We start from the raw sequence: 57,671 nt of genomic DNA on the forward strand, positions 1-57,671 counted from the left end.
TAGAGAATAGAGAATAGCTACAGCCAAATCGTTTCGACGGTAATTCCCTCCTCCTCAAAGCAAAGCTTATTCACGCCAATCCTATCACTTCGATTATATTCATTAATGTCGTGGTCAAACCCGTAGGCCGTCGCCGGTGCCATGTGTTGGGTGATACCTTGTTGTGTGACCGTTAATGCATCATGACCATGCCCGCAAATTACATCTTGAACTTGATGCTTCGCCAAAAGCGCAAGTAAGCTTGCATCGTTTTCCAAGCAAATGGCTTTCATCCATGCTGAACCGACGGGAATAATAGGGTGGTGGACTACAACAATTGGGTTGGTTGTATGGCGAAGCTGTTTATTCAAACGTGCTAGCCCGCGGTTATCGATACGGCCAGAGCCTAAAGGATGGCGCTTATCTAAAGGTTTGGTGCTGGAATCTAAGAACAAGACTTCACGGTTGTGGATTCTCGCTCTATCTGTGACTTTGATACCACTGCCGCTCAGCTCTTGCTTCATCAACTTTGCATCATCGTGGTTGCCCGCAATCGCGAAGATCGACTTATCTTGGATGTGTTCTTCTACAACATTTAGTAGAGTCAGGTAGTCACCCGCTTTGGGGTTGCAACAAAGATCACCAGTAAGCAAAAGGATATTGCAGGAAGCATCTTTCTGAGCAAGGAGCAGGGCTTTACGCAGGTTTTCAAAGCTGGGCTCATCACTTAAGTGGCAATCGCTGATCTGGATAATTGACTTCATAAGGTCTAGTCGCCCCGAGGGTAGTGGGTATTTTTATGCCAGTCTAACATTCAACTCTCCGGTTTTAATAGTAAAGTTGATGGTAGAGAGTAATTAGGAGAGCGATAGGGTGAACATCAGCAATAGCGGTAATGTGAGTATACTGAAGAAGTTGCCAAACAAGACCATTGAAGCGACTGTCATTGGCTCAATGTTCAGCCGCTCAGCAAACAAGTAGTTCATCACGGCTGGTGGAAGCATAGTGAACAGTACCATCATTTGCAGTTGCATTATCGGTAGTGGGATTAGCCAATAAATGAGTGCAAATGCAATCGCGCCTGTCCCAAGTGATTGTGCTGTACACGCGAGGCCTACCTTTAAGCCATCCAACCTCAGATTTAACATCTGTGCGCCCAATGAAAGAAGCATAACTGGGACGGCAGCTTGACCAAGTAATGCCGTTGCTTCATACAGTGGATTCCAAATGCTAACCCCAGAAAGATTCATAGCCAGTGCGAGTGAAGCGGATAAAAAAATCGGCATTTTAATGATTTGTTTAAGCGGGTTACCACTACTAAGAAGCATCACGCCTAAACTGATATGTAAACACGCGGAGACAACAAACAGCAGCACCGCAGAAGGGAGAGCGAGCTCTCCGAAAGTATAAGTGAACAACGGGATCGCTAGGTTTCCGCTATTTCTGAACATATGCGGTGGCGCCCATGCTTTGAAGGATAGATCTGTCAACTTTGTAATTGGCACCATCACAATGCCAGGTACGATTACCGCAATAATAGCGGCAAGCAAAAGAGGAGCTTGACCCATGTCGATCGGCATACTTACTAGAGACGAAAATACGAGTGCAGGCGTGAATACATCCATATTGATGCGATTTATTGGGCGAAAGTCGGGCTTGATAAAGCGACCAACTAAATAACCAACAAAAACCAAAGCAAAGACTGGGAATAGAATGCTGACGACTTGGTGAAGCATATTGGTACTCTGATGGTGAGATGGAATATGAAAACAGTATCAACCTTTCCTTTCACCGTCATGATACAACGTGCAGAATTTTGCTTTTGTTCAAGGTTTCATTTTTTTACCAGATCAGTAGAAACTGAATAAAAACTCCAATGAATACAACTGGTCAGATCTATTTTCAGAGTGACTCAAACTACTGAAAAACTGAGAAGTTTTATGTCAATTGTTTGTAAAGTGACCAGTATCTGACATTTTTATTAAATAGTGAATAATCTTGTTTTGATGTTTGAAACTAGTAATTTAGACTGGATAGCTTCCTAACTTTAGAGGGAATTAAAGTAAAATCTGGAAATACTGGTGAGTAAAGTACTTCGATGGTGAAATATTCGGTATATTAGCAAAGAAAAAAGTTGGCGAAAATCATAAGCTTGGCATACACTTCCTGATGTAACCCCGATATGTTGTTGAATTGGTAGGGTAAAACTGCTCTGGCGCTACACTAAGGTAGCATTGTTTAACATAGCTTTGAGGAAAGTTTTATGGCGCTCACAAAAGCCGAACTTGCAGAAAACCTGTTTGATAAATTGGGATTTAGTAAACGGGACGCCAAGGAAACGGTGGAAGTGTTTTTTGAAGAAATTCGTAAGGCACTCGAAAGTGGCGAACAGGTAAAACTGTCAGGTTTTGGTAATTTTGACCTTCGTGACAAAAACGAACGACCTGGTCGTAACCCGAAAACTGGTGAAGATATTCCAATTACTGCTCGACGAGTCGTTACGTTCCGCCCGGGTCAGAAGTTAAAAGCTCGCGTAGAGAACATAAAGATTGACCAGTAAGCCATGTGACATGGAATGAGACCACGCTTTGTCGTGGTCTTTTTGTTTGTGTTTTTCAGTAGTGGCTAAAGAACAAATAAAACCACCGCAATAGCGGTGGTCTTTAGTATTGGGTAGGTTAGCTTAGCTGTTTGGAAGACTTCTACTTTAAGCAGCTTCTAAGTGTGTTGTTAGGTATGGATGCCAAGCGCCCTGGTACAAGTTTTTCGATTGAGTGCGCATGCTTTTTATCGATGCCATTTCGATATCGTTTAGGTTACGACCCTCTACTAGCGCTTGACGCTCTAGCTTCTGAATTTGTTCGTACAAATCGTGTTCAGGGCCGTTCTTTACATCAGCGATTGCTTTTAGGTGCAATTGAACTTCGGCAATAAGGTTAGTTTTAGGAAGGCGAACCAACAGGTTCAAGTCACGGTACCCAGATACAGTTGGCTTTTTGAAGCGGTTTTTGACTTTTACGATAGTTGTCTCACGCTCCAATGCTTCATACACAGATACTAGGCTCGCTACATCATCAGCGACGATGGTCGCACGTGCTAAGTCAGTAATACGTTCGACTTGGCCGTCAAGTTCGAGGGCAATCTTTTCTTCGGCACGATGTTGAGATTTAACGCCTGCGAAGTATGGCTGAGCGTCAGTTAGAAGGGCTGTACTCTTACAGATGGTTTCAAGCTCGAACTGTGCTTGGTGAGCTTTACTATAAAGGACGTCGAAATCTGAATAAGGTTGAGTTGGTCTAGAGTCGATTGACTGAATGCCATATAGACCACTAAGGCTATGCTTGAACAATTTTGAGCAAACTTCGTTTTGGCTAGCAGAACGATCTTGCTCGTTACTCGGGACATTTGGAAGTGCGGCGAATGCCGGCGCACGGCTTAGTACTAAAAGCATCAATGCTGTAGTACGTAAAAATAAGCTCATTCACTCTCCTTAACTTGTTTGCACTTAGAAAATGGGTAACGAAAAGGTCACTAAGATTAACAAATCAGGTTCTACCTAATTAATGGGGCCTCTATGAACGATCCCAAGGTCGACTTTTATCCTTATAGTAGAATCGTGTTCTAGATCACCATTTTTCCTTCCTTTATTCTGACAACCAGAAAAAGCAAGGGTTCCTTCTTGAACGATAGTCATCCTACCATCGCAGTATTAACCAAAGATGAACGCCATAGACAAATTTGGAAAAATCATTAGTCTTAGTCCACAAAGTTGCGCTAAGCGCTCATTACAATTATCAGCCGACAAGTAGAAGTAAAATGAGAGATCAAGAATTTTGGCACACTAAGTGGGCCAGTAATCAAATTGGGTTTCACCTTGAAGATGTGAATCCACTGTTACCTGCATTTTGGCAGCACACGAACCCAAAACGTGAAGACACAGTGCTGGTTCCATTATGCGGCAAGTCAGAAGACCTAATCTGGCTTGCGACGAAACACAATGAAGTGCAGGGTGTGGAACTGAGCCAAATTGCCGTGCGTGCATTTTTTGCTGAACATTTTTACACACCTACCGTAACACCAGTTAACGGTATGCATGAGCTGTATCAGTTCGATGAGCTATCCATTTATACTGGCGACTTTTTTACCGCCCCAGTTTCAAAAGCGGACATCATTTATGATCGTGCTGCACTCGTTGCATTGCCGCTAGAGATGCGAGAAGAATACGCCGCACGCGTTAAGCAGTTACTAAACCCTGGCGGACGTATTTTATTAGTGACGCTCAACTATCCTCAGGATGAGATGTCAGGCCCTCCGTTCAGTGTGCCAGTCGAGGAGATCGAACAGTTGTTTGCGGGTTACAAAATTACTTGTTTGCACGTAGACAAGGCCGACGAGAACCATCCGAAAATCGCTAAGAAAGGGCTCAGCCGTTTCTCTGAAGAAGTGTATTTAATCGAGAGCAAGTAGTGGTTTATTCGAGTCTACACAAAGAAAAAGCGCAGCCAATTGAGCTGCGCTTTTGTTTTTCTTGTGTGGATTCGCGGAATTAGTAAACGATCTGTACTTTAGAAGCGTTGTTCACTGCATCTTCAATCGAATTTTCAATGGTCTTGCGACGGGTTAAAACGACACCCAAGCGGCGGCGGCCGTCGATTTCAGGCTTACCAAACAAACGAACTTGAGTTTGTGGCTGAGCCAGTGCTTTGGCAAGATTGTCAAAGCGGATATCAGTTGATGTACCTTGGCCTAAAACAACCGCGGATGCAGATGGCCCATACTGAACGATGCTGTTAATCGGCATGCCAGTAAACGCGCGTACGTGAAGCGCGAACTCAGACATATCTTGAGAAATCATCGTCACCATGCCGGTATCGTGCGGGCGAGGGGAGACTTCGTTGAAAATAACTTTGTCTCCTTTAACAAATAGCTCCACACCAAAGATGCCGTAGCCACCTAGCGCATTAACAACTTTCTCAGCCGTGTATTCTGCTGCTTTGATTGCATTCTCTGACATGGCTTGTGGCTGCCATGACTCACGGTAGTCACCGTCTTCTTGTCGGTGTCCGATCGGCGCACAGAAATGTACACCATCGACTGCACGTACTGTTAGCAACGTGATTTCGTAATCGAAATCGATAAAGCCTTCTACAATGACACGGCCAGCACCAGTACGGCCACCTTCTTGTGCGTATTCCCAAGCGGTTTGAACGTCTTCTTCCGTTCTAATCACGCTCTGACCTTTGCCCGAAGAGCTCATCACTGGTTTAACAACACATGGGATACCTACATGTTCAACCGCCGCTTTAAAGTCTTCAAAGTTGTCTGCAAACTGGTAAGGAGAGGTGGTTAAGCCCAATTCTTCAGAAGCGAGCCTACGGATACCTTCTCGGTTCATTGTTAACTTGGTCGCTTTTGCAGTAGGAACAACGTTCAAGCCTTTTTCTTCTAACTCAACCAATTTGTCAGTCGCGATAGCTTCAATCTCAGGCACTACATACGCAGGCTGCTCTTTGCTGATGATTTCTTCTAGTGCTTGGCCGTCAAGCATATCGATGACGTAGCTGCGATGCGCCACTTGCATTGCTGGAGCATCGGCGTAACGGTCACATGCGATCACTTCCAAGCCAAGACGTTGGCATTCAATTGCCACTTCTTTACCAAGCTCGCCTGAGCCCAAAAGTAATACACGGGTAGCATGAGTGCTAGTAGCAGTACCGAACATAGTGTTCCCTTACAAAATAAAGTGATGAAACAGAAATTGCAGGGGATCATACTGAATTTTTAGTTCGAAGCAAACGTTTGCGTGGATTTTTTGATAATAAAAAAGCCCTACACAGAGTAGAGCTTATTACTTGAGGCCTGAATGAGTTAAACGTTCACAAAACTTACTGGAATATCAGGGTTTAGTGCCTCTAGCGTCGATTGAGTATCAGCTAGGTGGCTGATCTTGCCTTGCGAGTTCTCGACTAGTGCCGCTGCTTTGATGTTTTCAAACTGCTCTCCTGCCATCAGGATTTGAATTAGTGCAACCTGAAGTGGAGGTAGGCTAGGGTTGAATGCTGCGTTTTCTGCATAAGCCCCTTGGAATACGCGACCACTGTTCATCTCAAGAGCAATACCACTGAGGTTGTTCGTGTAAGGCGCGTGGCTGATGTTCATTGCGTTAACAGCTTCTTGAATCAGAGTATCGTCTTCATCGTAAACAAACTCGTGTTTCACTTCCGCCATCAAACCTGACTCAATACCTAAGTCTGCAGGGCCAAACGCCTCAGGAAGGTAGTGATGCAGTGATTTTTCTTCGCGTTCTGGTAATTGGATCTTAAGCTCTTTCGCAGTGCTTAGCTCATTCATGAACTGTCTACAGTGTCCGCATGGGCTGTAGTTGATGGTGATGTCTTTTACACCACGTTCACCTTTCATCCATGCATGGCTAATTGCACATTGCTCTGCGTGAACGGTTTGCCCTAGCTGAACGCCAAAGAATTCCATGTTTGCACCGAAGTAAAGGCGACCAGAAAGGCCACGAACGATCGCGCCAACATAAAATTCAGAAATAGGAGCGTAAGAGAACGCTGCGGCAAAAGGAAGTAGAGCAACACGAAGCTCTTTATCAGAAAGATTGGTAGCGTTTAGCAGCTCATCAAACTGTTGCTCAGAAATAGTAGCATCAAAATCGTCTGCTTGGACGATAGGAGCAAGATGTTTTGAAAGTGCTTCAGGAGCGCTTGCTAGCGCCTGTTCAATGCGACTTTTCATGTTGAATCCTTGTTAGTGCATGGACAGTTATTCTATGTGAAGGATGAAAATGTTCCGTGCTTTAGATCACGTTAATTGATGTAATTGAACTTTACGTTACATAATTAGAGTGAGGTCACACATGTATTCGATTTCATCACGATTTAACGTTATCTCTGTCCCACTAATAACTATATCAACTGATATTCATACTGCGAGTTTTCTAGGAGAGGCTATGACCCGCTCGCTTTAGAGGAGAGTAAAGCAAGGCAGGTCATTGAGGTCTTTATTGGTACAACCAAACAGCTAAAGCAAAGAAGCTAGGCGCAAGGATAGAAGTGATGATGCCACAAAGCACTAATGCAAGGGACGAGAAGGCAGCATCGCCTGGTTGTTTTTCTGCACAGGTGGCAGTGCCCAAAGCATGCGATACCGTACCCATCGTTAAGCCGCGTGCAATAGGGTGTTTGATGCCAATGAGGTTAAAGATCGGGTACGCGAGAATGGCACCGAATAAGCCCACAATAAGCACTAGAATAGCGGCAACAGCAGCTTCACCACCCAGGTGGCTAGAAATCTCCATTGCGATAGGTGTCGTTACCGACTTGCCGACTAAGCTTGCAATCAAGCTGATGTCTGCTTTAAACGCTACCGCGATGAGCGTCGCTGTTAGCATTGACATTACACTACCTAACGTACAGGCCAGAGCGATAATGCGCCAGTTTGATTTGATCTGTGGCAGTTGCTCGTACAGCGGGTACGCCAGTGCAACAACGGCTGGTTGCAGCAAGAAGCTGATGTATTCGTTGTCTGCGTAGTACGTTTCAAATGGCACTTTTAAAAAGGTAAGTAACGGGATTAACACCGCGATGCTGATCAAAAGGGGGTTCGCAATAGGATTATTTACCTTAATAGCAATTTGGCGTGCGGCAAGGAAAACCACAATAGTGACGAGTAACCACATATCAATGTTTCTCCTTTAATAAGTAGTCTAAGAACCACGCTAAGGTGACCAACACAATCAGTGAGCCACCAACTGCACTAGCAATAATAGGAAGCGCGTTCGCTAGTAACATATCAAAGTGCTGCATCAGCCCAACACTGATAGGGACAAAGAGTAGAATCATGTAGCGAATGAAAAGTGTCGCGCCGGGCTTAACCCATTCGACTTTGACTAAGCCAAGAGTCATGGAGAAAAACAGCACAAGCATGCCTAGGACACTTCCAGGAACCGAAATGCCAGCGAACTTTTGAATGGTGTTGCCGATACCAAGTGCTCCCATGATGAGTGCGAGGGAAATGAGCAAATGGATCAGCTGTAATAATCGATCTTTTATCATTTTGACAGCATATAAAACAACAAACACACCCGAAGGTGCGCTTGAACAAGGTAAGAAATTAGGAGGCTAGGCTCTCTACATAACGATAGACAGATTTTAGTATTGCTATCTTTTTTTCGTCACTTTCATGTTCGTGAACTAAGTTCTCTAAATTAAGCATATACTCTTCAATCTGGCTTTCAAAGACTTCACGACAGTGCTGTGCCCAGCGTCTTTGCTCTTGGTCATCTAGTGTGCTTGAGTAGTGACGAGCACGGTAACGAAACAGCAACGGTTTGATGCGCTTGTCATCAAATTCAATATCCAGTGCAGCTAGGTTAGTTGGGTCCGTTTCACGAATGATGTCCATCGCCGCGCGATCAGCTGGCGAGAAAAAACCATCGTAAAGTTGCGTATCTACATCATCACTCTTTTCGTACTCACGCTCAATAGAGAATAGGTTAATGAGTTTCTCACGAATTTCTGGGTGTTGACGTAACAAAGCGAGGTTAGTTAGACATTGCTGACGGTCAATACCAACAGATTCTGCATTCTCAGCAGTGAGTGTTTTCGCTGGCGCTAGAATAGGGCACTTGTTCAGATGCACGAGCTTCACTGGTACAGGGAGTAAGTCACCCAACTCATCACGTTTGGTGTACAAACGCTCTTTTAACTCTTCAGCGGAAAGCTCAAGAATTGGCTGTGGATCTTTTGCCAAATCAATAGTGATAACGGCATTGTTGTTTGTTGGGTGCCAAGCAACAGGCACAATCCAGCTGGTGTACTGGCATTCACGTCCCAACATCCCAGATACGTGCATCAATGGCGTCATGTTAACGATATCGACCAGTTCGTTAAGCTTGCGCTTATTACGCATAGAGAAGAAGTAATCAAACAACTTAGGTTGAGCCGCTTTGATTTTTTTCGCCATCTCAATTGTTGCAATCACGTCTGCCATCGCATCGTGGGCGTTGCTGTGTTCGATGCCATTTGCCACAGATAAATGTTCAAGTTTGAAACTCGGGAAACCTTCATCATTTTCTGGCCATTCCACGCCTTCAGGACGGAGGGCGTGACACGCGCGCATGACGTCAAGTAAATCCCAACGTGAGTTGCCGTTTTGCCAGCTCCACGCATAAGGATCGATAAAGTTGCGGTAACAGGTGTAACGTGTGACTTCATCATCGAATCGAATACTGTTGTAGCCAAGGCTAGTAGTATTTGGTTTAGAAAGCTCTGCGTGGATCTTAGCGATAAATTCAGGTTCAGGTAGACCTTCTTGCATCGCTTTTTGTGGTGTAATGCCAGTGATCAAAGCTGCTTCGGGTGAAGGAAGATAATCAGCGGGTGGGCGACAGTACATCACCAAAGGTTCACCAATGATATTGAAGTTTTCATCAGTGCGGACGCCGGCGAATTGGCTTGGGCGATCTTTGGCTGGACTTGTTCCCCAAGTCTCGTAATCAAAAAAGAAAAAAGTGGGCTGATTATCTTGGTGCATTCTGCTTACCGTTTACGGAACCGATAGGAGTATTAGACCATTCAAAGCTTTGACTCGCAACGAAAGATGCAACGTGACGTTGTGAAAATGAAAAAGCCAAAGCTGAAGAATTCAATTGATTTGAGTTTGATTAGCCAAAGTGTTTAATTAAGTCCAACATTTCCCTTCTATGCAAATAGACAGTGGGCTCTTCTTGGTAGCTGAAAAGTTGATAAATCATTGCCTTAGCGACATCTCTAGCCTGAATCGGTACAAAATCGGCGAGTTTTCCCCACATTAATGGTCGAGTGACCTTAGAAAGTGATTGAATGAGCCTCTCGTCGGTACGGGGTGTATCACGTTGGCCGACTAAGGGACCAGGTCTAGCAAAGACGACTTCTTCGAACCCCATTTTCTCAATGTTCTTTTCCATCTGCCCCTTACAGGCGAGATAATGAGAGAATGATGAAGCTTTCGCTCCCAAGCTTGAAACTATCGCGATTCGTTTCACTCCTATCATTTTCATTTGTTGGGCAACCTTACAGACCAGCTCTACGTCGACTTTTCGTAGCGCTTCCTTACTGCCAGCTTGCTTGAGTGTCGTACCTAAGCAGATTACTCCGATACTAGGAGTTGGCTGTTGTTCATCCCAATTGTGAATGGAAAGCTCGGCATCAATAATAGGCACTATCTTGCTTTCAATGTCGGCAATGTCAGAAAGCGCTCTTCGAGAAAGAGAGTATACGGTTTCTATGCTGGGTTGTGATAGGAGGTTAGCGATGACTTCTTTGCCAACAAGCCCAGTTGCGCCTGCGATTATGACGCAGGTATTTGAATCATTGCTCATCATATCCTTCCTCTTAGAGAACAAGTGCTTAGGCTATTGTAGCTTATTTGTTCAACTAGGTTTTATGTGCAGCTCGAATGTTTGAAGCTTAACGAGCAAGCAAAAGTGAAGTCGATGACATAAATAAAAAGACCCGTAGGGCAAACGGGTCTTTTTCGTTAGGAGAATGATAGGGGTATTTTTCGTCGAGGTGGGCTCCCTGACTTAGCTTTTCCCCTCTGTTTAGGTCGGCGGCTCTGATTGGCAAACATGGCGCCTCGCTGCGTTTATTGGGACACGCTTACATTTGCATCAGTCATGCCAAAACCTGTCAGCGCTATAAAAAGAAAGCCTCTGGTATTGAAATCTGAAATCAAGAAAAACGGGATTTTCATTTAAAACAGTCAGTTAATTTGTTGTGGGCCTAGGCTCTCTACAGCGGTGATTTGATCCTCTCGCTTCTATGTGAAGGGTTTATTCTGAAATTCGACCATTTCATCGATGAAATTAGGTTTCTGAAGCAATGGTTTTGTCAATATGGAAGTCAGATTGGTAAAAGTTGCTGTCAAAATGAGAAAACTAGGTGAAATTGCATGTGAGAGGGGTACACTGATTCTTTCAGAAAATTGAGCTGCGGGCTCATTTGAGATTTTCAAAGACCAAGGACGTCGTATGAACATAGATCTCAGTACGCTTGCACCAACGCAGGTGTACCATTTGATGACTCAAACTGTCATTCCTCGCCCAATCGCTTGGGTGCTCACAGACTCAGGTGAGCAAAACTTCAACTTAGCGCCATTTTCCTATTTTACCGCGGTTTCCAGTCGCCCACCTTTATTGATGATTTCTGTGGGGAAAAAGCCCAATGGAGACATCAAAGACACCACGCGAAATGCATTGGAAACCGGTAAGTTGGTTATCCACATCGCACCGAGCGACCTAGCAGAGCAAGTCACCAAGTCTTCAGCAACGTTAGAGTATGGAGAATCCGAACTGGAAGTTACTCAACTCGAAACAACAGATTTTAAAGGGTTCGAATTACCAAGGCTTTCGGGCGCGCCAATTGCATTTGGCTGTAAGTTACATGAAGTCATTGAGATGGGTGAGACGCCACAAAGTTTAATCTTTGCTGAAATTGAACACATTTATGTTGATGAACGGGTCATATCCATGGAAGGTGATCGTTTAAAAGTCGACGCTCTAGCAGTGGATCCATTAGCTCGCCTCGGTGGAAACGAATATGCCACGCTAGACAAAACGTTTTCTGTCGCCCGCCCAAAATAATTAATAAGGAACCATCATCATGGATCGCTCTTTTGCGCCAGAAATTCAAGCACGTATTGATAATAAAACGAAACCGCTTGGATCACTTGGCCTGCTAGAAAAAGTAGCATTAGAACTGGCGTTGATTCAAAGCCAAGATAAACCTCAAGCTGCGGAAACCATTGAAATTCGCAAACCGACCATGTTGGTATTTGCTGGTGACCATGGTATCGCTGAAGAAGGGGTTAGCATTGCACCAAGTGCAGTTACACAGCAAATGGTGGCTAATTTCCTTTCAGGAGGTGCGGCTATCAACTGTTTTTGTGAGACTAACCAAATCGATTTTAAAGTTATTGACTGCGGTATGTTGTCGCCAATCGATACATTAATCCCAAACTTCAAAGATCATCCCAACTTAATCGAAAAGCGTCTTGGTAACGGTACGGCCAATCTTTCAAAGCAATCTGCGATGTCATTAGAGCAAGTCGCATTGGGCTTGGAGTATGGTGCGAAAGTTGCCGAGCAAAGTATTTACGGCGGTTCTAACTTTCTAATGTTTGGCGAAATGGGCATTGGGAACACAAGCTCGGCGTCTGCGCTATTAACAGCACTTAGCCCGTTAGAGGTCGATCACTGTGTTGGTTTGGGGACGGGAATTACTCATGAGCAGTTTGGCCGTAAGATTAAACTCGTCGCACAAGGTGTTGGGCGTTGCTATGAACTCGATGTGAAAGGTGTTCTCGCGCAAGTCGGTGGGTTTGAAATCGTGCAAATGGTCGGTGCATTCCTAGAAGCAAAACGCCATAAAACGCCAGTTTTAGTAGATGGGTTTATCGTATCTGTTGCCGCTTACGTGGCAACTCTATTGGATGAAGAGTCGCGAGATTACATGTTGTTTGCTCATAACTCAGAAGAGAATGGGCACAAGTTTGTACTGGAATGCTTGCAAGCGGAGCCTCTCTTGGATCTTGGGTTGCGTTTAGGTGAAGGGACTGGAGCAGCACTTGCCTTACCACTAGTGAAAGCGGCGGCTCATTTTTACAACAACATGGCAAGTTTTGAGAGTGCAGGAGTAACGGTGTAGTGTCTGCGCTTGATAATACTATCCCTTCAGAGACTCGTTCTTTGCGTTATCAGAGCGAGCTTTTCTTGCTCGCAGTAAGCTTTTTTAGCCGTATTCCTGTACCTGCTGATTTACCTTACAGTGAAACGCGCATGAACCAAGCGGGCCGGTACTTTGCTTTGGTCGGTGTGTTGCTTGGGTTGTTGTGCGCAGCTGTGTTTTCACTGGCAAGTTTGTTGTTCCCCAACTCAGTTTCTATTGTTCTAACCATGGCTTTCAGCTTACTGCTTACGGGCGCGTTCCATGAGGACGGTTTAACGGATATGGCGGATGGCATTGGTGGTGGTATGACGTTAGAGCGCCGCTTAACCATCATGAAAGACAGCCGCATCGGGACTTACGGCGCGGCAACACTAATGATGGCGCTGCTGGCGAAGTTTGTATTTTGGATCGAGTTAGCTAATGGGTCTCAGTTTTGGCTGATGATCGTCGTGGCGTATACCGTGAGCCGAGCGTTGGCGGCCACTCTCATATATGACATGCCTTACGTTAGTGACGCGGATACCTCGAAAAGTAAACCGTTAGCGAATAAGCAATCGAGCTTAGAAGTCGCGATACTGCTCTTAACTGGTGGAGTCACAGCATTGTTACTAGGCGTGACTCAGGCAGTGGTTATCCTATTGGTATTGGCACTGTTTCGTGTTGGCTTTAAACGCTGGCTGACCAAACGTATCGGCGGATTTACTGGCGATTGCCTTGGTGCCGCGCAGCAGCTTGCAGAGTTGCTTGTTTATCTCACTCTTATCGCATTTAGTCATTCATTATGAAGCAACTTATTCTAGGTGGTGCGCGCTCAGGAAAATCGAGCTTAGCAGAGAGCAGGGCGCAACAGTGGGCACAAAATAAAAACGGAACGCTTCACTATGTGGCGACGGCATTGCCTTTTGATGAGGAAATGAGGCAACGTATTGCTCACCATAAACTGCAGCGAGGGGCTGGGTGGATTGAACATGAATGTCCGCTTAACTTGCCTGAGCTCATTTGTGAGTTTTCGTCTCAAGATGTCGTGTTAGTTGACTGCCTTACGCTTTGGCTCAACAACTGGATCTTTGAACTCGGTGATGGCTGCTGTAATGAGTGGTTAGAGGAAGAAATTGAGCGGTTGGTAAATGCGATAGCACAATCGGGAGCGACGTTGCTTTTTGTCTCTAACGAAGTCGGCATGGGTATCGTTCCGCTTGGCACTGTTAGTCGCCATTTTGTCGATAACGCTGGGCGCATGAATCAAAAACTGGCGACGGTGTGTGAACGTGTCACGTTTGTAGCCGCTGGCTTGCCGCTTGAATTGAAATCTTAGGATGTGAAGAGATGCAAACGCTGAATATTTATCTGCTTCGACATGGCAAAGTAAATGCAGCCCCAGGGTTGCATGGACAAACGGATTTAAAAGTGGATGAAGAGGAGCAACGTAAAATTGCGTTAGCATGGCGGCAAAATGGCAAGGAAGTAGGTGGTATTATTAGCTCTCCATTGTTACGCTGTCACAATGCTGCTCAAATGATAGCTGAACAGGATTTGCTGCCTTTGAGCGTGGAACCCCTGCTTCAAGAGTTGGATTTTGGTGATTTCGATGGTGTCCCATTTGACATGCTTTCTGAGCACTGGCATAAGCTTGAAGCGTTTTGGAAAGCGCCCGCCCAACACACATTGCCCAAAGCTGAAAGTTTGGATGTATTTGCAAATCGCGTAACTTGTGCTTGGTCTCAAATCATTAATGATATCAATGACAACTTGCTTATTGTCACGCATGGTGGCGTAATAAGAATGATTCTTGCCCAAGTTTTGGGCGTAGATTGGCGTAATCCACGATGGTATTCGACATTAGCGATAGGAAATGCGTCAGTAACACATATAACGATTACCATCGATGATCAGATTTACGCCTCAGTTCGTTCGATAGGCGTACCACTATTTGAAAATTAGTCACGGAAGTAGCTTCTGCTTGGTTCTCTTACTTAGTTGAAGGGAAACACGCTTTGGCTCGATTACATCAAAAGGAACCATAAATGACCGCTCCTAGCTGGGATTTATCCATCGTTTATAACGACCTCGCTGACCCTCGTATTCAAGATGACATTGCGCTTGTTGAGCAATGTATTGATCTACTTAATAAACAGTCTGCTGATTGTGACTCGGTTGAAGTGATGCAAAACGCAATCTTAACCAGTGAGGCGGCAAGCCGTTTGGCTGGCACTATTGCTAACTTCGCAAACTGTTACGCATCAGTGGATGCGACAAATGCAGAGGCTAAAGCACTACTCGGTCGTATGACGCGCATTTTCTCCGAGCTTTCTCAAGCTTACAGTGCCTTTGAGCTTAAACTGACTCACGCTGATGAGGAGTTCATTAGCCACGTTTTAGATCATGAAACCCCAGATATCAGTGGCCAGGCGTTTTCAATTCTGAACTCTCGCAAACTGGCTGACACACGCTTAAGCACCGAAGAAGAAAAGCTGTTAGCGGCTATGAGCGTGGATGGAAAATCTGCGTGGGGTAAGTTATACAACAACCTCACGGGCTCTTTGAAAGTGAAGCTTGACTACGCTGATGGTGAAAGTGAAGAGCTTGGCTTCTCGCAAGCAGCAAGCATTCTTTACGGCTCTGAATTTGATCGCCAAGAAGCTGCGTGGCGTGGTGTTCAAAAGGCGATGTCGACACACCAAGAGTCTTTTGCCTCTATCCTTAACGCGCTTTCAGGTTGGCGTTTAACAGAGAACAAAAAGCGTTCTACCAAACGTGATGTTCATTTCCTTGATCCAAGCTTACATGGCAGCCGAATTAAAGCGGAAACGTTGGATGCCATGATGAAAGTGGCTAAAGACAGCCGTGAGATTGGTCAAAAAGCCGGTTTGTTGATGGCTAAGGTTCACGGTCTGGATGAGATGAAACCATGGAATCATCTTGCTGCGATGCCTGTTTTGAGTGGTGAAGCGAAAGTTTATCCTTTCGATGAAGCAATCGACGTCATTTGTGAAGCGTTCGAAACCGTGAATCCAGACATGTCCGAGTTTGTCCGCATGATGGTACAAAATGGCTGGATTGATGCCGCGCCTAATGCCAACAAACGCCTTGGCGCATACTGCACTAAGTTACCGGCAACGCGCACGCCGCTCGTGTTTATGACGTGGAGTGGTAGCCGCTCAGACCTGATGACGCTTGCTCACGAGCTTGGTCATGCCTTCCACAACTGGGTGATTCGTGACTTGCCGCTTTGCCAAACTTACTACCCGATGACGTTGGCAGAAACAGCTTCAATTTTCGCTGAAAACATCGTTCGCGATCATCTGATTTCAAAAGCAGAAAGTGTGGATGATAAGCTCGAAATGTTGTGGGAAGAGCTCTCTTCGACGTTAGCGCTGATGATCAATATTCCAGTTCGTTACGAATTCGAAAAAGCCTTCTACGAGCGTCGCCAAGAGGGTGAACTGACAGCTGATGATTTCTGTGAGCTGATGTCAGAAACGTGGAAAGATTGGTATGGCGATGTGATGAGCGAGGCTGACCCTTATTTCTGGGCGAGCAAACTGCACTTCTCAATTTCTGGGGTGAGCTTCTACAACTACCCATATCTGTTCGGTTTCTTGTTCAGTAAAGGTATCTACGCTCAACGTGAAGCTAAAGGGGAGCGTTTCTACGACGATTACGTAGATCTATTACGTGACACTGGCAACATGATGGCTGAAGAAGTTGTAGACAAGCATCTTTCAATGGATCTGACGCAACCGGAATTCTGGCAGCAGAGTGTAGAGCTAGTTCGTGACAAAGTAGACGAATTTGAACGTTTACTCGCACAACGTGGTGAATAAACGCTAAAAGTTGATCAAATCATAATGATCTTCTTTAGGGCTGTGGTAAAGTTCACAGCCCTAACACTTTGTAATTGTTTAAAAAATAAACGCCTCAATGCTTGATTTGAGTGCATGGCGCGAAAAGGTATGGGATTTTAAATAAATTTGGTGGCTTCTACTCATAAGTGGGATCGCAACAACAAAAATCCTTTGTACAATTTATTAACATACCCGCCGTGCTATTAAGGAGTAACGCATGACGAAGTCTCTCTTTCGCCAATCGTTTTTAACTGACACGTTAGATGTTCATATTGATGTCGCGCCAGCGGAGCAGGTGCTGTCTAATGGTGTAAAACTTAAACTCTATCAGCGTGGTGTGCTAGAAGTGATTCCTGACGAATACACTCAGGAAACAAAGAACGTCATCATCTCTTGTGGTGTCCACGGGGATGAAACCGCACCGATGGAGCTGGTGGATTCAATTATCAAAGACATCGAATCTGGCTTCCAGAAAGTCGAGGCTCGATGCTTATTCATTATCGCTCACCCAGAATCGACTCTGGCGCACACGCGATTTTTAGAAGAAAACCTTAACCGACTGTTTGATGAGAAAGAGCACGAGCCGACCAAAGAGCTTGCGATTGCTGATACCCTCAAATTGTTAGTCAGAGATTTCTATCAAGATACGGCAGCGGAAACACGCTGGCACTTAGATTTGCACTGTGCGATCCGTGATTCAAAGCACTACACCTTTGCGGTGAGTCCGAAAACGCGTCATCCTGTTCGCAGCAAAGCTTTGATTGATTTTCTCGACAGTGCACATATTGAAGCGGTTTTACTGTCTAACTCGCCAACCAGCACATTCAGCTGGTTCAGTGCAGAGAACTACGGCGCTCAAGCTTTGACGATGGAACTGGGTCGTGTGGCTCGCATTGGTGAAAACGACTTAGATAAACTGACCGCGTTCGATTTGTCACTGCGTAACCTAATTGCAGAGGCGAAAGCGGAGCACTTGTCTAAGCCATGTATCAAGTACCGTGTTAGTCGTACGATTGTGCGCTTGCACGAAGATTTCGATTTCATGTTTGATGACAACGTCGAGAACTTCACCTCATTCGTTCACGGCGAAGTGTTTGGTCACGATGGTGACAAACCATTGATGGCGAAGAACGATAACGAAGCCGTTGTTTTCCCAAACCGCCACGTCGCGATCGGTCAACGCGCAGCATTAATGGTGTGTGAAGTGAAAACGCGCTACGAAGATGGCGAGTTAGTCTACGATTAATGCCATATCGCTTTAATTTCGGCGAATAAAGCGTAAGAACACATTTGCAATTTACCGAGGCTTAACTGTAAGGTTAAGCCTCGTTTGTATTTATCGGCTACTATGGATTTTCAACAACTTATCCTGAACAAGGAACGACGCTGGCAACGAAATCTTTTGATCATGTCAGTGATTCTCGTGCTGCTCTCTGCTATCCACTTGATGGTCGGAGAGGTATTCCTTTCTCCTTTTCAGTCTCTCTCTGCATTTGAACAAAAACTCTTGTTGGATCTACGTCTGCCACGTTTGGTTTCTGCCGCCATTATCGGGGCTGCATTGGCGGTCTCTGGTGCTACCTTACAAGTTCTGCTTGGCAACGTATTAGCCGAACCCGGCGTTCTCGGGATCTCTGGTGGCGCGAGCTTGGCAATGGTGCTAGCCATGTTTGCCTTGCCGGTTTTGCCTTCTCCAATGATTTTTATGTTGGCTGCCATTGCCGGTTCGATGTTGTTTACCGTCATATTGGTTGGCATTGCGCGTGCGATGCATCTCACTACCGCAAGGTTACTGCTCGTCGGTGTAGCTCTGGGGATTTTGTCGAGTGCGATTGTGACGTGGGCATTCTATTTTAGCGATGACTTGAGCCTGCGTCAGTTAATGTACTGGCTAATGGGCAGCATTGGTGGGGCAAGTTGGTATCAGCATACCGTTACTTTGGTCATGCTACCTGTGCTGATTTGGCTCTGCTGCAAGGGCAAACCGCTTGATAAGTTGATGCTCGGGGAAATCCATGCCACTCAACTTGGTATTGATGTTCATCAGATGCGCTGGAAACTCATTTTGGCAATTTCCATTCTCGTTGGCGGTTCCGTTGCATTGGGTGGGATCATTAGCTTTGTGGGCCTAGTTGTACCGCATCTGCTTCGATTGGCGTTTGGTACAGAAAATCGTTACCTGTTGCCTCTATCTGCAATATCTGGCGCAGCCTTATTGGTGTTTGCTGATATCGGCGCGCGTTTGTTGCTCAATTCCGCTGAGCTGCCGCTGGGAGTGATGACCACTTCTATCGGCGCACCTATCTTCATTTGGATGCTGGTGAAAAGTCATGATGCACGTTAAGCACATCGCAGTGGGAAGTCGACTGCTACCGTTCTCCTTTGAATGTAAGCCGGGTGAGGTTGTCCATGTCGTGGGTCCAAACGGCTCCGGGAAAAGCACATTACTTGGTGCGATATCGGGCACCTTAACTCAGCGTGAAGGCGTGAGTGGGGAAGTGCTAGTCGACAATAAAGACTTGTTAGCAATGCCACTTTCAGAACAAGCGCATATCCGTGGGTATTTGTGTCAGCAATCGAGACCTGCATTCAATGTCGATGTCTTTCAATACTTAGCACTTTCATTGCCTACGGGTGCCAATATCGGCGATGAGAAAGTACGAGATGCAGTCAATATCGTTATTGAGCTGGTGCAACTGCAAGACAAGCTTCATCGAAGCATTCAGACATTATCCGGTGGTGAATGGCAGCGTGTCCGTTTAGCTGGGGTCTGTTTGCAAGTGTGGCGCACAATTAACCCTTACTCTCAGCTATTGATTTTGGACGAACCCGCAGCGCCACTGGATATTGCCCAAGAAGGACTGCTATATCAGCTCATTAATGCCGTTGCAGCCCAAGGTATTGGGGTGTTGGTCGCAAACCACGATTTAAACCGAACGCTTAAGCATGCTGATAAGGTACTGCTGCTCAATAACGGCGTATTGCATTCTTCCGGTAACGCCGATGAAGTGCTATCAGAAGAAGGATTAGCTGAGGTGTTCCAAACTCAAGTTAAGAAGGTCTTGGTAGAAGAAAGACCGTATCTGATTTTTGATTAGTACCCTAAAGGAATACAGTGCATCCAGATGCCAAGCTGTTTACTTGTTGGGAGACTAAAACAGAGGCATCTGATGTGAATGGGATTTCTTGATATCTAATGGGTTATCGACACTCTGAAAGTACTCCACCCAAACTTTATTACTTCTCGGAAACTCTCGTCGGAGGGCTTTCTTGACGTGTTTACGCGTACTGACCAAATCTCCCGTCATCGTTAGATTGTGATAACCCGTTTCAACAACTTGGAACTCGCAATCAGCTAGGCAACAAATCAGAAAGCCGCGGTCTCTTTTGTAAGTCTTAAACTCTACCGCTTCTTTAGGCTGCAATTCTTTGAGCTGTTTTTCGACTAACGGCAAAACCTGAGATATATGAATCATTGGTAATCCACGATATGGTAATTAAGGCTAGGTTATCAGAGAGGTAGACCTCAGAAATATCAATAAATACTGAACAGGTGTTTAGTGGGGTTAAAGGCATGGATTTAGCTCCATTGACCAGAGATTCAATGAGGTTCAACGTTTGAGTAATTAGGCTTTGAGCGGAATAAAAAAGCGCCCACAATATCGAGTATTGTGGGCGCTGAATTTTATCTGTTATACCTAATCGACGACTTACTGTGTAAGTGGCTTAAGGTCTGCAGGGCGGTAGTAAACCGACTTTAGAACCTTGCCTTTACGTACCGTTTTGCCTTCAGATACAAAATCTTCTGCACATTTCGCAATGATGTATTCGCCTTTTTGAACCGCCATCAGCTTGATGCCTTGTTCAGCGTAGTACGCTTCTGTTTCTGCGTATTCTTGTTCGTTGCGACACACTTTGCTCATGTTGCTTGAGTGCACTTCGTCCCAGCAAGGGATAAAGTCGATACCACGGTTCACCGCTACGTTAAGCAGTAGATCGATCAGGTAGCTGATCGCTAGGTTATCTTCAACTTTGCTGTCACCAAGGTGTACTAGACGACCCATTAGAACGTAAACGCTGTCAATGATTGCGTCTGCTTGCTCTGTTTTGCAATCCGCTTCCGCTAGTTCAGTAAGCTCTTCGATCGCCAGAGAAGTGTGTAGCGTGTCTGCTTGTGCATCTAGGCTTGCAACATCCGCCACTGGTAGGTCGAAAGTGCTACGGAACTCGGTGATGTCACGGTATAGGTGATCAAAAATCTCTTGGGTTAGCTTTGACAGTTGCATTCTAATGTCCATTGAATCGATTGAAGTCGCAATCATATCAAACCGAACTTTAATCCCCAAGCGATCCCATTCTAACTGGTCAGAATTCTGTCTCTTGGGGAGTGAGTTTTAGCGGAATAGGTAAGGGAAGAGCTTCTTACGTTCTTCCTCTGAAAGCGCTGAGACACGTGCGATATTGGTATCTGGAATGGACTCGGGATCAGGGTAGTGCTTAAGTACCTTTTCCATGCTCTCTTCACGGATCAAATGAAACACTGGGTAAGGAGAGCGATTCGTCAGGTTTTCATCATCTTCTGGTTCTGCACCGCCAAAACAGTAATCAGGATGGAAGGTAGCAACTTGGAAAATACCTTCCCAATCTTGCTGTTTGATCAAGCCTTCAACCCAATCAATGAAGAAGTTGTAATCCCAGAAATCTTGCAGCATGTTGGGAACCACAACTAAGGTTGTCTCCAGTTTTTCTGGCTCGGTATTACTGAGTTCGATCAGTTGCAGCAAAATGTCTTCAAGTAGAGCTTCTTCTTGCGAGGCTTCACTAACGAAGATTTTGATTTGTTTATTGCGCTGTGGCTTAGCGGCGAACGGGCAGAGATTTAACCCGATCACGACATCATTGAGCCATTGATCGACTTGCTCTGTGATCGCATTGATATCGGTGTTTGGTGATTCTTGTGTTGAGCGCGTTGGCATACGACTTTCTTGCTTTTATGAATGTGGCGCAAGCATAGCAGACCAACGCCACAACATAAAATCAATAGGGCTTAACGCCTTGCTAAGCAGTTATGTCTGCGTTATCTCCCGCGTCAATTCGCTCTGTGATATGTTTTAAGAATGCGATAGCAGCGAACATCGCGATGTACAGTGTGCTACCGCCAATTAGTACACTCGACCAACCGCCGTTTTGCCAGCAATAGAGCAATAGGAATCCACCTAAACTGCCGCCAATGTAGTAATGCACGAGATACAATGCGGTCGCCGTCGCTTTTGCTTGTGTCGCGTTTTGTCCAACCCAGCCGTAAGCAAGTGTGTGAGTGAAGAACGCGCCGAAGCTGATCAATAACAAACCTACCAACATTGCAGGTATGCTTTCAATTACTGCGATCCACATGCCAGCCATACTGACGATAGAGCCTAAAAACATGCCAAGTATCGGTGAAAAGCGTTTACTCCAATGTCCGGCACAACGGGAAGAAAACGTACCACCCAGGTAGCAAACAAATATGAGAGAAGCTAACCCGACAGGCACATTATGTGGCGCACTGACCAAGCGGAATCCCATTACCGAATAAAGATTAACGAACAAGGCAAAGTTCAAACCACCAATCAGCATAGCGAACCACACACGTTGATTTTTGAAGTGTCCGATAATAGCTCGATTGTGATGCCTTAAACTGCTCGAAGAAGGGGTGAAGTTTTTCTGTTTTGGCAGCAAGTAATGCACGCTGACCACACCGATAAGGGTGAATAGCATCATGACTTCGATGGCGACGTCGATGCTGAAGTTGTCTGCCAACAAACCTCCGCTGATACGCCCTGCGATCCCTCCCAATGAATTGGCTGCGATATAAGTACCGATCGCCATTGAAAATGCGTATTTATCTAGCTCTTCCGCCATATAAGCAACGGCAACAGCTGCAAACGCGGCAAGCGCAACACCGATCAAAGCGCGACAAACCACTAAGAACAAAAACGAATCGCCAAGCAGCATTAATGCGGAGATAGCAGGGATCGAAAACAGACCAAACATCATTACAGGTTTGCGCCCAATCGATTCAGAGAGCACAGCCATTGGGACCAAGCTAAAGGAGAGAGCCAGTGTGGTGGCGGCGAATAGCCAGTTGACTTGAGTTTCTGAGATCTGAAAGTGCGCCGCAAAGCTTGGCAGCATCGGCTGAAGGAGATATAGGTTCGAGAAAACCAAAAACGAGCCGAGTGCCAGAGATAGCGTAATGCGTTTGTATTCCGGAGTGCCGAAACTGACCATGAGTCCTGCCTAATGCGAGCGAGCAAATATAAAGAAACTGTGATCAATCTATCAGTTAGTTGTGGATTGAAAAAATATATTAAAAATATGGTTGGTATATATTTTTGATCTAATGGAATCGAAACAACTCAAACACTTTTTGGCGGTCGCGGAACACGGCAACATTACTCATGCAGCTATGGCTTTGCACATTGCTCAGCCAGCGTTAAGCATTTCAATTAAGAAGTTCGAACAGTCTCTTGGTGTGACGCTGTTTCGCCGAGAAGAAAAGAAAATCAGCTTAACCAAAGAAGGGGAAACCTTGCTGGTTCACGCTAAGCGAGTGATTCAGCAGTTACACGATGCGCAGCTAGCGATTGATGAGCTCAAAGGTTTAGCCAAAGGGGAAGTGCGCCTTGGTACGCCTTCAATGATGGGCAGCTATTTTTTCCCTCGAATTGTCATGGCGTTTAAGAGCCAGTATCCAGATTTAAAGCTGACGCTGGTGGAGGCGGGCACTCAGTCTATCCGTCGAATGTTACTTAATGGTCAGCTCGATATTGGCGTGATCAGCTGTGACGATGTACCAGACGACTTAGAAACTGACCATCTGTTTACTAGCCAAATGGTCGCCGTCGTGGCTCCGGAACATGACTTAGCTCAGCGCAGTGCCATCACATTTGATCAGTTTTTCGAGCATGATTTGGTGATGTTTCAACATGGCTACTTCCACCGAGAATTCTTAGACCACGTCAGCGAAGAGCATGGCTTTACAATGAAGTCTTCATTCGAAACTAACTTGTTGCCGCTTATTCTGAGTATCGTCAAACAAGAATTTGCTATTACTGCGCTTCTTGAACTAGTGACACAGCATGAAAAGGGCGTGGTGGGTATCCCATTTGAACCGAGCGTTAAGCTCGACCTTGCACTCGCTTGGCGAAAGCAAGGCTATTTGTCCATCGCCGACCGAACTTTTATCGACTTTATTAAGCGGTATGTTTGATGGAAAACACTGACTTGCGTTGTTGTCACCCAGTGGGGAAAGAACGTGATCCAGAATCTACTATCTGAGTTTTTTGGTAAGCTTTTTACTGTTCTGCACTTTGATAATAGAGAACACATCTGACAAAGAACCACTGTAATAAGACTCTTTGGCTAGTGCGCTTTTAGCTTTCCACGAGATTCGAAAAAGTACGTCATGAATACCATGTAGGCAACGACGAACAGCAGCTGCAATATCCGTACGTAGAACTTATCATCTAGAGCTCCGTTACTCATGGAAGTTCCCATCAGCACCATAAAGCCTGTAAACGCAGTGGCGTATATGGGTGCTTTAGCTGGCTCAGTATAAATTTTGGTGGCAAGTAATGCGATGACCACCATTGTGACAAGCATATAAATATACAGATTTGGTACAAGTGAAATCGTCACAAAAGCGGCAAAGGCAAGAAGACCGCCGAGCATGTTACTAGCGACGAAAAACATCGATGTTTTACCTGCTTTGTCACTTGTCGCCATTAGAGATAGCAACATGACAAAGGCAACGGTCAGCAGTATTTGTGATAATTGAAAATAGAAGTATAAACACACCAAAGGGAATGACATCATCCATGCTCGGGTGGCAGCATTCCAGCGTGCTTCTTTACTCAATGGAGAAGGGGGGAAGCTCTCGAATGTATGTTCCTCCTGTTCGGGGAAATAGACGTGTGAGAGGCCGTAAAGAGCCACAGCAACAATGCCAGAAAAGGCGAAACCGACGCCCACATCTAACGCTGCTTGTTGGTCAATGATGGTTACTGACGGGATAAGAATCAGAGCTATCATCAAGAATGTTGCGAACATTACCCATTTGGGGTCAGTGAATAGATAATAGCCCCACAGCATGCCCAATGAGAACACGGTAAGGAAAGCGATTTTATATTCCGGTAATCCCGTTGAGACCAAAAACCCAATCACTGCGGTTGAAATCAGCGCATAGCCAAGTTGTTTTACATGCAGAACATGGAATTGCGGCTTATCGACTATGAACTTAGCCGTCAGCAGTGGAGTACAGAATGCCAATGGCCAGTTGAACCATAGGGCAATAAAAGCGGCACACCCCACAGTGACAATGTAGCGTAGGATGCGTCTTTCTTGCGTTTGAGTGATGTTAGCGCACATAAGAGAAAACACTCACTAGGTTAATCCACACCTTGCCAAGGAAGTTAAACAGTGTGTTGTTACCGGTATACACCACGACGTCAGCTTGGCCACCGATGCGCATTAGGTCGATGGCTTGTTCATCATCAAGTTTAATGGTCACCGGCATACGTTGTGTATCGCGTAGCCAACCATTCTGGTTCTTAACCGTTGCCAAGGTACCTGGTTGGTTGTTCGCCTCCCATGCAACACCTAAATCCACCGAAGATACCGTACCACTGAAAGTTCGACCTGGGGCGTAATCAAGTGCGATTTCAACTTTGTCACCAGCATGGATGTTACCTAAGCTGTTTTCACGAAAGAATGCCTCAAGCCACAATCCATCGTTTTCTACAAACGTCATTAGTGGCGTACCCGCGGATGCATATGCACCCTGTGACAAGTTGAAATTGGTGACAGCGCCATCAGAGGGAGCGCGCATCGTGGTACGAGATAAGTTCAGTTGCGCTTGTTGAAGTTCAAGTAAGGCGGATTGAATTTGCGCATTTTCTTCACCAGTAGCACCGACTTGAAGTTTGGCTTTCTCAAGGTTTGCTCTAGCATTTTCTACATCAGCGTTGGCTCGATCAATCGTTGCTCGAGTGGTGTCGGCATCTGACTTTGATACTACCCCTTTTTCCGCCATTGCCAGTATGCGCTGCCCCTGGCGTTTAGCATTTTCTTGCGCGACGAGAGCGGTCGTAAGTTGAGCTTGCGCTGACATGACTCCGGCCATTTGTGAGCCGACATTTTGTCCTGCTATCTTGAGCTCTGTTTCAGCCTGTTTGACCGCGATTTGGTAATCGAGGGTGTTGATCTTAAGTAGCACATCACCTTTCTTCACCTCTGAATTTGGCTTGATACTGATACTCTCGACTTGCCCTGAAACTTGGGGGATAAGTGAAACTACGTTGCCTTCCACACGCACATTGTCGGTTGTTGGAATGATCCGGTCAGAGATGATAGCCGTCCCAATCGATACAAGGGTTAATGCGAGCAGCGCATTTGTGGTGCGTTTTACCTTATTTACTTTCTTCGGTTCTTGGGCGGTTGGGTTTTCTTTTGCTGTATCTGACATATTCGAGCTCACAAATAATGGGACAGGCAATGGCTGAGTTCTTTATCGGCTTGAGATTTAGGCCGTTATCAAACTCAAAGCTGTTTAGTTGAGAGACAAAATACACTCTAGTAAATACTAGAAATTGCCATTATGCGACAACGAGAAATTTTGATGGAGAGAGCGGGGTTACAGAAAGAAAGGGGAGGTGGCAAAGAGCTTCTACTAGAAAAGCTCTTAAAAATCTGAATTAGTTGCTGTTGTACATCTTTTCAAAGTTCTTAGGATTCCAACCAATCATTACACGGTCACCAATCTTCAGAACGGGAACTGATCGCGCTCCTAGCGCGTCGAGCTCTTTACGTCCGCGTTGCATTTTGGCGTTGCACAAACGGTAATTAATGTTTTTTGAATCGAGATAACGCTGAGCATCTTTGCAGTGAGGGCATTTGTCTTTGATGTAAAGAACGACACGTTTCATTCAGTTTCTCTCCATTATCGTGGGAGCCGAAGTCTACTATAACCGTTTCTATCTCGCTAGTTGTTGTCTTAGTGAAGAAAAGAATGACGATTACCCCTAATCGCTCATTAATCTTTCATACCGTAATTCTACTGGCGGTGGGGAAAAAGTACCAAAGCAGCGCTTTGCTCACTCAAACAATAGAACTCATTTCGCGCATTATTTAGTATCCGTTTGCCATTTATTTCACTGATATGGCGAATTTCTGAACCTTTTGCGAAGGGTTCAATTAGTGCATGGATGATTATTTAAGGTTTGGGAAACATGTCAGGGAAGCGGGTCGCGAAAAATACGCTTTTTCAGATAATGAAAATGCTGATCACAACGATAGTTAACCTGTATATGGTTCGCATACTTCTGCAAGAGTTAGGTGTCGAAGGTTACGGTGTATTCAATCTAATCGCTGGTGTGTTGGCGTTGATGATGTTCCTAAATGGCGCGATGACCACTTCAAGTCAGCGCTACCTTTCCTATTATTGCACTAAGGTTTTGTCAGAGAGAAAAAGAGTATTTTCGACAACCAAGCATCTTCACTTATTTGTTGCCTTATTAATCGCTTCCGTTTTGTGGATAGCGCAAGACTTCGTATTCAATTCACTTATCAATGTACCAGCAGGGCTGCTTGTGTCTTCACACAGCTTGTACCAAGTGATGGTTATTGGAGTATTTGCCTCTGTTCTCACCGTACCATTTAACGCGCAAATCAACGCATATGAAGACCTGGGGGTTGATGCGTTTCTTAGCGTGGTTGAATCAGTTTTAAAACTAGCTTCCGCTTTTATTATTGGATTCGTTGACAACCCACTGACAGCGCTCGGGGTATTGTTTGTTTCTGTTTCATTTTTAATGCTTTTGGTTAAAGCCCTGTACTGTACAGCTCGTTATCGCGAGTGTGTTTTATGGAGCTCAACGCTCGACGTTGCGTTGCTGAAAGAAATGGTTGGATTTACTAGTTGGAACTCGTTTGGAGCGGTATGCGGCGTTGCCAGAGTTCAGGGGCTTGCTATTGTCCTTAATAATTTCTTTGGGGTAACTATTAATGCGGTGTATGCCATTGCGATGCAAGTTAATGGGAAGTTGAAAGAATTTAGTATCAACATAATGAAGGCGATCAACCCTAAAATCGTCAAGGCTGAAAGTAATGGCCAACGTTCAGAGATGCTCAACCTTTCAATGCAAGCAAGTCGGTTTAGTTTGTTGCTTTATTCAGTAATCGCTCTTCCTATCTACTTCGAAGCCAAGTTTATATTGTCACTATGGTTAGGAGAGTATCCGCAAGAAGCCGTGCCTTTTGTGAAGTTGTTTTTAATCTTGTCTTTGGTCAACCTGACGACAATTGGTCTTCAAACGGCGATTCAAGCTATTGGCGATGTTAAGGCGTACCAATCAACCATTGGTTCGGTATTACTGCTGACGATTCCTTTTGCTTATGCAGTATTGACATTAGGTTATCCCGCTTACTCGGTAATCGTTGTTTCTATCGTAATGGAAGTGGTTTCTTGCTTGATGAGATTTGGCTTTTTGCGGAAGAAAGCGGGGCTGTCCATCGAACGATATGTATTTTTTGTTTTGACTAAAGCACTACAAGTTATCACTCCCACTTGCGTAGTGCTATTCGTATTCACTAGTAGCTATGAGCCTAGCTATCTTCGCGTTATCTCATCCGGATTCATTTCATTTGGCATGATTGTAGGGCTGACATATTGGCTTGTGCTAAGCACAGAAGAAAAAAATTTAATTCGATTAAAGGTATAAGGATATGACTCCAAAGAAGTTGGTTATGGTTGGGTATACACATGATACCAACCTCGGTGACCAAGTAATTGCCGATAGTGCAGAGTATCTAATTAGGAAAAATGCCCTTGAAGAACAACTTGTTGTTGAACGATTTAACCTTAATTATTCCAATGAGTTTAATAGTGCAAAAAAAATTAAGAGAAAATCGATAAACAAAATCCTTAGTAAACTATCACCACGTTCTTCCTTTAATTACAAAATTGGCTGCTACAAACGTGATTATAAAAATAAGTTTGATGATGCAGCGGCCATTGTTTTCGCCGGTGGTGGCATGATCAAATATAAGTATCAAGATTGTTGGGCTCATATTTCAGCACTCGTTGATACTGTTCAAGCTAAGCCATGCCCGATATTTTTTAATGCGGTTGGTGTAGAAGGTTATGATCAAGCTGATTATAAGTGCCGTTTGCTAAAAGCGAGTTTAAATAACTCATCCGTCAAAATGATCACCACCCGAGATGACTTGAATGTATTGAATGACGGATACATTGAGACAGACCATATTGAAACGGCCCAAGTTGCTGATTCTGCGGTGTTTAGTTCGGAAGTTTATGGTGTAAAGAAAAACTCGACTGATCGAGTTGGCGTCGGCTTAGTTCGTTCAAAAATATTCAAAGACAATGGTCTTGATTTTAATAGGGAGCAAGTGATTGCTTTCTACGCGTCTTTGCTTTCTGAACTGGAGTTGAGAGGGCAAGAGTATCAACTATTTACCAATGGGTTAAAAAGCGATGTCGATATTCTCATTGACTTAGAAAATTATATGGGTAAGCCCCTTCACATTATCGAGCCTCAAACTCCTCAAGAACTGGTCGAACTGATCGCCACGTTTAAATGTACGGTTGCTGCTAGGTTACATGCATGCATTATTTCATACTCTCTCAAAGTGCCTGTGGCTGGGTTGGTATGGAATAACAAAGTCAAGATGTTTGGTGATTGTATTGGTTACCCAGATCGATTTTTTACCTACGAGCAATTTGATGCCAAGTCGATTGTCGACCGTTTGATGCAGTCTGTTGAGGAGGGTTACGAGCCTAAACGCTATGAACAATATAGACAGACTGTGAACGCTAGCATCAACAAAATGATATCTATGATTTAGGAGCGAATTATGAATGTTGCATTGATTTTTGCTGGTGGTGTGGGAACCCGTATGCAAAATAGTACCAAACCCAAGCAGTTTTTAGAGCTATATAATAAGCCGGTCATTGTTTACACATTGGAAAAATTTGAAGAGAACCCAAACATTGATGCCATTGTTGTTGTTTGCGTCGAACCATGGATTGACTATTTAAGGAAGCTACTTTTTAAATTTGATATTCAAAAAGTGAAATTTATTATTCCAGGCGGTGAAAGTGGCCAAGAATCCATATTTAACGGGTTGTGTAAAATAGAAGAAGAATTTGACCATAACTCCGTTGTATTAATACATGATGGAGTGAGACCTCTGATTAATGATGACATCATCAATCGTAATATTGAGGCGGTGAAAAGCCATGGCAGTGCCATCACGACGTGTCCACCAGTAGAAACATTTGTCTTGGTTGATAATGATGATGTTGTTCAGAATGTTCATGACCGCTCTTTATCACGCTTAGCAAAAGCGCCACAAAGTTTCTATTTAAAGGACATTCTTCAAGTACATAGGCAGGCGAGGGAAGAAGGTTATATTGACGCAATCGATTCTTGCTCACTGATGACCACATATGGACACGATGTACGCTTGGTATCCGGCATATCTGAAAATATTAAAATAACGTCTCCAATCGATTTCTTTATATTTAAAGCGATCATTGATACTCAAGAAAACTTACAGGTGTTTGGTTAATGTTATGATTGAACAGAAGCAAAGTATCTTAACTGATGATAACAAAGATATTTATACTGCATTATCTGACTGGGGCGTGCTTAGAGATAAAACGGTATTAATTACTGGGGCAACTGGCATGCTGGCAGCCTGTGTTGTCCGCTTTTTGGTTTACTTAAATAAAGTCGATAATTTAAATATCAATATCTTAATCTTGGCTCGAAATAAGCAGCGAGTGATGGACACCTTTGGTGAAACCGCAAATGAGTTTACTTGTTTCTATCAGGACGTTTGTGAGCCAATAGACTATCAAGGCCACATAGACTTTGTGATCCACGCGGCGAGTAGTGCAAGCCCATACCATATAAAAAACGATCCTGTGGGTATCATCAAAGCAAATGTTCAAGGCACTTCAAATCTATTGGAGCTTGTCAAAGACATGCACGTAAGCAACTTCTTGTTTCTTTCCACCCGTGAAGTCTATGGAGAGGTATTGGACGTTGAATACATAGAAGAGACGGATTTTGGTCACTTCGACCCTCTTGATGCGAGATCGTGCTACCCAGAAAGCAAGCGCCTTGCGGAGACAATGCTCCAGAGTTATGCCGTCCAGTATGGATTAACGTTTAATTCGGTTCGCATTGCTCATTCTTATGGGCCTGGCATGTTTCTCAATGATGGCAGAGTAATGTCAGATTTGCTTGGGGATGTGGTTAACGATAAGCCTATTGTATTAAAAAGTGATGGCAGTGCGCTGCGTTCATTTTGCTATGTCACCGATGCCGTTTCTGCTCTGTTACTAGTTATGCTTAAGGGAGAAAAGAACACGGCTTACAACATTGCTAATGAGAACGACGAGGTATCGATTCTTGAGCTTTCAAAATTGCTAACCAAGCTTAGTGGAGATAAACACTCTGTAGTCCATGAGATCGCCACTGACAGCGCGTATTGCCAATACAAGAGAACGAAGCTATCTACCAACAAGCTAGAAGCATTGCAATGGCGGCCACATGTTGCGTTAAACGATGGCTTGCAGAAGACGATTTCATACTATAGGTAAATCAATTTGAAACAACTAACTTTCGAGCAACTTCGAAGTGTCCAGATGTCGATACTTGATAAGGTGCATGATTTTTGCCAACAGCATCAACTTGATTACTCGTTGGCGGGGGGCTCACTTCTTGGAGCAATTCGACATAAAGGTTACATACCTTGGGACGATGATATAGACATCATGATGCCTCGGGATGACTACGAATATTTGCTCGACAATTTTACACGCGAGAATCCAGACTTTACCTTTTTTAACCTAAATTCGGAGTCAAACCCTTATCCTTTTTTGTTCAGTAAGTTATCGCTTAATGGCTCAGAGATCTCTAATGGTCGAATTAAAGGTGTCGGGATAAACATAGATATTTTCCCAATCGACAGTCTGGGCCAAAATGAAGCACAAGCGAAACTCAGGTTCTCGCTTATGAAGGTATTTAATCTCTTTCCTAGGGTACAGCGTTCAAGAAAGAAACGATCTAACCCACTCGCTGAGAGGGTGTTTCGCTTGTCTCAGAAATTAGTTCGGGTAATTCCAACACATTGGTTTTTGCGTGCTATTGAGAGTTTGTGCTCACACCGATTGGTGAGGCAATCTGGTTTCGCAGTCAGTATCGGAAGTAGCTATTTGTCTAAGGAGTTGTGTGAAGCCTCTCTGTATCATGAATACACGGCCGTTGAGTTTGAAGATCGGCATTACCAAAGCATTGTGCGCTACGATGATTATTTATCGATGATCTATGGAGACTATATGCAAATGCCTAAAAAACAAGATCGTGAGAATCACGATAATGTCGGCTATATTCAAGAACACTTGCTACCGATGTAGTGATAAATAGCCTGGTGTTCATTTGTTTACGCATAGGTCACTGGGCTAGTCATTCTGATCTTCAAGGTGCATTACTGTTTGAGACAAGATAGAATTCTTTTCTTTTTTATAGCAGACCTAACACGCATGCATCCTTCACTTCGATACATTCAAGGTTACCCTCAGAACATCGTTGAGCAAGTTAGCTCACTAGTAGACAGTGGCAAGCTGGTACCTTGGTTCGAAAAACGCTACCCAGATAGACACCAAATCAAAAGTGAGAAGGCGCTTTATGAGTACGCAATAGCGATCAAGAACCGCTACATGAAGAAGGCGGCGCCAATCAGTAAAGTTGTGTATGACAAGAAAATTCACGTGGTGAACAACGCGCTTGGTTTGCACAGTGTGATTAGCCGCAACCATGGTGGCAAACTGAAATCGAAGAATGAAATACGTATTGCAAACGTGTTTAAAGATGCGCCAGAAGCACTATTACGTATGCTGGTGGTGCACGAGTTGGCTCACACTCGTGAGAAAAATCATGACAAAGCGTTTTATCAACTATGTTGCTATATGGAACCTGAGTATCACCAACTCGAACTTGATGCTCGTCTGTTTATGATGTACCTCGATTTAAAAGCGGATTCGAATGAAGAACAGTAATCACAACGCGAAACTAGCTCAGCCGAAAACGACGCCCCAGAAAACGGGCAAAGATGCAACTAAGGTTAAGTCAAAGCGAGTGAAAAACAAACCCGCAGCGAAAGTAAATGCTTCGGCAAAACAGAGTGATGTCGAGTTGATTAAAATCGCCAAGAGTGGTCTGCATGAGCGTAATGCTCATAACGGCCGCTACGATTTTAAAAAACTGGTGATAGCCGAACCTCAGCTTAAACCATTTGTAATCAAGAACCCGAAAGGGGAAGACTCAATTAACTTCTCCGAACCAAAAGCGGTCAAGATGCTAAATAAAGCATTGTTAGCGGCGTACTACGATATACAGTTTTGGGACATTCCTGATACTTACTTATGTCCGCCGATCCCAGGACGCGCTGACTATGTCCATCGTGTTGCAGAATTGCTCGATGGTGAAGTCAAAGGAAAATATCTGCACCAAAATGTGCGAGCGCTTGATGTCGGTGTTGGTGCAAACTGCATTTATCCAATTGTAGGTGTAACCCAATATGGTTGGCACTATACAGGTAGTGATGTTGATCCAAAGTCGATTGAATCAGCTCAAGAAATCGTCACTCGTAACGCATCATTAAACGGGAAGATTGAACTGGTGCAGCAAGGTGATGAGTCGAATATTTATCGTGGTATCATCCAGCCGAACGATCGTTATGATATTACTACCTGTAACCCTCCATTTCACCGCTCAGCAGAAGAAGCTGCAATGGGCAGCCAGCGTAAGCTTGATAACTTAAAAGCTAACCAACGTAAGAAGGGTTTGAAGGTCCAAGCCAATCAAGGAAAAGCGAATAAACCAGCGCTTAACTTTGGTGGGCAAAATGCCGAGCTTTGGTGTGAAGGTGGAGAAGCTGCATTCATTCGTAAAATGGCGAATGAAAGCCAAGCTTTCAGTGCACAGGTTCTTTGGTTTACTACCTTAATCTCAAAGAAAGACAACGTTCGACCGATGCGAAAACAATTAGAGAAGCTGGGTGTTAAAGCGATTAGAGTGGTTGAAATGAGTCAAGGGCAAAAGATCAGTCGTTTTATGGCTTGGTCTTATATGGATAAGCAGCAAAGAAAAGAGTGGATTGCATTGAAGTAGTTCAAACAATAAGAAAAGTTAAAAGCCCGCTGAGAATATCAGCGGGCTTTTCTTTATTGCGTTGTATACGGGATACAATCAATAGATTCTAAAGGAACGAATACATCCAGCTTCGCGTAGTACAAACCGCAGCTTTCGCCTCGGATTTGCAATGTGTATTGATCAGGCAAATCCGAGTAGCTACCGTCAAGTAGCAAGTTGTCTTTGCCTTTCACTCTCCCTTTCTCTATCAGTAAGTGAGGTGATGTTTCAAAGACATTTCCTGAAACTCTAGGGGCCGGTGTGTTTTGAATTTCTGCGATCGCACTCTGCACTTCGATAACGGCTTGAGATGTTGTATTTACACTTAGCGCTTCGATAGGAGAGTCAGCAACTGCTTGGCATCCGGTTACCGCTAGTGATGAACCTAGTACTAATGCAAGTGTAAGGCCTTTGCTTTGGAAGTTATTGGATATCAACATGAATCGCCTCTGTTTTCAAAGGAGAACGCAAGTCCATGATTGCTGGTGAAGACGAATCTAATGGCATTGAGTTGAAGCTTACTGGCGAAACTTGCGGGCATACACCAGTGTCCATGTAGTTTAACGCAGCCGCAAGCATGCCTTCCGACGTGTCACCAAGTGGTTTAGATAGATCATCCCCAACCAAGCAACCTTCCACCTTGTTATCTAAACCAAGCGTACTGTTTACCATGTTTTTAGAGGTTGGGATGAATCCATCCGCGAAATCCCCAAAGCCTTTCTCATTCGCTGATTTAAACTGGATCGTGTAGTAGTTTGTGCCACAATTTTGCTCAGGTGCGAACCCATATGGTTTACCCGTCGTGGTTGAACCGATTTGAATGACGTCTACATCTATCCCCCTCAGAGCGTTTATCAGTAACTCACTCGAAGAGGCTGTTCCGCCAGAGGTTAATACATAGACTTTAGTGGCTGACAGTGTTGGCAGAGGTTCATCAGAGTAACGACCTGCTGCCCAGTCAATAGCGACGTTGGTGAACTTGTAAGTGTTTGCACCTGCTTGTGTGTTCTTCATGACTTTATCATTGTGAATAAGCTCGCTAAATACGCGGTTTTGGCCTGCGCCACTGAGCATGTAACCCACTTGAGATGACTGTAGTACCAAGCCACCACCGTTGTAACGAAGGTCAACAACGACCTCATCAACTTGCGCTTCCGATAGTTTGTTAAACGCATTGATCAGTGGGGTCTGCGCACTAGGTTCAAATGAGTTGTACTGAAGGTAACCGACTTTTTTGCCATTATAGTTAATGACTTTCGCATTGCGGACTGGGGATGTTACAACATCTGTAGCAGTTAATGTGACGGTTTTAGTTTGTCCGCTGACACTCTCAAACGTAAAAGTATAGTCTTGGTTCAGGTTCGGATTGAATAAGGTCGCATTAATAAAGTCTATGTCGGACTGGCTACCAGTATTGACAACATCAATGGAATTAATCGCAATTAGTTTATCACCGCGAGCGATGCCATTTAGCGAAGCGGGTGAAGCATCCTCAGTGTAAGAGATTCTGACATCTCTTGGCTGAGTGCCTCGAATGAAGAACCAATTGAATCCAAACCCAGCAACAAGGCCAGACTGTGATGATTTCATGTCCTCTTCATAAGGTACCGTGAAATGGAAACGATCTTTCGGCTTGCCAGTTTGTGTCACTTCTGACGTTACTAAGGTGTTGAAATAATCAACCACTGTGCGGTAGTTACTTGGATTGTTATCTGGTACTTCGTCATACCAAAGATAAGTTTCATTGGTAAATGCGCGTAAGAACATTTTTTCTTGTAAAGATGACCCTGCTTGGTCTGGGTATGCTGTGTTTCCTGCATATGGGTCTAAACCTGTTCGCGGATTTTCACATTTATTCGCGAAGTCGCTAGAAGACTGACTAAAATCCCCTGCCTTCCAAGTGGAATTGTCAGTCGTATTGGTGTTAGAAGATGAATCACCACCTCCACAACCTTGAAGTAATGCAAGCGTAACTGCCGTTATTAATGAATACTTAAACTGCATGTAACTATTTCCTTATAAATGATGGCGTTATAATTATTTTTATATTGATTTGTCTTTACTAAGATTGGTGAATGTATAAATTTAATTAGTTTTCACGCAAATTTATATTTTAATTATGTGATATAGAATGAATAAAGTATCACGCAACGTATTGATATTTAGCCATTATGGGCCACTAATTATGTTCAAGTAATAGGCGTAAGCGGCATTCTCAATGAGTTTGCTCAAAAGACATGCCCTGGAGCAAGTTCAAAGCAGAGGTTTAGGGATATGATTGAGAGGTCAATGATCTAATCAGTCTATGACGAGTGTTACCAACACTGATAAGGGAGGGCGTTATGGAATTTGAATTTTTTGTCCCATGCCAACCAGATTGGTTATGTCAGCCATTTATGACCGTGTTCACGATACTGCTTGTCATCGGGCTCATTGCTTTCATACGTATTGTTTATTTAGAGTACCTAAGCATTCAAAAAAGAACCAGAGTGAGACGCTTGCGGAAATTGACCAAGCAGCAGCGTGAGCAACTACGCCGCCGCTACCCTAGAAAAAATACCAACAAGTTAAGATAAGTTATCTAGTTTCTGCTGATACTTCTCTTTCAGAGCGTCATTGCCAGCGGCTCGCTCTAGTTCCACCATGAGTTGTAATGAAGGCTTCTTTAACCCGTAGGTCTGATGAAAACGCATGAGTCGAATACGGGCGTCCGTGTACTCTCCATCGTCAATTTCCAATTTTGCCAGTTGTAGGATGGATTTTGGTCGATGAGGGTCATGATCGATGGCTCTTTCAAAGTAATACTTTGCTCGCTCTGGTTGTTGAGACTTAAGAGCACAGAAAGCGGCATTTTCGTAACTTGCGGGAATCAGATAGTAGTATGGCTGCTCGATCGCGCGAGTGAACATTTTATCGGCTTGTTCGTACTTCCCTTGTTTACACAGAAATGTTCCATAATTGTTCAATACGTTACCGTTCTTAGTATGCTGGCGAAGTGATCGTTTATACATGCTTTCCGCTTTATCGACTTCACCTACAGTTTCGTAATAGTGCGCCATAGAGAGCTGGGTTCGGTAATATTGAGGTGCGTGAGCAAGCGCTTGTTGCAAATTATCATGTGCACGAATCATATTTCCATTTTCGAGGTACCCTAAACCTAGCGCAATGCGCGACTCAGCCATGGCAATGGGATCTGCTTTCTGGGTGGGCTCTCCTTCATTGACGGTTACACAGCCGTTTAGCACCACTAGTGCACAAATTGAAAGTGAATTCTTTAAGCTCATCTACATCACCTAATTACCATTGAGTAAAGGCATGATATGAGTTCACGTGGAAATGACTAATATCGCCAAATTACAATGCGACAAGGTTTGCAAATAACGATGAAATAGCCAGACTTAGCCGGCTATTTAAGTAGGGTATGTTGCTCTTTCGAGCTGATTTTTGCAGTGAATTGTTGGGTGTTTATACAAGGTAGAGACTTTGATGTGTAGTTAGCCTACATGAGAAGTCGATAACGAAGTAGAAATGGCCAACAAACGCTGCCCAGAGGGTTCGGCTAGGCGCCCCCGACTAAAATCGTTTCATGCTTTGTTAAGAAGTATTTGCTTAGAATGACTAGGCTACGCACTTCTTGCCTCGCCTAAAACGATTTTACCTCGAACAAAATTTAACCGCGAAAGAGTAACAGCCCCTAGTACTCTCAATCATCTTTAGTAAATGCAGACTCGCTGAAATGGTCTAAATCGTATGGCGTTTGTTGGTATACGCAGTAGTTTAGCCAATTTGAAAACAACAGATGACCGTGGCTGCGCCAACTCGCACGTGGTGGGTTGTCCGGATTGTTATTAGGGTAATAATTTACGGGTATTGCTGGCTCCATGCCTTCTCCCAAATCGCGGATGTACTCATTGTGTAATGTATGTGAGTCATATTCGGGGTGGCCAGTTACAAACACATTGCGCTTATCTTTCGTGGCAGCAAGATAAACACCAGCCACATCTGATGTAGCGAGGATATCTAGATCGGTGTGATCATTAAGATACTCAGGAGAGAAATCGGCGTACCGAGAGTGAGGAGCAAGAAACGAGTCATCAAATCCTCGTAATATTGGATGGTATGGGTGATGAATGTCGTGATGATAAACCCCGGAAAGCTTCTCTTTACGAGTTTTCTTCGGCAAATCATAAAGCAGTTTTAATCCTGCTTGGGCAGCCCAGCATACAAATAGAGTTGATGTTACATGTTCCTTTGCCCAACTCATGATGGTCTTGAGATGATCCCAGTAAATAACATCTTCAAATTGCACTAGACCTAACGGCGCGCCTGTGATGATCAAACCATCGAAATTTCGGTTCTTAACCATTTCGAATTGACGATAAAAGGTATCTAAGTGCTCTGTCGGTGTATTTTTACTCGGCCTATCGTCAATACGTAATAGTTCGACATCTACTTGCAGCGGGCTATTTGAAAGTAATCGCAGGAACTGGGTTTCTGTTTCGATTTTTTTGGGCATTAAGTTCAGTATGAGAACTCGCAGAGGGCGGATTTCCTGACTAGCGGCACGTGTCTCATTCATCACAAAGATGTTCTCTGTTCTAAGAATATCTGACGCGGGTAATTGATCTGGAATTCGTATTGGCACAGCTTTCTCCCTAAGCTTCTAGACGTCTATACATCTAAAGCTAACTTAAATCAGGCCATATGTCGATACAGAATGTGAGATTGAAAGATTTTTATTGGCGTCGTCGAGTATGGCGCTTTCTAATATGCAATGTAGTTGTGCGATCGGTGGTTGCTTTTAGTTTAGTGAAAACCCTATAACTTAGTCGTACTCTCATAGACACGATGAAATTTGTTATGCTATTAATGGCGTATTTTGACTTTGGTCAAAAAAACAACACTTTGGTGCGTTGGTTGTTGATTCCCTGATTACTATTGATAGAGGACAACGCATTAGCTCATTATGGCTGAAAGGGGAATTAACGTGCGTTACATTGTGATTTGTTTACCTTTGCTACTGGTGGGGTGTGACTTCGGTAAAGATATTTCCGTTAAAGGTCGCACTTTGTATTTTTATGAGGAAATAACACCACAGTCGGTTCAGTTTGCTCAGACGTTAATAAAGCAATCGAAAGAGCAGATTTCAACGATAATGGTAGATAGCAAAGGAGGGGATCATCAAGCTGCGATGGAGCTAGGGCGCTGGATGCATACTAGCAATGTACACCTTATCATCAATGGTGACTGTCAAGCTGAGTGCGCAAACTATGTTCTCCCTGCTGCATCTTCAGTACTAATTACTGGTGCGGCATCAGTACTATGGGTTGATCATCTTGAGTATGCTTCTTTTAAGTTAACAAATGATAAAGAAGCAATTGAGCGTTGGAATCGCGCACTGCAGCTACTTAAAAACCGTGAGAAGACCTTTTATTCAATGATTTCGGTTAACCCAAAAATCAGTCAGTTTGGGTATCTGAATAATCAAGAAAAATGGCAAAGCCAAGGGTGCAACTCAGACATGAAGGGCTGGAGCTATGATATCGATAGCCTTAAGAAATTAGGAATAAAAGACATCACTTACGTTAACTTGAAACGAGCGCAATCGAACGACATCTGTATTCTTAATATAAACGAAAGTGAACTCTAGCCAATTTAAATCAATGAGTTCGGAAGGTGCCCCATGATTCCCTTGATTATTGCTAGTACGTAAAATTGCTTTTCTAAAACTAGGCTAGATAAGCGGTGAAGAATCTCTATAATGCCGCGCTTGAGTTAATCTTCTTGTGTGGTAATTATACTCAAGTGACTTCAAGATGCAGGGTTCAGAGCGTTGTCACTGATTCAAGTTCAAGGAAAGCAACGAAGTGGAATAGCTCGCTCTTTCCAAGTTGTTTGACGAAGAAATTGCTTCAGTGACACGCTCCCGAAGGGCGAGTTGCCTTGGTTCATATGCTTCGTTAACAATTTTCGATTTAGAACCACTAGATCTTTAAATTGTTGCCTCGCCTTCAAACCAAGTCATTCTCGCTGAACTAAGCATCTCGAGGTTACTTGAGTATATGTTCAAGCTTTTAGTTTCTTTACCGCCTTTGGTCGCGTTAAGTATTGCTATTGTCTGTGAAGTCATAGCAACATCCTATATCCCTAAAACCGAACAGTTCACGAAATGGTTGCCGAGTTCGATTGTACTGGTTGGCTATGCTATTGCTTTTTTCCTTTTGTCGGTAACGGTAAAAACAATGCCAGTTGGTGTTGTATACGCGATATGGAGTGGGGCGGGCATAGTATTGGTCGCTGGGGTTGGTTATGTTTTGTACGGCCAGAAACTCGATCTCGCTGCTCTAATAGGTATTGGCTTCATTATAACTGGCGTGTTGATCGTTAAGTTGGTGTCTAAAACAGCAGCACACTAGAGTGACAAAGGTAGGCAAGTGCCTACCTTGATTGCTCAACTTCTGTGTTGCATCAGTATTCAACCCCGTTTCTCAAGGCAAATTGCACGAGCTCCGCGTGTGAATCGAGTTCTAATAGGTCTAATAGCCGATACTTGTGTGACTCGATAGTTCTTGGGCTTAAATTCAGCTCTTTGGCACATTCCTTGGCTGACTTCCCTGTCGTTAGCAGTGCTAACACATCATACTGCCTCTGGCTTAGGCGTAGCATCTTTGTATTTTCATTATGTGTCGATACATCGGCCTTATATAAGGTTCGATGTAACTTAGAGTGCTGCCAAAACGAAAGCCACATATGTGAAAGGTAAGTATACTCGTTGAGTTCTTTCTCGCTTAACGCTGCTCTTTGGTTGTTGAAGAGCGTAAAAGACATGCCCCCCCAACGCTGTCCGAATTGAACCAATGGAATGGTATAGTGATGGCTACCGCCTTGCGCGGCGATCATTCTCAGCACTGTGGCGTCGCTTGACTCCATCTCTTTCGTTGAAAACAGTTGTGTCTTCGATGAGTTGCCAATCAAGCGAAGGTACTTTTCTCCATCTACTGGAGATACCTGCTCTGCGGTTAATATTTGATGAGGGGGACGAGCAACACTTATTGTTTTACCATGACTAAAAAACAACATTGAGTTGGGAAACATCGTTGTTCGATCAATGTTGAACCAATCCATCGCCTCAAGAATACATTGCTTAAGGGTTTCTTCACAATTTTGGGCTTGGGTGTTGGCAAGTAGCATGGTTTGCTTTGTTGCGAGTGCCTCAAAGCTATCAACGATTATCGATGTATGTATCTCGCTTTCCATAAAAATTAATTAGCCTCACTGATTTTTATAAATGCAGTATTTTTACTCTACATTCTAATCATATCATTTTGCAGAATGTGTGCGGTGTTATTTCGAAAACTATGGAATAACTAATTACACCCAAGGTTAGCATTCTGATTGCACCATAACCAAAACAATAACTTTGATTGTTTATGGTGTTTTAGCTGATAACTCTGGTGTCTGTGCGTAAACAACAAGATGTAAAATTTATGAAAATGATGAAACTTCGCTACCGAATCGGAATGAGTGACCAATGGACAGAAGTTGTAGTATCCATGTTTGTGGCTCAAAGTTTAGCGAAAGAGTATCTTGGTTACGGATGGCAGGCTGAAGTTCTTTCAGTATAAAAATGGATTAGGGCAGTTGAGTCTTTTGACACTGCCCTTTATAACATCAACTAAGCGGATGCCTCATAATGACGGCTTTCCCATCAGGTTCGTAAATCGTTTTTTGGGTGTTTTCAAAACCAGCCGATTCAAAAAGTGTAATCCCCCCTTTGTTTGAACAGGAAACGGTTGCACAAATAGAATTACTCTCCGCATCGATGGCGTAACCATAAACCATCAACTTTTGAAGCGTCGCTTTCCCAACGCCTTTCTGTTGAAACTGCTTGCCAATTACCATGTAGCTCAGCTTAAGTTCATGCCGTTTTGCAAACGGTGCATACTGAGCAAATGCCTTATCTATAACTAAGTAGCCTACCGCCAAGCTGTCTTGGAATATGGTATAAAACACTTCTGACTTACTTCGGTTTTGGTAAGTTTGCTCAAACGGTTTAAAAAATCCTTTTTGATCGTCATGCACTTCCAATTGCATCAAGCTCGCAAAATCTTTCAACTTTGCCGGTTTAATCGCGATCATATCTGTCTGGATCTATTCAGAGGTGGTACACAGCATACCGCTATTATAGTGAGGGATGCGATAAAAGCGCAATTACGCTCATGAAGGTTTGAAGAAAAAGCCCCTGTCAACGCAGGAGCGGGTAATAGTAGCCTTGATGGATATAGGCACCAAGAGTAGTAAGTAGATGAGCGCACTCGGCACTTTCCACACCCTCAACGATAACAGTGCAATGGTAGGTACGTCCCATGGCGATTAGCTGACGAAGCATTTCTGACTTTTTATCATCCTGTTTGAGATCCATAACGAACAATCTATCGATCTTTAGGTAGTTTGGCGTGATATTGCCAATAAGTTCAACATTGTTGTTACCAGTGCCGAAGTCATCAATGCTGATTTTGCAACCCAAGCCTTTCAGCTTCTTGACGTTCGAATATATCTCTTCGGTGTAGTACATGGACGCGTTTTCTGTAATCTCTATCGTTAGGAGCGAACAGTCCAACTTACTGAGTTGGCGATAGAGCTTGAGAAAGTTGCTCCCTTCAAGCAATGAAGGGCATACATTGATACTAAGTGGCGCGATGAGCGACCTAGATGAGCCGTAAATAAGCCGAATTAGTAGCATTGTATGAGTGAGCAAAAGCCCATTGCTAATAAGACTCTCAATGAACTTTTGGGTGTTTTTTACTTGAAAGCGCGAAAGTACCTCATAGTGAATGTTCACTTTGTTGGCCGTGTTGTAAATGGGCTCAAGCTTTAATTTGAAGTGACGGATGGCCCACATATAAGTCAGAAGTGAACGTAGTAGCTTGTGATTAACCAACACGATAAGAAGTAAGCTCAGCGCCAGAATACTACTCACAGGGCCAGTGACGTAATAGACTTCCCTGTAGCCACTGCCATTGACGTTGTAAAGAAACGACTGACCTTTTGTATCCCCGATCTCCAAAGCAGGCCCCGTGTTTGTGCATACTTTCATTCCTGATAGGAACATCCGTGACATGTGATTTTCTATGTTATTTGTAATGTTGATGTTTTTGACTCGCACCATTGCTGTCGCGCCAGCAAGCTCGAATGTGTGGGTTGTATAACTGTCATTATCTAACCACTTGCTTATGTCGTTGTTGTTTACCGGGACCACAGCCTCAGGCGTGATCAGACAGCGGATATTATGTCGGTCAGTCAACAACGCTGACTCAACCAACCTTACGTTGTCGAAAAAACCTTTCAAGCGGTCTTCATTTTCAAAACAGCTTTTAAGTGCAATGTCTTGAGCTAATGATGACGCGCTATCGAAATAATTCTGTCTTACGATGTTGCTTATCGCATAAAAACAGATCGCAAGATAAAGCAACCCAGTGAGTACAAGAAAGAACAAAATGTTCAAGTAGAGCAGTCGATTTCTTAAACAAATCTCTATAAAAGTCCTAATACTATGAGCAGTTCGCTTGTCGATACTCTCTTGCTGACGCAAGCCGTCCTTTTGTGCGTGTTGATTGTGGAAGGGAACAAAATACCCCTTGCGGTGAATGTTTTCGATGAGTGATTGCTGCATGGAAACATGGTTCTGCGTGAGGTGTCTGAATTTCTTTCTAAGTGAGGCGATTGAGTTTTTAAATCCATTTTCAGGCAGTACCAGCTGATACTGCGCTAATAACTTCTTTTCGATATTCCTCTGACTAATCGGCGCATTTAAGTTCCCAAAAGCCGCGATGGTGCTCAAAAGTAAATATTCAATTCTACTGATAGGAATAGAAGAGTGGGTGGAATTGTTGAGCTCAAGTGAAAGTTGTTTGTCGGACAAGCAAACGCAGATTTGGTTTCCTAGTTCAAACCTAATCATGTGTTAAAGCGCTCCAAATGTAATGTTTTGAATACGGTATCAATATTGAATTGGAAGGTATGTGATGTTCTACGGGCATATCCTAAACTTCTGGATATAGCGGACATTTTAGATTTTTTTATAAAGCTCAATCTAGAGGGAATTTTTCCTAGATGGATATAGGAATGAAAAAAAGCCCGAGCAATGCTCGGGCTTTTCAATTCAGAGAGAAGAGGGGATTAGCAGATAACTTTAACTGCTAGACCACCTTGAGATGTCTCACGGTATTTCGCGTTCATGTCCTTACCAGTCTCTAGCATGGTCTCGATAACCTTATCTAGAGAAACTGTTGGAGCTGAAGAGCGACGTAGTGCCATACGAGTCGAGTTGATCGCTTTTACTGCCGCGATACCGTTACGCTCGATACATGGAACCTGCACCTGACCTGCAACTGGGTCACATGTTAGGCCTAGGTTGTGCTCCATTGCGATTTCTGCCGCCATACATACTTGCTCAGGGCTACCACCCATAAGCTCAGCAAGGCCTGCCGCCGCCATAGAACACGCTACGCCAACTTCACCCTGACAGCCAACCTCCGCACCAGAGATAGACGCGTTTCGCTTGTAAAGACCACCGATTGCGCCAGAAGCCGCGAAGTAACGGATGTAATCTTTTTCAGTTACGGTTTGGATGAACTTATCGTAGTAAGCCAGTACCGCAGGGATGATGCCACACGCACCGTTTGTTGGTGCTGTCACAACACGGCCACCTGCTGCGTTCTCTTCGTTTACTGCGAAAGCGAACATGTTTACCCAGTCAACAACCGACATTGGATCGTTCGTTGTCTTTTCAGAAGTAAGCAGTTGCTGACGAAGTGCTGCTGCACGACGAGGCACGCGTAGTGGACCAGGCAGAATACCTTCTTCGTTCATACCGCGATCCATACACTCACGCATTGTGCGCCAGATGTTTGCGAAGTATGTACGAGTCTCTTCATCAGAGTGCAGAGAGTGTTCGTTCTTCATTACCAATGCGCTAATAGAAAGACCGCTTTCTTTACACTGGTGAACTAACTCTTCTGCCGTTGTGTATTCGTAAGGAACCTTGATAGGGTTCTCTACTTCTTTACCGAAATTCTCTTCATCAACGATGAAACCACCGCCGATAGAGTAGTAAGTCTTTGAGTATACTTTTTCGTCATCGATCCAAGCGTGGATCTGCATGCCGTTTTCGTGTAGCTCAAGGTTAGTAGTATGGAAGTTCATACCACCATCTTTCGGGAAAGATACTGTATGACAGTGCATGCCAACAGGTAGGCGCTCAGTTTCTTCTACGCGAGCGATAAAGCCCGGAATAGAGTCGATATCTACTTTCTCAGGGGAGTTGCCTGCAAGACCCATGATGATCGCGATATCCGTGTGGTGACCTTTCCCTGTCAGTGATAGTGAACCATAAACGTCAACGGTGATTTTAGTGATGTCGCGCAGTTTTCCCATTGCACGAAGATCATCAATAAATTCTTTACCCGCTTTCATTGGACCTACAGTGTGTGAGCTTGAAGGACCAACACCGATTTTATAGATGTCAAAAACACTAATCATATCGATTACCTCAGAACAAAGCCTCCCAAGGGGAGTTGGGAGGCTTTTTATTATCGTTATATTCTTGGATTAATCACGCTAAATAAAGCAGCTGTGATTAAAGAGCGCCGTAGATTACAGAACTAATTGCCGCAAGACCACAGATTGCTGTGAAAATCTGTACAGGTGCTGAAGTTTTGTACTTCGCCATTGCTGGTACTTTCTGCATTGCGAATATAGGCATCAAGAATAGGATTGCCGCGATCATCGGTGCACCCATTGTTTCAATCATGCCTAGGATGCTTGGGTTAACGATAGCAACGATCCAAGTTGTGATTACGATGAACAGTAGCGATACTTTTTCAATCTTGCTGACAGGAGTTTGAGAGCGAGATTTGATTAGACCTACTAGACCTTCGTGCGCACCAAGGAAGTGACCAAAGTAGCTAGAAGTGATCGCTGCAAACGCTACTAGAGGACCCATGTAAGAAATAAGTGGAGACTCATGAACGTTAGCTAGGTAAGACAGTACTGAGATGTTTTGTTCTTGCGCAGATGCTAGTTGCTCTGGAGATAGAGAAAGTACTACAGAGAATACGAAGAACATTACAAAACCCATAAGCATCATTGCTGCGCCACCAGTGATAGCGTCAGTTTTCTTCACTGCGTCATCACCGTATACACGACGTTGTTCTTTAGAGAACTGAGAAATGATTGGGCTGTGGTTGAAAGAGAATACGATGATTGGAATTGCTAGCCAAACGATGGTCGGCATTTCGCCCCAGTTTGGTGATACTTCCATCATTGATGTATTCCAATCAGGAATTAGGTAGAAAGAAAGTGCTAGTAGGATAAATACTAGTGGGTAAACCATTGCTGATGTTGCTTTCAGCATTAGTTCTTTACCAAATACTACACCTGCTGTCATTGCTGCGATAAGTGCACCAGACAGTAGCCAGCGAGGAATAGATTCCATACCCATTTGGTTGACTAGGAAAGAGTCAACTGTGTTTGTGATACCAACACCGTAGATTAGTACGATTGGGTAGATAGCGAAGAAGTAAGCAAAAGTAATAAGGTTTGCGCCAGTTTTACCGAAGTGCTCTTCTACTGTGTCAGTGATATCAGCTTCAGGGTTTTTCGCAGAAAGTACGAAACGAGCTAGAGATTTGTGTGCGAACCAAGTCATTGGTGCCGCGATTAGAGCTAGGATAACTAATGGCCAGAAACCGCCAGCACCTGCTTTAATTGGAAGGAATAGTACACCTGCACCTACTGCTGTACCAAATAGGGACAAACACCAGGTGAAGTCTTTGTAAGAAAACTTACTAGACGATTGTGCGGTTGAAGCCGCAGAAGTAGTTGTATTCATTTTTGAGTTACTCATTTTGGGAACAGGAAATAAGTCGGGGCCAATTTTGCAAGATTTTGCACTAAGAAAATTAGATCTAAATCATGTATTGCTCGAGCTTATTGAATGATATGTCAAAAACCTGCTTTTTATCACGAAAACGGCGTGCTACACGTGATTATTGCTAATGAGTAAAATTAGAAAAACTTATCTGAAGGCTGAATTGTATAAATTTATCTCACCGCAAGCGTTTGCGGTGTAAAACCAAATTAAACTAATGTGAATGAATGTTTGAAAAGTAACCTTTTATTAATATTGATGCACATGATGTTTGGTCTAGGTGCGAGTTTATCATTGATAATGCAGTTAGTTAGAAATGATGTGCTTTTGCATCGACTCGATAATTTGTGCTGTCATCCCCCAAATAAAATGATGCTGATAGGGGATTGCAAACACGCGGTGGCTCGTTCTTCTTAGGTTGAATTTTGTGCTGTATAGCCTTTTGGGGTTCAAAATATGGTTGGCTGGCACTTCAAAAACTTCCGCGACTTCATTTTGGTCAATGCGAATTGTGTAGTCTGGAGAAACGAAGGACAAAAATGGTGTCACATTAAACTGGCTAATAGTTGGTAGCTTAGGTAACTGACCAAAAACCTGTATATGCGTTTGGTGAATGCCAATTTCTTCTTCAGTCTCTCTAAGGGCGGTATTGACCAAGGTGTTATCGTCATTCTCATATTTTCCACCAGGAAAGCTGATTTGTCCCGGATGATGTCTCAGATGATTCGCGCGCTTGGTTAAAATGATTTGAAGACCTTCTTCACGTTCAACAAATCCAATCAATACCGCGGCATCTCGCAATGTATTTTCTTGAAGGTGAGCCAAGCGGCTTAAAGACTCGTGGTGATAACCCGTCGGCAGGCGTAACTGAAAGTTCTGTAGAAGTGTTGATTTATCAATGATCAAAGCGCAATCCTTATCCCTAAACTAAGTGTGTTCTTTATGGCGTTATGAGCATATTAATTTGAAACTTATAGCGTTATACACCATTCTTTATTTAAAGACGTCACTATAAGGTTAGTTGAAGACGATGAAAGGGATAATTTTCACGGAGTTCATAGAGTTAGTGGAGGACAAGTTTGGTCTGGAAGTGCTTGACCAAGTTTTGGAACTGTCTAACGACGAGGGAATCTACACCTCGGTTGGCAGCTATGACCATCGAGACCTTGTTAAGTTGATTGTTAACCTCAGCAAAGTATCAGACATTCCACCAGAAAAATTACAAGAAGTGTTCGGTGAGTGCGTATTTCAAAATCTACTTAAGTCCATTCCAAACCATGCCAGTCTTCAACAGTGCACCACCACGTTCCAATTTGTGCGCCATGTAGAAGACTTTATTCATGTTGAAGTAAAAAAACTCTACCCAGACGCCAATCCACCGCAATTTGATTTTATTAGTGAAACAGAGTCAGAAATGGTGTTTGATTATCGAAGTGCACGCTGTATGGCGCATGTTTGCGTGGGACTAATTCAAGGCTGCGCTAATCACTTTGATGAGCGGGTGGAAGTAAAACACCAAAACCAATCAAAAGATGGAAGCCAAGTGCGTTTTTGGTTAGAGGTAGCTTAGTAATTCATGACAGAGAACTCTCCCCTTGAGCGAAAACTGAAACGAGAGGTTGCTTCGCGAAAAGCTGCTGAGCTTTTGTTAGAGCAAAAAAGTTTGGAGCTTTATGAGTCCAACCAGCAGCTCAGCATTGCTTTAAAAAAGCTTGAAATGAAGTCTGAAAAAGACCTACGTAAATTTGAGTTTGAAGAGCAAATCGATGCCACGCTGATCAAATTTGGTCGTTTGTTTTTGTCAAGTACTTTTGATGAGGCTTTAATGGCGAGTTTCCTTGAGCAATTGACTTCTAATTCAGTTGTGAGAAGGGCGTTTCTAACATTGGACGAATCGCTTTTTTCTTCCATTAAAAGACATCAGTTTGGCCATTTGCCGCTATCGCAATACCTTATGAACACTTTGCAACCCTCGTGGCGAGATGAGTTCCTGAGCTTGCCAATTATTTTAGAAGATAAGCTTAGTGGCGAGCTTGTCTTCGACATCGCGGTAGAGTTTCTAGACAAGTCATTTATCACGCAGCAAATGGTATTAGCTTCTGATCTTGTCCACGGCGTGATTAGTCGTCACCTGAGCATTGAACGAGAAATCGCTTCTCGTATGCGAGCAGAGGAATCTGAACGCGCAACCAAAGAATTTGTTGCAATGATTAATCATGAATTACGCACCCCTTTAAACGGCGTTCTTGGTAGTGCAGAACTATTAGGGAGAACGGAGCTTGGAATCGAGCAACTCCAATATCTGAACAATTTAACGCAATCAGGTGAACTGTTGCGCGTTATCATTAACGATCTTCTTGATTTCAGCAAAATGAATGCCGGTATGATGGAGATTATCTGTAAGGATTTCGCTTGGGTTGAGCTCGAAAGCTCTCTTATGGGGGTGTTTGCAGCGAGGGCTGCAGAGAAGCGAATACACTTTTCAATTGATAAAAAACTAGGTATCCCAAACTACCTTAACGGTGACGCCGAGCGAATCACGCAAATATTAGTTAATCTTGTTGGAAATGCTATTAAGTTCACCCAGTTAGGGGGGGTGGTTCTACGAGTTGAATGGCGAGATGGTCGTCTTTACTTCGAAGTAGAAGATACAGGTATTGGTATTCCCTTAGCTTCTCAAGCTACTTTGTTCGACCCATTCGTCCAAGTGGACCGCTCAAGTAAGCGGCATTTCGAAGGCTCAGGCCTTGGATTGGCGATCACAAAAAACTTAGTCGAGCTGATGGACGGTGAAATTAGTTTTGTTAGCCAAGAAAAAAGTGGAACGACATTTAAGGTTTGGATTCCCTTGAAGCTTGGTGAAGAGCGGGGATTGTCGTCAGATGGCGAAATCTACGTCAAGAATGCGATAAAATTGGCTGGTAGAAGCGTACTAGTCGTGGATGATATCCGAATGAATCAAGTTATTGTTACCCAAATGCTGAGAAAACTAGAGGTAGTACCTGATTTGAGGAAAAACGGTATTGAAGCGATAGAGGCGGTGAGCCAGCATGATTATGAACTGGTGTTTATGGATTGTAGGATGCCCGAAATGGACGGCTATGAAGCGACAATGTATTTGCGACAAAATGGTTATACCAAGCCAATCATTGCACTCACTGCAGGAACAACCCTAGAAGAGAGACAAAAGTGTATTGAATCTGGCATGAACGACATTCTTACTAAGCCTTACACCGCTGCTGATATTGAGCAGGTTATGTGTAAATGGTTAGAAGAATGACGCGTCACGAATAATTGCTACAAGCAAAAACGGCTCTGTTATAACAACAGAGCCGTTTTTCTTAGAACTGTGTAGCGTTGAAAGTTACTTCAGTGCCGGTAAGATCTTTGACAGTTTATCCAGCGTCTCTTGATATTCGGCTGAGCAATCACTGTCTGCAACAACACCTCCGCCTGCCCAAGCGTAGAGCTTGTTATCTTCCGCAACCAACGTACGAATCGTAATACTAGTGTCCATTCGCCCATGGCGTGAGATATATCCAATGCTGCCACAATAAGCGCTACGGCGGTGCGGTTCTAGCTCTTCAATAATTTGCATCGCTCGAACTTTTGGCGCACCAGTAATGGACCCCCCAGGGAAGCAAGCTCGAAGCAAGTCTGCTGCGTTGTACTGCGTACCTAAGTTCGCTCGAATAGTGCTTACTAAGTGATGCACTGCTGGGAAGCTCTCGATATCAAACAGCTTAGGCACGTGAACGCTGCCCGGTGACGCAACACGGCCAATATCGTTACGTAGCAAATCGACGATCATCAGATTTTCGGCTTGATCTTTTTCCGCCGTCTGTAAGTCCTGTGCGTTGGCTTGGTCTAGCTTGTTGTCTTGGCTACGAGGGCGAGTACCTTTGATGGGCTTGGTTTCAATGACGTTGTCTTTCAGCTCCAAAAAACGCTCTGGTGACACGCTCACAATTGCCGAATGAGGCATACGAATGAACGCAGAAAAAGGAGCTTGGTTAGCCGCTTCTAATTTGGTGTAAGCTTGCCACTCACTTCCTTGGTACGAAGCATTAAAACGTTGAGCCAAGTTGATTTGGTAACAGTCGCCACTTAATAGGTATTCTTGAACGCGATCAAAACGCGACGCGTAAGAGTCTGGCGTCATGTTTGATTGCCAATCACCAATCAGCTTGAAGTCTTCAACATCAGCTGGAAATTGTGAATTAAGCCATTGCCACGCTTGCTCAATGTTTTGGCCTACCATGCACGCTTTCTTCAACTTGTGATCGATCACTAATGCCCATTCATACAGCCCAACAGCCATATCTGGCGTTTGCAGGTCTTTGGTCGCCAGTTCTGGCATAGATTCAACACGGCGCCCTAAATCGTAACTGAAATAACCGAGCGCACCACCGACAAATGGCAGATCCAAGTTTGCTTCCAAATCAAGGTTTGGCAAAAGCAGCTGTTGAAGTTCATCCAGTAGCGAGAACGGATCTTCTTTAGACACGTATTGTCGCGACTCTGTTTTTATGTGCGTATCGCCAGCGATGGTCTCTAGGGTTGCGACTGGATTGGCGACCAATACATCAAATCGGCTGTCGATATGTGTATTGGAAGCCGAGCGCAAAAGCATTGCCCAAGGTTGGCTTTCAATACGAGAAAATAGGGAGGTAGCTAGGTCGTTGGCGTAATCCAATGCCTTAAAATCAAGCAATTGCGTATCCATGTTGTTCATTTGTTTAAATTGTGACAAAGAGTTCGTTCACTGCATGGCATGTCATGGGCAGCAAGAGTATCATAAACGCCTGTATAGCCAAACTACCTCTATACAAAGGCTTGGAGGTGGTTTTACTATATGAGAAGGCGACTTCAATTACTCGTGTGTCGATATCAGCCATTCGACAATTGTTTATAAAACATGGTTTAAAAATAAACGTTTATAAAAACAAAGCTCATTTAAGAGCAATAAGCTCAACAAACACGATAGAAGCCAAGCCAATAATGGAAGCAAAGCATAACAATAATGAGGCATGCAATGACGGTAATACGCACGCAGGATGTCATCAGCAGTGTTGCTGATGCGCTACAGTATATTTCTTACTACCACCCGCTAGACTTTGTTCAGGCCCTTGAAAAAGCCTACCACCGCGAGGAGAGCCAAGCGGCAAAAGACGCTATCGCTCAGATCTTAATTAACTCCCGTATGTCGGCAGAAGGTCATCGACCGATTTGTCAGGATACTGGCATCGTAACTTGTTTCGTGAACATCGGTATGGGTGTTCAATGGGATTCGACGGACATGACGGTTCAGCAGATGGTGGATGAGGGCGTTCGACAGGCTTACACAAATCCGGACAACCCATTGCGTGCCTCGGTTCTAATGGACCCTGCCGGCAAGAGAATCAATACTAAAGACAACACGCCAGCGGTCGTACACATCAATATGGTGCCAGGCGATAAAGTTGAAATTCAAATTGCAGCGAAAGGCGGCGGCTCTGAAAACAAAACCAAGATGGTGATGCTAAACCCGTCTGACGACATTGCTGAATGGGTAGAGAAAACACTACCAGCAATGGGTGCTGGTTGGTGTCCACCGGGCATGCTTGGTATTGGTATTGGCGGTACCGCTGAAAAAGCTGCGGTATTGGCAAAAGAATCTCTGATGGAGCACATCGACATTCAGGAACTGATTGATCGTGGTCCTCAAAATGCTGAAGAAGAGCTTCGTCTTGATATCTTCAACCGTGTAAACAAGCTTGGAATTGGCGCGCAAGGCCTAGGTGGTCTAACAACGGTTGTCGACGTAAAAATCAAAACCGCGCCAACGCATGCAGCTTCTAAACCGGTGTGCTTAATCCCGAACTGTGCAGCGACTCGTCACGTGCATTTCACGCTAGATGGCAACGGTCCTGCTGAGCTAACGCCACCGAAGCTAGGAGATTGGCCAGATATCACTTGGGAAGCGGGCGAGAACACACGTCGCGTGAACTTAGATACCGTGACCAAAGAAGAAGTTCAAGAGTGGAAAACCGGTGAAACGGTTCTGTTGTCGGGCAAAATTCTTACTGGCCGTGATGCCGCGCATAAACGCATTCAAGGCATGCTAGAAGCGGGTGAGGGTCTACCTGAAGGTGTCGATCTAAAAGGTAAGTTCATCTATTACGTTGGCCCAGTTGATGCGGTTGGTGACGAAGTTGTGGGTCCTGCAGGGCCTACCACATCAACACGTATGGATAAGTTCACGGATATGATGTTAGAAGAAACCGGCATCATGGGCATGATCGGTAAAGCAGAGCGTGGCCCTGCAACGGTTGAATCGATCAAAAACCACAAAGCGGTTTACCTCATGGCAGTCGGCGGTGCGGCTTACCTAGTAGCGAAAGCGATCAAGAAAGCACGCGTGGTTGCGTTTGAGGATCTTGGTATGGAAGCGATTTACGAGTTTGAAGTCGAAGACATGCCAGTGACGGTCGCAGTGGATTCAAATGGCGCGAACGCTCACCAAATTGGTCCAGATACTTGGAAAGTGAAAATCCAAGAGATGGAAGCGTAATTGCTGTGTGCACTCATCACGAGTCTCACTTAAGAGAATGTGACAAAGTGCTGATTTAACTAGCAAACATTTGACAAAAGTGCAGCGAAACCTGCACTTTTTGTCTATATAATCAGATATAAACTTATAGGCATAGCAAATTACGTTGTTGTGCAGACTATGATTAGGAGAAAGCATGCCTCGTTTTATACAAATTCTACAAATCATTCTTGCAGTAGTGGTAGGCGGCTTTGTTGGCTACGACTTGATTCTTCATGGCATCAGTATCTTTGATGAAAAATACGTCACTATCACTTGCGTATTGTGGTTAATGCTGGAAATCGCTTTGTTCGTTATCTACAAATTGATTGAAGATGATTAGAATTTCCAACCGCAGTTAGAACCTCCAAGCCTCTGATATTCTCAGAGGCTTTTGCGTTTTTAGGGATCATATATTGCAGTGAATACTTTGTTCATCTTTGATTAAGGTTGGTAAAATTACACTGCGTAGCAAGAATTGATGAGATAAATAAAAAATATGAAAAGAATAACGCAAGAAGTGAATGACTTTATCAACCGTGGTATGGACGCAAATGTCCGCATCGCCGTCACGGGGCTATCGCGTGCCGGTAAGACGGCTTTTATTACTTCTCTGGTTAATCAATTATTGCATACCGCCACTCACGACAATTTGCCGCTACTTAATGCCGCCCGTGACAAACGCTTAATTGGTGCGAAACGTGAGCCGCAAACTAACATGATGGTGCCACGTTTTGCCTACGACGATGCGATGAGCCAAATTCATGCTATGCCACCTCAGTGGCCAGTGCCTACGCGTGATGTCAGTGAAATCCGCTTAGCGCTAAAATACAAGCCAAACAAAGCCTCCAAAAAGCTGTTGAGTAAAACTGCCGTACTGAACGTCGATATCATCGACTATCCGGGCGAATGGCTATTGGACTTACCTTTACTTGATATGAACTTTGCGACTTGGTCTCAGACTCAGTTTGAGGCCTTGAAAGGGCAGCGCAGTGAACTTGCCGCTAGTTGGTTGACTGAACTTGAAGCGTTAGATTTGAATGCAGATCTGAATGAAAAGCAGCTTGAGAAAGTCGCAAAAACTTACACCGACTATTTGCATGCATGCAAAGAAAGCGGCTTACATTGGGTTCAACCTGGTCGTTTCGTTCTGCCTGGTGAGCTTGAAGGTGCGCCAGTATTGCAGTTCTTCCCATGTCGATTTGACGCAGATACGAAGCCAGCTAAAGGTAGCAACTTAGCGATGCTAGAAGCGCGTTATCACGAGTATCAGCAAAAGGTCGTAAAGGCATTTTACAAGCATCACTTTGCAACGTTTGATCGACAGATTGTGCTGGTGGATTGCTTACAGCCACTCAATGCGGGTGATGAAGCTTTTTACGATATGCGCCAAGCGCTTGAGCAGATCATGCACAGCTTCCGATATGGGCGCAGCAGCTTTTTGCGCCGTTTGTTTTCGCCAAAAATTGACAGAGTACTGTTTGCCGCGACGAAAGCGGACCACGTGACCCCGGATCAGCATCCCCACTTAGTTTCATTGCTGCAACAGATGGTGCATCCGGCATGGCAAACTGCTTCGTATGAGAACATTGAAATGAGCTGCATGAGCATTGCCTCGATTCAAGCGACGACCTCAGGCTTTATTGCTTCTGGTGATAAGACCGTGCCAGCTTTGCAAGGTACAACACTAGATGGCGAGCCAATGACGATGTTCCCTGGTGAAGTGCCGAAGAAGTTACCTAACGCGGCATTTTGGCAAAACAGTGGCTTTGATTTTACTTCTTTCCGTCCAATGCCTTCAGAAAACGACGAGCCGATGAAACATATTCGACTCGATAAAGCATTGGAATACCTATTGGGAGACAAATTGAAATGAGCGAACTAAAACAAAAACAAGTCTTCAAAGAAAAAGTGGTGCACAGCGAGGAAGAGGGCGTATCCCCAGAGTTGACGGCTCAAAAGACGTTTTCAGAAAAAGAAACCTTCGTTCCTGTGGCGATCGAGGAGCAACAGGAAGAAACAGAGCAAGAGTTACAGCTCGAACAAGTCATTCGCCCTAAATCTGGCCGCAAATGGCTGACAACGGGTCTCTTTGCCACCTTTGCCGGTTTAGTTGGTTGGCAAGCGGTCGATTCTGTTATTACCGCAGTACAAACTGCCGATTGGCTAGCGCTTGGTTGGGCTGGCTTTATCACCACCATCGCTTCTTTTGGTTTAGGTGCGTTAGGGAAAGAGTTATGGAAGCTGCGCAAACTGCGCAATCACTTTAGTGTGCAAGAAGAGAGTGAAGCGCTTATCGATAGCCAAAGCGTCGGAAAGGGCAAAGCGTTTTGTGAAAAGGTTGCAGAACAAAGTGGGGTTCTGGCAGAAAACCCTGGTTTTGACCGTTGGCAGAACAGTGTGAATCCCGCTCACAGCGATGCTGAAATTCTAGAGATGTACGACTCCATGGTCGTTAGCCAGCAAGACAAGCTCGCAACCAAAATTGTTTCTCAGCACGCAACTGAGTCTGCGGCTTTAGTGGCGGTGAGTCCATTGGCTGCTGCTGATATGCTGCTGGTGGCATGGCGAAATTTCAAAATGATCGACAACCTTTCTAAGGTGTACGGCGTTGAACTTGGCTACGCTTCTCGCATCAAACTGCTCCGAGCGGTGTTTGTGAACATGGCTGCGGCTGGTGCTAGTGAGCTTGCAATAGATGCCAGTATGGACCTGATGTCTATGGATCTAGCAGGGAAGATCTCAGCGCGTGCGGGGCAGGGGCTTGGTGTGGGGATTTTGACAGCCCGTCTTGGCCTGAAATCCATGGCACTGCTTCGACCTTTGCCTTGGTATCCAGAGCGTCAAGTCAAATTAGGGGCGATTCGTAAGGAAGTGGTGGCGAAAGTTGCATCAATCACGGTCAAACCGTAAGCAATGTCACCTTTAGCATAGAGGATTGCTTGACGGCATACCAAGCTTAGGAGAAACTACTGTCAACTTTTCCTGACAGTTGTGAATTGGGATTTTTTCAGTGCGTCTTGAAGTCTTATGTGAAGATAGGCTCGGTCTTACCCGAGAACTGCTCGATATTTTAGCATCTAAAAGCATCGATTTGCGTGGTATCGAAATCGATATTAGTGGCATCATCTACTTAAACTGCCCGGATATTGATTTTGATACTTTTAGTGAGCTGATGGCTGAAATTCGTCGTATTTCCGGCGTCAAAGACGTTAGAAAGATTCAATTTATGCCAATGGAGCGCCACAATACAGAGCTACTATCATTGGTAGATAACCTCCCAGATCCTGTATTTGCGATTGACCTTAAAGGCGCTGTCGATATGGCAAATATGGCAGCACTATCATTACTTGGTCAGCACAAACAAGATGTGATTGGTACGCAAATTGGCACATTGCTACCAAGCGTGCGTTTTTCTCGTTGGTCTGAAGGTGTTAACGCGCGTACTCGTGAAAGTTTGGTGATCGACGGCTTAGACTACATCCTTGAGTTGATGCCCGTGTACATTAAAGACGAAGCGCAGAATTCGACTCTCGCCAGTACACTGATGACAATTCGTTCAAGCCAGCAAGGCTCACAAATTGAAGAAATACTGCCGTTACACAATCAATTAGGGTTCGAGCACTTTGTTGGTTTGTCTAACCGTCATAGGGCATTGATAAACCAAGCGAAAAAACTGTCCGTTCTCGATCAACCTCTATTGATTGAAGGTGAAACCGGCACTGGTAAAGAGATGTTAGCAAAAGCGTGTCACAGCCGTTCTGGCCGTACGAGCAAACCGTTTCTCGTCTTGAGCTGTGCATCGATGCCTGATGATGTGGCTGAAACCGAACTGTTTGGCCATGCGCCAGGCTCGTTTAATCACGAGCAAGGTCATAAAGGCATTTTTGAACAAGCAAACGGCGGTACGGTTTTCCTCGATGAAATCGGTGAAATGAGCTCGCATCTGCAAATCAAACTTCTACGTTTCTTACAGGACGGTAACTTCCGTCGTGTGGGTGCAGAAGACGAAATGCACGTTGATGTTCGTATTATTGCTTCGACTAAACACAACTTGGCTGAGCTTGCTGAAGCTGGCAAGTTCCGTGAAGATTTATACTATCGTCTGAATGTCCTAACATTGAACATTCCACCTCTACGCAAGCGCTCGAACGATGTGGCACCGCTACTCGACTTGTTTGTAACGAAACACGCTCAACAACTCGGTATCGATAAGCCAGAGCTGGATGAGGAACTGGTAGATGCGTTAGCTAATTACCAATGGCCGGGCAACATGCGACAGCTCGATAACATGGTTCTGCGTGCATTGACTGAAATGGATGGGCATGTCCTAAAAGCCGAAAACTTTAATCTGCC

The 57,671-nt window shown here is 44.3% G+C and carries 57 protein-coding genes (1 of these 57 running past the window's edge); 30 read left to right on the forward strand and 27 right to left on the reverse strand.

Features of this window, described 5'->3' with window-relative positions:
• Positions 1–17 precede the first annotated feature (17 nt).
• Both KIV41_RS05630 and KIV41_RS05635 read right to left on the reverse strand, forming a co-directional pair.
• Positions 18–743 (reverse strand): metallophosphoesterase, encoded by a 726-nt coding sequence (locus tag KIV41_RS05630; RefSeq protein WP_285335873.1) that lies wholly within the window; start codon positions 741–743, stop codon positions 18–20.
• A 93-nt stretch (positions 744–836) separates the two neighbouring features.
• The gene (locus tag KIV41_RS05635; RefSeq protein ID WP_285335874.1) at positions 837–1,715 is read right to left on the reverse strand and encodes an AEC family transporter; all 879 of its coding nucleotides are present in this window, start codon (positions 1,713–1,715) and stop codon (positions 837–839) included.
• Between the two features lie 527 nt (positions 1,716–2,242).
• On the opposite strand from KIV41_RS05635, the gene ihfA reads away from it, so the two are divergent.
• Positions 2,243–2,539 (forward strand): integration host factor subunit alpha, encoded by a 297-nt coding sequence (gene ihfA / locus KIV41_RS05640; protein WP_010448692.1) that lies wholly within the window; start codon positions 2,243–2,245, stop codon positions 2,537–2,539.
• Between the two features lie 147 nt (positions 2,540–2,686).
• On the opposite strand, the gene KIV41_RS05645 is transcribed toward ihfA, so the two are convergent.
• Positions 2,687–3,460, reverse strand: coding sequence for a RelA/SpoT domain-containing protein (locus KIV41_RS05645; RefSeq protein WP_010448694.1), 774 nt, complete (start codon positions 3,458–3,460; stop codon positions 2,687–2,689).
• 335 nt (positions 3,461–3,795) lie between these two features.
• On the opposite strand from KIV41_RS05645, the gene KIV41_RS05650 reads away from it, so the two are divergent.
• On the forward strand, positions 3,796–4,446 hold the full coding sequence (locus KIV41_RS05650) for a thiopurine S-methyltransferase (protein WP_071236205.1): 651 nt from the start codon (positions 3,796–3,798) through the stop codon (positions 4,444–4,446).
• Positions 4,447–4,525: 79 nt separating this feature from the next.
• Here KIV41_RS05650 and purT read toward each other — a convergent pair whose 3' ends face one another.
• From purT to KIV41_RS05680, 6 genes are all read right to left on the reverse strand, one after another.
• Positions 4,526–5,701: a formate-dependent phosphoribosylglycinamide formyltransferase gene (purT, locus tag KIV41_RS05655; RefSeq protein ID WP_285335876.1), complete on the reverse strand. Its 1,176-nt coding sequence runs from the start codon at positions 5,699–5,701 to the stop codon at positions 4,526–4,528.
• Positions 5,702–5,847: 146 nt separating this feature from the next.
• Entirely contained in the window at positions 5,848–6,735 is an 888-nt protein-coding gene (gene cdd / locus KIV41_RS05660) for a cytidine deaminase (RefSeq protein WP_038886933.1), read from the reverse strand.
• 265 nt (positions 6,736–7,000) lie between these two features.
• The gene (locus KIV41_RS05665) at positions 7,001–7,678 is read right to left on the reverse strand and encodes an LrgB family protein (RefSeq protein ID WP_010448701.1); all 678 of its coding nucleotides are present in this window, start codon (positions 7,676–7,678) and stop codon (positions 7,001–7,003) included.
• A gap of 1 nt (position 7,679) precedes the next feature.
• Positions 7,680–8,054, reverse strand: coding sequence for a CidA/LrgA family protein (locus tag KIV41_RS05670; RefSeq protein WP_010448702.1), 375 nt, complete (start codon positions 8,052–8,054; stop codon positions 7,680–7,682).
• Positions 8,055–8,112: 58 nt separating this feature from the next.
• Positions 8,113–9,534, reverse strand: coding sequence for an exodeoxyribonuclease I (gene sbcB / locus KIV41_RS05675; RefSeq protein WP_285335877.1), 1,422 nt, complete (start codon positions 9,532–9,534; stop codon positions 8,113–8,115).
• Positions 9,535–9,664: 130 nt separating this feature from the next.
• Entirely contained in the window at positions 9,665–10,360 is a 696-nt protein-coding gene (locus tag KIV41_RS05680; RefSeq protein WP_285335899.1) for an NAD(P)H-binding protein, read from the reverse strand.
• A 651-nt stretch (positions 10,361–11,011) separates the two neighbouring features.
• Here KIV41_RS05680 and KIV41_RS05685 point away from each other — a divergent pair.
• The 9 genes from KIV41_RS05685 to btuD all read left to right on the forward strand — a co-directional run bounded on the left by KIV41_RS05685 (position 11,012) and on the right by btuD (position 19,650).
• Positions 11,012–11,623: a flavin reductase family protein gene (locus tag KIV41_RS05685; RefSeq protein ID WP_285335878.1), complete on the forward strand. Its 612-nt coding sequence runs from the start codon at positions 11,012–11,014 to the stop codon at positions 11,621–11,623.
• A 19-nt stretch (positions 11,624–11,642) separates the two neighbouring features.
• Positions 11,643–12,686 (forward strand): nicotinate-nucleotide--dimethylbenzimidazole phosphoribosyltransferase, encoded by a 1,044-nt coding sequence (gene cobT / locus KIV41_RS05690; RefSeq protein ID WP_088880665.1) that lies wholly within the window; start codon positions 11,643–11,645, stop codon positions 12,684–12,686.
• The gene (locus tag KIV41_RS05695) at positions 12,686–13,492 is read left to right on the forward strand and encodes an adenosylcobinamide-GDP ribazoletransferase (protein ID WP_285335879.1); all 807 of its coding nucleotides are present in this window, start codon (positions 12,686–12,688) and stop codon (positions 13,490–13,492) included. Before cobT ends, KIV41_RS05695 begins: the two co-directional genes overlap by 1 nt.
• Positions 13,489–14,022, forward strand: a complete 534-nt coding sequence (gene cobU, locus KIV41_RS05700) for a bifunctional adenosylcobinamide kinase/adenosylcobinamide-phosphate guanylyltransferase (RefSeq protein ID WP_285335880.1) — start codon at positions 13,489–13,491, stop codon at positions 14,020–14,022. The genes KIV41_RS05695 and cobU overlap by 4 nt, the downstream gene beginning before the upstream one ends.
• An 11-nt stretch (positions 14,023–14,033) precedes the next feature.
• Positions 14,034–14,648, forward strand: a complete 615-nt coding sequence (gene cobC / locus KIV41_RS05705; RefSeq protein WP_285335881.1) for an alpha-ribazole phosphatase family protein — start codon at positions 14,034–14,036, stop codon at positions 14,646–14,648.
• A gap of 83 nt (positions 14,649–14,731) precedes the next feature.
• The gene (locus KIV41_RS05710; RefSeq protein WP_285335882.1) at positions 14,732–16,531 is read left to right on the forward strand and encodes a M3 family oligoendopeptidase; all 1,800 of its coding nucleotides are present in this window, start codon (positions 14,732–14,734) and stop codon (positions 16,529–16,531) included.
• Positions 16,532–16,769: 238 nt separating this feature from the next.
• Entirely contained in the window at positions 16,770–17,798 is a 1,029-nt protein-coding gene (locus KIV41_RS05715; protein WP_005439838.1) for a succinylglutamate desuccinylase, read from the forward strand.
• Between the two features lie 102 nt (positions 17,799–17,900).
• The gene (gene btuC, locus KIV41_RS05720) at positions 17,901–18,896 is read left to right on the forward strand and encodes a vitamin B12 ABC transporter permease BtuC (RefSeq protein ID WP_285335883.1); all 996 of its coding nucleotides are present in this window, start codon (positions 17,901–17,903) and stop codon (positions 18,894–18,896) included.
• Complete coding sequence (gene btuD / locus KIV41_RS05725; RefSeq protein WP_285335884.1) at positions 18,883–19,650, forward strand: vitamin B12 ABC transporter ATP-binding protein BtuD; 768 nt, start codon at positions 18,883–18,885, stop codon at positions 19,648–19,650. The genes btuC and btuD overlap by 14 nt, the downstream gene beginning before the upstream one ends.
• Before the next feature lie 54 nt (positions 19,651–19,704).
• Here the strand turns inward: btuD and KIV41_RS05730 are convergent, their stop codons facing one another.
• From KIV41_RS05730 to KIV41_RS05745, 4 genes are all read right to left on the reverse strand, one after another.
• Positions 19,705–20,028 carry a hypothetical protein gene (locus KIV41_RS05730; RefSeq protein ID WP_045368885.1) on the reverse strand — a complete coding sequence of 108 codons (324 nt, stop codon included), beginning with the start codon at positions 20,026–20,028 and terminating at the stop codon, positions 19,705–19,707.
• A gap of 234 nt (positions 20,029–20,262) precedes the next feature.
• Positions 20,263–20,838 carry a nucleoside triphosphate pyrophosphohydrolase family protein gene (locus KIV41_RS05735; protein ID WP_285335885.1) on the reverse strand — a complete coding sequence of 192 codons (576 nt, stop codon included), beginning with the start codon at positions 20,836–20,838 and terminating at the stop codon, positions 20,263–20,265.
• 108 nt (positions 20,839–20,946) lie between these two features.
• Positions 20,947–21,528 (reverse strand): DUF1415 domain-containing protein, encoded by a 582-nt coding sequence (locus KIV41_RS05740; RefSeq protein WP_009697385.1) that lies wholly within the window; start codon positions 21,526–21,528, stop codon positions 20,947–20,949.
• A gap of 82 nt (positions 21,529–21,610) precedes the next feature.
• Positions 21,611–22,822, reverse strand: coding sequence for an MFS transporter (locus KIV41_RS05745; protein WP_285335886.1), 1,212 nt, complete (start codon positions 22,820–22,822; stop codon positions 21,611–21,613).
• Between the two features lie 112 nt (positions 22,823–22,934).
• Here KIV41_RS05745 and KIV41_RS05750 point away from each other — a divergent pair, with 112 nt between their 5' ends.
• Positions 22,935–23,804 (forward strand): LysR family transcriptional regulator, encoded by an 870-nt coding sequence (locus tag KIV41_RS05750; protein ID WP_285335887.1) that lies wholly within the window; start codon positions 22,935–22,937, stop codon positions 23,802–23,804.
• A gap of 152 nt (positions 23,805–23,956) precedes the next feature.
• Here KIV41_RS05750 and KIV41_RS05755 read toward each other — a convergent pair whose 3' ends face one another.
• The 3 genes from KIV41_RS05755 to KIV41_RS05765 form a co-directional block, all read right to left on the reverse strand.
• A complete protein-coding gene (locus KIV41_RS05755) occupies positions 23,957–24,961 on the reverse strand; it encodes a DUF2955 domain-containing protein (protein WP_285335888.1) in 1,005 nt (334 codons plus the stop codon).
• Positions 24,951–26,057, reverse strand: coding sequence for an HlyD family secretion protein (locus tag KIV41_RS05760; protein ID WP_285335889.1), 1,107 nt, complete (start codon positions 26,055–26,057; stop codon positions 24,951–24,953). Before KIV41_RS05760 ends, KIV41_RS05755 begins: the two co-directional genes overlap by 11 nt.
• A gap of 229 nt (positions 26,058–26,286) precedes the next feature.
• A complete protein-coding gene (locus KIV41_RS05765) occupies positions 26,287–26,517 on the reverse strand; it encodes a glutaredoxin family protein (protein WP_010448734.1) in 231 nt (76 codons plus the stop codon).
• 303 nt (positions 26,518–26,820) lie between these two features.
• Between KIV41_RS05765 and KIV41_RS05770 the strand changes: the two genes are divergently transcribed.
• The 7 genes from KIV41_RS05770 to rlmF all read left to right on the forward strand — a co-directional run bounded on the left by KIV41_RS05770 (position 26,821) and on the right by rlmF (position 33,792).
• The gene (locus KIV41_RS05770; protein WP_285335900.1) at positions 26,821–28,311 is read left to right on the forward strand and encodes a hypothetical protein; all 1,491 of its coding nucleotides are present in this window, start codon (positions 26,821–26,823) and stop codon (positions 28,309–28,311) included.
• 4 nt (positions 28,312–28,315) lie between these two features.
• On the forward strand, positions 28,316–29,455 hold the full coding sequence (locus KIV41_RS05775; protein WP_252040709.1) for a polysaccharide pyruvyl transferase family protein: 1,140 nt from the start codon (positions 28,316–28,318) through the stop codon (positions 29,453–29,455).
• Positions 29,456–29,464: 9 nt separating this feature from the next.
• Positions 29,465–30,181, forward strand: coding sequence for an IspD/TarI family cytidylyltransferase (locus KIV41_RS05780; protein ID WP_010448737.1), 717 nt, complete (start codon positions 29,465–29,467; stop codon positions 30,179–30,181).
• Positions 30,182–30,185: 4 nt separating this feature from the next.
• Positions 30,186–31,220, forward strand: a complete 1,035-nt coding sequence (locus tag KIV41_RS05785; RefSeq protein WP_045393453.1) for an NAD-dependent epimerase/dehydratase family protein — start codon at positions 30,186–30,188, stop codon at positions 31,218–31,220.
• A 6-nt stretch (positions 31,221–31,226) separates the two neighbouring features.
• Positions 31,227–32,036 (forward strand): phosphorylcholine transferase LicD, encoded by an 810-nt coding sequence (locus KIV41_RS05790; protein WP_285335890.1) that lies wholly within the window; start codon positions 31,227–31,229, stop codon positions 32,034–32,036.
• 126 nt (positions 32,037–32,162) lie between these two features.
• Positions 32,163–32,678: a M48 family metallopeptidase gene (locus KIV41_RS05795; protein ID WP_045393459.1), complete on the forward strand. Its 516-nt coding sequence runs from the start codon at positions 32,163–32,165 to the stop codon at positions 32,676–32,678.
• The gene (gene rlmF, locus KIV41_RS05800; protein ID WP_138954879.1) at positions 32,665–33,792 is read left to right on the forward strand and encodes a 23S rRNA (adenine(1618)-N(6))-methyltransferase RlmF; all 1,128 of its coding nucleotides are present in this window, start codon (positions 32,665–32,667) and stop codon (positions 33,790–33,792) included. The genes KIV41_RS05795 and rlmF overlap by 14 nt, the downstream gene beginning before the upstream one ends.
• A gap of 53 nt (positions 33,793–33,845) precedes the next feature.
• Here the strand turns inward: rlmF and KIV41_RS05805 are convergent, their stop codons facing one another.
• The gene (locus KIV41_RS05805; protein ID WP_285335891.1) at positions 33,846–34,253 is read right to left on the reverse strand and encodes a hypothetical protein; all 408 of its coding nucleotides are present in this window, start codon (positions 34,251–34,253) and stop codon (positions 33,846–33,848) included.
• Positions 34,237–35,817 carry a S41 family peptidase gene (locus KIV41_RS05810; protein WP_010448749.1) on the reverse strand — a complete coding sequence of 527 codons (1,581 nt, stop codon included), beginning with the start codon at positions 35,815–35,817 and terminating at the stop codon, positions 34,237–34,239. Before KIV41_RS05810 ends, KIV41_RS05805 begins: the two co-directional genes overlap by 17 nt.
• Positions 35,818–36,155: 338 nt before the next feature.
• Here KIV41_RS05810 and KIV41_RS05815 point away from each other — a divergent pair, with 338 nt between their 5' ends.
• On the forward strand, positions 36,156–36,389 hold the full coding sequence (locus tag KIV41_RS05815) for a hypothetical protein (protein ID WP_010448751.1): 234 nt from the start codon (positions 36,156–36,158) through the stop codon (positions 36,387–36,389).
• On the opposite strand, the gene pilW is transcribed toward KIV41_RS05815, so the two are convergent.
• Together pilW and metA are read right to left on the reverse strand one after the other, a co-directional pair.
• Positions 36,381–37,097 carry a type IV pilus biogenesis/stability protein PilW gene (gene pilW, locus KIV41_RS05820; RefSeq protein ID WP_285335892.1) on the reverse strand — a complete coding sequence of 239 codons (717 nt, stop codon included), beginning with the start codon at positions 37,095–37,097 and terminating at the stop codon, positions 36,381–36,383. The two genes, KIV41_RS05815 and pilW, sit on opposite strands and share 9 nt — an antisense overlap.
• Positions 37,098–37,516: 419 nt before the next feature.
• On the reverse strand, positions 37,517–38,458 hold the full coding sequence (gene metA / locus KIV41_RS05825; RefSeq protein WP_010448755.1) for a homoserine O-succinyltransferase: 942 nt from the start codon (positions 38,456–38,458) through the stop codon (positions 37,517–37,519).
• Positions 38,459–38,800: 342 nt separating this feature from the next.
• On the opposite strand from metA, the gene KIV41_RS05830 reads away from it, so the two are divergent.
• Positions 38,801–39,463, forward strand: coding sequence for a hypothetical protein (locus KIV41_RS05830; protein ID WP_045393470.1), 663 nt, complete (start codon positions 38,801–38,803; stop codon positions 39,461–39,463).
• Between the two features lie 412 nt (positions 39,464–39,875).
• A complete protein-coding gene (locus KIV41_RS05835; protein ID WP_045393473.1) occupies positions 39,876–40,229 on the forward strand; it encodes a multidrug efflux SMR transporter in 354 nt (117 codons plus the stop codon).
• 52 nt (positions 40,230–40,281) lie between these two features.
• Here the strand turns inward: KIV41_RS05835 and KIV41_RS05840 are convergent, their stop codons facing one another.
• Positions 40,282–41,070, reverse strand: a complete 789-nt coding sequence (locus tag KIV41_RS05840; protein ID WP_285335893.1) for a response regulator transcription factor — start codon at positions 41,068–41,070, stop codon at positions 40,282–40,284.
• 230 nt (positions 41,071–41,300) lie between these two features.
• On the opposite strand from KIV41_RS05840, the gene KIV41_RS05845 reads away from it, so the two are divergent.
• Complete coding sequence (locus tag KIV41_RS05845; protein WP_167381312.1) at positions 41,301–41,438, forward strand: hypothetical protein; 138 nt, start codon at positions 41,301–41,303, stop codon at positions 41,436–41,438.
• A gap of 46 nt (positions 41,439–41,484) precedes the next feature.
• Here KIV41_RS05845 and KIV41_RS05850 read toward each other — a convergent pair whose 3' ends face one another.
• The 5 genes from KIV41_RS05850 to KIV41_RS05870 all read right to left on the reverse strand — a co-directional run bounded on the left by KIV41_RS05850 (position 41,485) and on the right by KIV41_RS05870 (position 47,650).
• Positions 41,485–41,952, reverse strand: a complete 468-nt coding sequence (locus tag KIV41_RS05850) for an N-acetyltransferase (RefSeq protein WP_045393479.1) — start codon at positions 41,950–41,952, stop codon at positions 41,485–41,487.
• 106 nt (positions 41,953–42,058) lie between these two features.
• Entirely contained in the window at positions 42,059–43,774 is a 1,716-nt protein-coding gene (locus tag KIV41_RS05855) for an EAL domain-containing protein (RefSeq protein WP_045393482.1), read from the reverse strand.
• 218 nt (positions 43,775–43,992) lie between these two features.
• On the reverse strand, positions 43,993–45,354 hold the full coding sequence (locus KIV41_RS05860) for an L-serine ammonia-lyase (protein WP_045393485.1): 1,362 nt from the start codon (positions 45,352–45,354) through the stop codon (positions 43,993–43,995).
• 97 nt (positions 45,355–45,451) lie between these two features.
• On the reverse strand, positions 45,452–46,705 hold the full coding sequence (locus KIV41_RS05865) for an aromatic amino acid transport family protein (protein ID WP_045393488.1): 1,254 nt from the start codon (positions 46,703–46,705) through the stop codon (positions 45,452–45,454).
• 345 nt (positions 46,706–47,050) lie between these two features.
• Positions 47,051–47,650 carry a CoA pyrophosphatase gene (locus KIV41_RS05870; protein WP_045393491.1) on the reverse strand — a complete coding sequence of 200 codons (600 nt, stop codon included), beginning with the start codon at positions 47,648–47,650 and terminating at the stop codon, positions 47,051–47,053.
• A gap of 124 nt (positions 47,651–47,774) precedes the next feature.
• Here KIV41_RS05870 and KIV41_RS05875 point away from each other — a divergent pair, with 124 nt between their 5' ends.
• On the forward strand, positions 47,775–48,314 hold the full coding sequence (locus KIV41_RS05875) for a heme NO-binding domain-containing protein (protein ID WP_045393494.1): 540 nt from the start codon (positions 47,775–47,777) through the stop codon (positions 48,312–48,314).
• 6 nt (positions 48,315–48,320) lie between these two features.
• The gene (locus KIV41_RS05880; RefSeq protein ID WP_045393497.1) at positions 48,321–50,024 is read left to right on the forward strand and encodes an ATP-binding protein; all 1,704 of its coding nucleotides are present in this window, start codon (positions 48,321–48,323) and stop codon (positions 50,022–50,024) included.
• Between the two features lie 84 nt (positions 50,025–50,108).
• Here the strand turns inward: KIV41_RS05880 and pabB are convergent, their stop codons facing one another.
• A complete protein-coding gene (pabB, locus tag KIV41_RS05885) occupies positions 50,109–51,470 on the reverse strand; it encodes an aminodeoxychorismate synthase component I (protein ID WP_252040701.1) in 1,362 nt (453 codons plus the stop codon).
• 309 nt (positions 51,471–51,779) lie between these two features.
• On the opposite strand from pabB, the gene KIV41_RS05890 reads away from it, so the two are divergent.
• The 5 genes from KIV41_RS05890 to tyrR form a co-directional block, all read left to right on the forward strand.
• The gene (locus KIV41_RS05890; protein WP_285335894.1) at positions 51,780–53,297 is read left to right on the forward strand and encodes a fumarate hydratase; all 1,518 of its coding nucleotides are present in this window, start codon (positions 51,780–51,782) and stop codon (positions 53,295–53,297) included.
• A 175-nt stretch (positions 53,298–53,472) separates the two neighbouring features.
• Entirely contained in the window at positions 53,473–53,658 is a 186-nt protein-coding gene (locus KIV41_RS05895; RefSeq protein WP_010448784.1) for a hypothetical protein, read from the forward strand.
• Between the two features lie 156 nt (positions 53,659–53,814).
• Positions 53,815–55,191 carry a YcjX family protein gene (locus KIV41_RS05900; RefSeq protein WP_285335895.1) on the forward strand — a complete coding sequence of 459 codons (1,377 nt, stop codon included), beginning with the start codon at positions 53,815–53,817 and terminating at the stop codon, positions 55,189–55,191.
• Positions 55,188–56,228 (forward strand): YcjF family protein, encoded by a 1,041-nt coding sequence (locus KIV41_RS05905; protein WP_285335896.1) that lies wholly within the window; start codon positions 55,188–55,190, stop codon positions 56,226–56,228. The genes KIV41_RS05900 and KIV41_RS05905 overlap by 4 nt, the downstream gene beginning before the upstream one ends.
• A 100-nt stretch (positions 56,229–56,328) precedes the next feature.
• Positions 56,329–57,671: the 5' portion of a transcriptional regulator TyrR gene (gene tyrR, locus KIV41_RS05910; protein ID WP_285335897.1), read on the forward strand. The gene runs 202 nt beyond the window's last position; only the first 1,343 of its 1,545 coding nucleotides appear in the window; its start codon is at positions 56,329–56,331; the stop codon falls past the right edge of the window.

The sequence above is a fragment of the Vibrio sp. D401a genome (assembly GCF_030248515.1).
In the GTDB taxonomy this organism is placed as follows: Bacteria; Pseudomonadota; Gammaproteobacteria; order Enterobacterales; family Vibrionaceae; genus Vibrio; species Vibrio rotiferianus.

Excerpts from the sequence above, each read along its gene's own strand:
- KIV41_RS05630 (WP_285335873.1), bottom strand. The coding sequence starts at position 743 with ATGAAGTCAATTATCCAGATCAGCGATTGCCACTTAAGTGATGAGCCC.
- KIV41_RS05635 (WP_285335874.1), bottom strand. The coding sequence starts at position 1,715 with ATGCTTCACCAAGTCGTCAGCATTCTATTCCCAGTCTTTGCTTTGGTT.
- ihfA (WP_010448692.1), top strand. The coding sequence starts at position 2,243 with ATGGCGCTCACAAAAGCCGAACTTGCAGAAAACCTGTTTGATAAATTG.
- KIV41_RS05645 (WP_010448694.1), bottom strand. The coding sequence starts at position 3,460 with ATGAGCTTATTTTTACGTACTACAGCATTGATGCTTTTAGTACTAAGC.
- KIV41_RS05650 (WP_071236205.1), top strand. The coding sequence starts at position 3,796 with ATGAGAGATCAAGAATTTTGGCACACTAAGTGGGCCAGTAATCAAATT.
- purT (WP_285335876.1), bottom strand. The coding sequence starts at position 5,701 with ATGTTCGGTACTGCTACTAGCACTCATGCTACCCGTGTATTACTTTTG.
- cdd (WP_038886933.1), bottom strand. The coding sequence starts at position 6,735 with ATGAAAAGTCGCATTGAACAGGCGCTAGCAAGCGCTCCTGAAGCACTT.
- KIV41_RS05665 (WP_010448701.1), bottom strand. The coding sequence starts at position 7,678 with ATGTGGTTACTCGTCACTATTGTGGTTTTCCTTGCCGCACGCCAAATT.
- KIV41_RS05670 (WP_010448702.1), bottom strand. The coding sequence starts at position 8,054 with ATGATAAAAGATCGATTATTACAGCTGATCCATTTGCTCATTTCCCTC.
- sbcB (WP_285335877.1), bottom strand. The coding sequence starts at position 9,534 with ATGCACCAAGATAATCAGCCCACTTTTTTCTTTTTTGATTACGAGACT.
- KIV41_RS05680 (WP_285335899.1), bottom strand. The coding sequence starts at position 10,360 with ATGAGCAATGATTCAAATACCTGCGTCATAATCGCAGGCGCAACTGGG.
- KIV41_RS05685 (WP_285335878.1), top strand. The coding sequence starts at position 11,012 with ATGAACATAGATCTCAGTACGCTTGCACCAACGCAGGTGTACCATTTG.
- cobT (WP_088880665.1), top strand. The coding sequence starts at position 11,643 with ATGGATCGCTCTTTTGCGCCAGAAATTCAAGCACGTATTGATAATAAA.
- cobU (WP_285335880.1), top strand. The coding sequence starts at position 13,489 with ATGAAGCAACTTATTCTAGGTGGTGCGCGCTCAGGAAAATCGAGCTTA.
- cobC (WP_285335881.1), top strand. The coding sequence starts at position 14,034 with ATGCAAACGCTGAATATTTATCTGCTTCGACATGGCAAAGTAAATGCA.
- KIV41_RS05710 (WP_285335882.1), top strand. The coding sequence starts at position 14,732 with ATGACCGCTCCTAGCTGGGATTTATCCATCGTTTATAACGACCTCGCT.
- KIV41_RS05715 (WP_005439838.1), top strand. The coding sequence starts at position 16,770 with ATGACGAAGTCTCTCTTTCGCCAATCGTTTTTAACTGACACGTTAGAT.
- btuC (WP_285335883.1), top strand. The coding sequence starts at position 17,901 with ATGGATTTTCAACAACTTATCCTGAACAAGGAACGACGCTGGCAACGA.
- btuD (WP_285335884.1), top strand. The coding sequence starts at position 18,883 with ATGATGCACGTTAAGCACATCGCAGTGGGAAGTCGACTGCTACCGTTC.
- KIV41_RS05730 (WP_045368885.1), bottom strand. The coding sequence starts at position 20,028 with ATGATTCATATATCTCAGGTTTTGCCGTTAGTCGAAAAACAGCTCAAA.
- KIV41_RS05735 (WP_285335885.1), bottom strand. The coding sequence starts at position 20,838 with ATGCAACTGTCAAAGCTAACCCAAGAGATTTTTGATCACCTATACCGT.
- KIV41_RS05740 (WP_009697385.1), bottom strand. The coding sequence starts at position 21,528 with ATGCCAACGCGCTCAACACAAGAATCACCAAACACCGATATCAATGCG.
- KIV41_RS05745 (WP_285335886.1), bottom strand. The coding sequence starts at position 22,822 with ATGGTCAGTTTCGGCACTCCGGAATACAAACGCATTACGCTATCTCTG.
- KIV41_RS05750 (WP_285335887.1), top strand. The coding sequence starts at position 22,935 with ATGGAATCGAAACAACTCAAACACTTTTTGGCGGTCGCGGAACACGGC.
- KIV41_RS05755 (WP_285335888.1), bottom strand. The coding sequence starts at position 24,961 with ATGTGCGCTAACATCACTCAAACGCAAGAAAGACGCATCCTACGCTAC.
- KIV41_RS05760 (WP_285335889.1), bottom strand. The coding sequence starts at position 26,057 with ATGTCAGATACAGCAAAAGAAAACCCAACCGCCCAAGAACCGAAGAAA.
- KIV41_RS05765 (WP_010448734.1), bottom strand. The coding sequence starts at position 26,517 with ATGAAACGTGTCGTTCTTTACATCAAAGACAAATGCCCTCACTGCAAA.
- KIV41_RS05770 (WP_285335900.1), top strand. The coding sequence starts at position 26,821 with ATGTCAGGGAAGCGGGTCGCGAAAAATACGCTTTTTCAGATAATGAAA.
- KIV41_RS05775 (WP_252040709.1), top strand. The coding sequence starts at position 28,316 with ATGACTCCAAAGAAGTTGGTTATGGTTGGGTATACACATGATACCAAC.
- KIV41_RS05780 (WP_010448737.1), top strand. The coding sequence starts at position 29,465 with ATGAATGTTGCATTGATTTTTGCTGGTGGTGTGGGAACCCGTATGCAA.
- KIV41_RS05785 (WP_045393453.1), top strand. The coding sequence starts at position 30,186 with ATGATTGAACAGAAGCAAAGTATCTTAACTGATGATAACAAAGATATT.
- KIV41_RS05795 (WP_045393459.1), top strand. The coding sequence starts at position 32,163 with ATGCATCCTTCACTTCGATACATTCAAGGTTACCCTCAGAACATCGTT.
- rlmF (WP_138954879.1), top strand. The coding sequence starts at position 32,665 with ATGAAGAACAGTAATCACAACGCGAAACTAGCTCAGCCGAAAACGACG.
- KIV41_RS05805 (WP_285335891.1), bottom strand. The coding sequence starts at position 34,253 with ATGTTGATATCCAATAACTTCCAAAGCAAAGGCCTTACACTTGCATTA.
- KIV41_RS05810 (WP_010448749.1), bottom strand. The coding sequence starts at position 35,817 with ATGCAGTTTAAGTATTCATTAATAACGGCAGTTACGCTTGCATTACTT.
- KIV41_RS05815 (WP_010448751.1), top strand. The coding sequence starts at position 36,156 with ATGGAATTTGAATTTTTTGTCCCATGCCAACCAGATTGGTTATGTCAG.
- pilW (WP_285335892.1), bottom strand. The coding sequence starts at position 37,097 with ATGAGCTTAAAGAATTCACTTTCAATTTGTGCACTAGTGGTGCTAAAC.
- KIV41_RS05835 (WP_045393473.1), top strand. The coding sequence starts at position 39,876 with ATGTTCAAGCTTTTAGTTTCTTTACCGCCTTTGGTCGCGTTAAGTATT.
- KIV41_RS05840 (WP_285335893.1), bottom strand. The coding sequence starts at position 41,070 with ATGGAAAGCGAGATACATACATCGATAATCGTTGATAGCTTTGAGGCA.
- KIV41_RS05845 (WP_167381312.1), top strand. The coding sequence starts at position 41,301 with ATGAAAATGATGAAACTTCGCTACCGAATCGGAATGAGTGACCAATGG.
- KIV41_RS05850 (WP_045393479.1), bottom strand. The coding sequence starts at position 41,952 with ATGATCGCGATTAAACCGGCAAAGTTGAAAGATTTTGCGAGCTTGATG.
- KIV41_RS05855 (WP_045393482.1), bottom strand. The coding sequence starts at position 43,774 with ATGATTAGGTTTGAACTAGGAAACCAAATCTGCGTTTGCTTGTCCGAC.
- KIV41_RS05860 (WP_045393485.1), bottom strand. The coding sequence starts at position 45,354 with ATGATTAGTGTTTTTGACATCTATAAAATCGGTGTTGGTCCTTCAAGC.
- KIV41_RS05865 (WP_045393488.1), bottom strand. The coding sequence starts at position 46,705 with ATGAATACAACTACTTCTGCGGCTTCAACCGCACAATCGTCTAGTAAG.
- KIV41_RS05875 (WP_045393494.1), top strand. The coding sequence starts at position 47,775 with ATGAAAGGGATAATTTTCACGGAGTTCATAGAGTTAGTGGAGGACAAG.
- KIV41_RS05880 (WP_045393497.1), top strand. The coding sequence starts at position 48,321 with ATGACAGAGAACTCTCCCCTTGAGCGAAAACTGAAACGAGAGGTTGCT.
- pabB (WP_252040701.1), bottom strand. The coding sequence starts at position 51,470 with ATGGATACGCAATTGCTTGATTTTAAGGCATTGGATTACGCCAACGAC.
- KIV41_RS05890 (WP_285335894.1), top strand. The coding sequence starts at position 51,780 with ATGACGGTAATACGCACGCAGGATGTCATCAGCAGTGTTGCTGATGCG.
- KIV41_RS05895 (WP_010448784.1), top strand. The coding sequence starts at position 53,473 with ATGCCTCGTTTTATACAAATTCTACAAATCATTCTTGCAGTAGTGGTA.
- KIV41_RS05900 (WP_285335895.1), top strand. The coding sequence starts at position 53,815 with ATGAAAAGAATAACGCAAGAAGTGAATGACTTTATCAACCGTGGTATG.
- KIV41_RS05905 (WP_285335896.1), top strand. The coding sequence starts at position 55,188 with ATGAGCGAACTAAAACAAAAACAAGTCTTCAAAGAAAAAGTGGTGCAC.